The organism is Modicisalibacter sp. 'Wilcox', assembly GCF_010993675.1.
Lineage (GTDB): Bacteria > Pseudomonadota > Gammaproteobacteria > Pseudomonadales > Halomonadaceae > Modicisalibacter > Modicisalibacter tunisiensis.
The window spans coordinates 56710-114380 of sequence record NZ_WNXF01000013.1; the positions used below are offsets into that span (position 1 = coordinate 56710).

At 67.6% G+C, this 57671-nt stretch carries 50 protein-coding genes (2 of these 50 only partly in view); 21 read left to right on the plus strand and 29 right to left on the minus strand.

Going from position 1 to position 57671, the window contains the following annotated elements; translation table 11 throughout:
• Positions 1–1013, plus strand: the 3' portion of a protein-coding gene (gene tilS, locus G7A98_RS12530) for a tRNA lysidine(34) synthetase TilS (protein ID WP_240464746.1). 262 nt of this gene lie to the left of the window's left edge; the window shows 1013 of its 1275 coding nt (coding positions 263–1275); its start codon lies beyond the left edge, outside the window; its stop codon occupies positions 1011–1013.
• On the opposite strand, the gene ppx is transcribed toward tilS, so the two are convergent.
• Positions 1010–2533: an exopolyphosphatase gene (ppx, locus tag G7A98_RS12535; RefSeq protein ID WP_163650019.1), complete on the minus strand. Its 1524-nt coding sequence runs from the start codon at positions 2531–2533 to the stop codon at positions 1010–1012. The two genes, tilS and ppx, sit on opposite strands and share 4 nt — an antisense overlap.
• A 128-nt stretch (positions 2534–2661) precedes the next feature.
• Between ppx and G7A98_RS12540 the strand changes: the two genes are divergently transcribed.
• From G7A98_RS12540 to G7A98_RS12560, 5 genes are all read left to right on the plus strand, one after another.
• Positions 2662–2994 (plus strand): thioredoxin family protein, encoded by a 333-nt coding sequence (locus tag G7A98_RS12540; protein ID WP_163650020.1) that lies wholly within the window; start codon positions 2662–2664, stop codon positions 2992–2994.
• Between the two features lie 410 nt (positions 2995–3404).
• Positions 3405–4664, plus strand: coding sequence for a transcription termination factor Rho (rho, locus tag G7A98_RS12545; RefSeq protein ID WP_163650021.1), 1260 nt, complete (start codon positions 3405–3407; stop codon positions 4662–4664).
• Between the two features lie 259 nt (positions 4665–4923).
• Positions 4924–6408: a 4-hydroxy-3-polyprenylbenzoate decarboxylase gene (gene ubiD, locus G7A98_RS12550; RefSeq protein ID WP_163650022.1), complete on the plus strand. Its 1485-nt coding sequence runs from the start codon at positions 4924–4926 to the stop codon at positions 6406–6408.
• 35 nt (positions 6409–6443) lie between these two features.
• A complete protein-coding gene (locus G7A98_RS12555) occupies positions 6444–7274 on the plus strand; it encodes an NAD(P)H-flavin reductase (RefSeq protein WP_163650023.1) in 831 nt (276 codons plus the stop codon).
• A gap of 505 nt (positions 7275–7779) precedes the next feature.
• The gene (locus G7A98_RS12560) at positions 7780–8838 is read left to right on the plus strand and encodes a 3-deoxy-7-phosphoheptulonate synthase (protein ID WP_163650024.1); all 1059 of its coding nucleotides are present in this window, start codon (positions 7780–7782) and stop codon (positions 8836–8838) included.
• A 49-nt stretch (positions 8839–8887) separates the two neighbouring features.
• Here the strand turns inward: G7A98_RS12560 and cyoD are convergent, their stop codons facing one another.
• The 19 genes from cyoD to G7A98_RS12655 form a co-directional block, all read right to left on the minus strand.
• Entirely contained in the window at positions 8888–9241 is a 354-nt protein-coding gene (gene cyoD / locus G7A98_RS12565) for a cytochrome o ubiquinol oxidase subunit IV (RefSeq protein ID WP_163650025.1), read from the minus strand.
• On the minus strand, positions 9238–9861 hold the full coding sequence (locus tag G7A98_RS12570; protein WP_163650026.1) for a cytochrome c oxidase subunit 3: 624 nt from the start codon (positions 9859–9861) through the stop codon (positions 9238–9240). Before G7A98_RS12570 ends, cyoD begins: the two co-directional genes overlap by 4 nt.
• Positions 9858–11969 (minus strand): cbb3-type cytochrome c oxidase subunit I, encoded by a 2112-nt coding sequence (locus G7A98_RS12575; protein WP_240464747.1) that lies wholly within the window; start codon positions 11967–11969, stop codon positions 9858–9860. Before G7A98_RS12575 ends, G7A98_RS12570 begins: the two co-directional genes overlap by 4 nt.
• Positions 11966–12934 (minus strand): cytochrome ubiquinol oxidase subunit II, encoded by a 969-nt coding sequence (locus G7A98_RS12580; protein ID WP_163650027.1) that lies wholly within the window; start codon positions 12932–12934, stop codon positions 11966–11968. The genes G7A98_RS12575 and G7A98_RS12580 overlap by 4 nt, the downstream gene beginning before the upstream one ends.
• Before the next feature lie 201 nt (positions 12935–13135).
• Positions 13136–15340, minus strand: coding sequence for a polyphosphate kinase 1 (gene ppk1 / locus G7A98_RS12585; protein ID WP_163650028.1), 2205 nt, complete (start codon positions 15338–15340; stop codon positions 13136–13138).
• Positions 15341–15383: 43 nt separating this feature from the next.
• The gene (gene hemB / locus G7A98_RS12590; protein ID WP_163650029.1) at positions 15384–16391 is read right to left on the minus strand and encodes a porphobilinogen synthase; all 1008 of its coding nucleotides are present in this window, start codon (positions 16389–16391) and stop codon (positions 15384–15386) included.
• A gap of 162 nt (positions 16392–16553) precedes the next feature.
• A complete protein-coding gene (tatC, locus tag G7A98_RS12595) occupies positions 16554–17351 on the minus strand; it encodes a twin-arginine translocase subunit TatC (protein WP_163650030.1) in 798 nt (265 codons plus the stop codon).
• Entirely contained in the window at positions 17348–17746 is a 399-nt protein-coding gene (gene tatB / locus G7A98_RS12600; RefSeq protein WP_163650031.1) for a Sec-independent protein translocase protein TatB, read from the minus strand. The genes tatC and tatB overlap by 4 nt, the downstream gene beginning before the upstream one ends.
• Positions 17747–17752: 6 nt before the next feature.
• A complete protein-coding gene (gene tatA / locus G7A98_RS12605) occupies positions 17753–18028 on the minus strand; it encodes a Sec-independent protein translocase subunit TatA (RefSeq protein ID WP_163650032.1) in 276 nt (91 codons plus the stop codon).
• A gap of 30 nt (positions 18029–18058) precedes the next feature.
• Positions 18059–18397: a phosphoribosyl-ATP diphosphatase gene (locus G7A98_RS12610; protein ID WP_163650033.1), complete on the minus strand. Its 339-nt coding sequence runs from the start codon at positions 18395–18397 to the stop codon at positions 18059–18061.
• 49 nt (positions 18398–18446) lie between these two features.
• Complete coding sequence (ubiB, locus tag G7A98_RS12615) at positions 18447–20069, minus strand: ubiquinone biosynthesis regulatory protein kinase UbiB (RefSeq protein ID WP_163650034.1); 1623 nt, start codon at positions 20067–20069, stop codon at positions 18447–18449.
• Positions 20066–20713 carry an SCP2 sterol-binding domain-containing protein gene (locus G7A98_RS12620; protein WP_163650035.1) on the minus strand — a complete coding sequence of 216 codons (648 nt, stop codon included), beginning with the start codon at positions 20711–20713 and terminating at the stop codon, positions 20066–20068. Before G7A98_RS12620 ends, ubiB begins: the two co-directional genes overlap by 4 nt.
• A gap of 7 nt (positions 20714–20720) precedes the next feature.
• Positions 20721–21467, minus strand: a complete 747-nt coding sequence (gene ubiE, locus G7A98_RS12625; protein WP_163650036.1) for a bifunctional demethylmenaquinone methyltransferase/2-methoxy-6-polyprenyl-1,4-benzoquinol methylase UbiE — start codon at positions 21465–21467, stop codon at positions 20721–20723.
• Positions 21468–21621: 154 nt separating this feature from the next.
• Positions 21622–22005 (minus strand): DUF971 domain-containing protein, encoded by a 384-nt coding sequence (locus G7A98_RS12630; RefSeq protein WP_163650037.1) that lies wholly within the window; start codon positions 22003–22005, stop codon positions 21622–21624.
• A gap of 148 nt (positions 22006–22153) precedes the next feature.
• Positions 22154–23479: an ATP-dependent protease ATPase subunit HslU gene (gene hslU / locus G7A98_RS12635; RefSeq protein WP_163650038.1), complete on the minus strand. Its 1326-nt coding sequence runs from the start codon at positions 23477–23479 to the stop codon at positions 22154–22156.
• Between the two features lie 2 nt (positions 23480–23481).
• On the minus strand, positions 23482–24003 hold the full coding sequence (gene hslV, locus G7A98_RS12640) for an ATP-dependent protease subunit HslV (protein ID WP_163650039.1): 522 nt from the start codon (positions 24001–24003) through the stop codon (positions 23482–23484).
• 329 nt (positions 24004–24332) lie between these two features.
• The gene (locus tag G7A98_RS12645) at positions 24333–25013 is read right to left on the minus strand and encodes an SPOR domain-containing protein (RefSeq protein WP_163650040.1); all 681 of its coding nucleotides are present in this window, start codon (positions 25011–25013) and stop codon (positions 24333–24335) included.
• A gap of 3 nt (positions 25014–25016) precedes the next feature.
• A complete protein-coding gene (gene argS, locus G7A98_RS12650) occupies positions 25017–26702 on the minus strand; it encodes an arginine--tRNA ligase (protein ID WP_163650041.1) in 1686 nt (561 codons plus the stop codon).
• A 260-nt stretch (positions 26703–26962) separates the two neighbouring features.
• Positions 26963–29206 (minus strand): primosomal protein N', encoded by a 2244-nt coding sequence (locus tag G7A98_RS12655; RefSeq protein ID WP_205596267.1) that lies wholly within the window; start codon positions 29204–29206, stop codon positions 26963–26965.
• Between the two features lie 302 nt (positions 29207–29508).
• Here G7A98_RS12655 and rpmE point away from each other — a divergent pair, with 302 nt between their 5' ends.
• Entirely contained in the window at positions 29509–29724 is a 216-nt protein-coding gene (rpmE, locus tag G7A98_RS12660; RefSeq protein WP_163650042.1) for a 50S ribosomal protein L31, read from the plus strand.
• A gap of 86 nt (positions 29725–29810) precedes the next feature.
• Here the strand turns inward: rpmE and G7A98_RS12665 are convergent, their stop codons facing one another.
• Positions 29811–30440, minus strand: coding sequence for a LysE family translocator (locus G7A98_RS12665; RefSeq protein WP_163650043.1), 630 nt, complete (start codon positions 30438–30440; stop codon positions 29811–29813).
• 208 nt (positions 30441–30648) lie between these two features.
• Between G7A98_RS12665 and G7A98_RS12670 the strand changes: the two genes are divergently transcribed.
• Positions 30649–32955 (plus strand): CehA/McbA family metallohydrolase, encoded by a 2307-nt coding sequence (locus G7A98_RS12670; RefSeq protein ID WP_224415684.1) that lies wholly within the window; start codon positions 30649–30651, stop codon positions 32953–32955.
• A 66-nt stretch (positions 32956–33021) separates the two neighbouring features.
• On the opposite strand, the gene G7A98_RS12675 is transcribed toward G7A98_RS12670, so the two are convergent.
• The gene (locus G7A98_RS12675) at positions 33022–34458 is read right to left on the minus strand and encodes a GMC family oxidoreductase (RefSeq protein WP_163650044.1); all 1437 of its coding nucleotides are present in this window, start codon (positions 34456–34458) and stop codon (positions 33022–33024) included.
• Between the two features lie 243 nt (positions 34459–34701).
• Positions 34702–35580 carry an AEC family transporter gene (locus G7A98_RS12680; protein WP_163650045.1) on the minus strand — a complete coding sequence of 293 codons (879 nt, stop codon included), beginning with the start codon at positions 35578–35580 and terminating at the stop codon, positions 34702–34704.
• Between the two features lie 402 nt (positions 35581–35982).
• On the opposite strand from G7A98_RS12680, the gene G7A98_RS12685 reads away from it, so the two are divergent.
• From G7A98_RS12685 to G7A98_RS12700, 4 genes are all read left to right on the plus strand, one after another.
• Complete coding sequence (locus G7A98_RS12685) at positions 35983–36297, plus strand: hypothetical protein (RefSeq protein WP_163650046.1); 315 nt, start codon at positions 35983–35985, stop codon at positions 36295–36297.
• A gap of 19 nt (positions 36298–36316) precedes the next feature.
• A complete protein-coding gene (locus G7A98_RS12690; protein ID WP_163650047.1) occupies positions 36317–37525 on the plus strand; it encodes a M24 family metallopeptidase in 1209 nt (402 codons plus the stop codon).
• A 56-nt stretch (positions 37526–37581) separates the two neighbouring features.
• Entirely contained in the window at positions 37582–38979 is a 1398-nt protein-coding gene (locus tag G7A98_RS12695) for a cytosine permease (RefSeq protein ID WP_163650048.1), read from the plus strand.
• A gap of 110 nt (positions 38980–39089) precedes the next feature.
• Entirely contained in the window at positions 39090–39845 is a 756-nt protein-coding gene (locus G7A98_RS12700) for a creatininase (protein WP_163650049.1), read from the plus strand.
• Positions 39846–39895: 50 nt separating this feature from the next.
• Here G7A98_RS12700 and G7A98_RS12705 read toward each other — a convergent pair whose 3' ends face one another.
• Entirely contained in the window at positions 39896–40756 is an 861-nt protein-coding gene (locus tag G7A98_RS12705; protein WP_163650050.1) for a LysR family transcriptional regulator, read from the minus strand.
• Between the two features lie 176 nt (positions 40757–40932).
• Between G7A98_RS12705 and G7A98_RS12710 the strand changes: the two genes are divergently transcribed.
• The 7 genes from G7A98_RS12710 (at position 40933) to purU (ending at position 50121) form a co-directional block, all read left to right on the plus strand.
• Positions 40933–41970: a GlxA family transcriptional regulator gene (locus G7A98_RS12710; protein ID WP_163650051.1), complete on the plus strand. Its 1038-nt coding sequence runs from the start codon at positions 40933–40935 to the stop codon at positions 41968–41970.
• Between the two features lie 289 nt (positions 41971–42259).
• Positions 42260–43564, plus strand: coding sequence for a serine hydroxymethyltransferase (gene glyA, locus G7A98_RS12715; RefSeq protein ID WP_163650052.1), 1305 nt, complete (start codon positions 42260–42262; stop codon positions 43562–43564).
• A 27-nt stretch (positions 43565–43591) separates the two neighbouring features.
• Complete coding sequence (locus G7A98_RS12720; protein ID WP_163650053.1) at positions 43592–44842, plus strand: sarcosine oxidase subunit beta family protein; 1251 nt, start codon at positions 43592–43594, stop codon at positions 44840–44842.
• 180 nt (positions 44843–45022) lie between these two features.
• Positions 45023–45415 (plus strand): sarcosine oxidase subunit delta, encoded by a 393-nt coding sequence (locus G7A98_RS12725; RefSeq protein WP_163650054.1) that lies wholly within the window; start codon positions 45023–45025, stop codon positions 45413–45415.
• Positions 45412–48462: a sarcosine oxidase subunit alpha gene (locus G7A98_RS12730; protein ID WP_163650055.1), complete on the plus strand. Its 3051-nt coding sequence runs from the start codon at positions 45412–45414 to the stop codon at positions 48460–48462. Before G7A98_RS12725 ends, G7A98_RS12730 begins: the two co-directional genes overlap by 4 nt.
• Positions 48455–49099 (plus strand): sarcosine oxidase subunit gamma family protein, encoded by a 645-nt coding sequence (gene soxG, locus G7A98_RS12735; RefSeq protein ID WP_163650056.1) that lies wholly within the window; start codon positions 48455–48457, stop codon positions 49097–49099. Before G7A98_RS12730 ends, soxG begins: the two co-directional genes overlap by 8 nt.
• 155 nt (positions 49100–49254) lie before the next feature.
• Positions 49255–50121: a formyltetrahydrofolate deformylase gene (gene purU, locus G7A98_RS12740; protein WP_163650057.1), complete on the plus strand. Its 867-nt coding sequence runs from the start codon at positions 49255–49257 to the stop codon at positions 50119–50121.
• Positions 50122–50160: 39 nt separating this feature from the next.
• Here the strand turns inward: purU and G7A98_RS12745 are convergent, their stop codons facing one another.
• From G7A98_RS12745 to G7A98_RS12765, 5 genes are read right to left on the minus strand one after another with little or no spacing between them, the layout of a single operon-like run.
• A complete protein-coding gene (locus G7A98_RS12745; RefSeq protein ID WP_163650058.1) occupies positions 50161–51384 on the minus strand; it encodes an extracellular solute-binding protein in 1224 nt (407 codons plus the stop codon).
• The gene (locus G7A98_RS12750) at positions 51377–52420 is read right to left on the minus strand and encodes a GTP-binding protein (RefSeq protein ID WP_163650059.1); all 1044 of its coding nucleotides are present in this window, start codon (positions 52418–52420) and stop codon (positions 51377–51379) included. Before G7A98_RS12750 ends, G7A98_RS12745 begins: the two co-directional genes overlap by 8 nt.
• A 22-nt stretch (positions 52421–52442) precedes the next feature.
• Positions 52443–52745, minus strand: coding sequence for a hypothetical protein (locus G7A98_RS12755; protein WP_163650060.1), 303 nt, complete (start codon positions 52743–52745; stop codon positions 52443–52445).
• 32 nt (positions 52746–52777) lie between these two features.
• Positions 52778–54133 (minus strand): amidase family protein, encoded by a 1356-nt coding sequence (locus G7A98_RS12760; RefSeq protein ID WP_163650061.1) that lies wholly within the window; start codon positions 54131–54133, stop codon positions 52778–52780.
• Positions 54134–54182: 49 nt separating this feature from the next.
• Complete coding sequence (locus tag G7A98_RS12765; RefSeq protein ID WP_240464748.1) at positions 54183–55700, minus strand: NCS1 family transporter; 1518 nt, start codon at positions 55698–55700, stop codon at positions 54183–54185.
• Positions 55701–56031: 331 nt separating this feature from the next.
• Here G7A98_RS12765 and G7A98_RS12770 point away from each other — a divergent pair, with 331 nt between their 5' ends.
• Complete coding sequence (locus G7A98_RS12770; protein ID WP_205596268.1) at positions 56032–57090, plus strand: GntR family transcriptional regulator; 1059 nt, start codon at positions 56032–56034, stop codon at positions 57088–57090.
• A 415-nt stretch (positions 57091–57505) separates the two neighbouring features.
• On the plus strand, positions 57506–57671 hold the 5' portion of the coding sequence (locus G7A98_RS12775; protein WP_163650063.1) for a polysaccharide deacetylase. The gene runs 716 nt beyond the window's last position; only the first 166 of its 882 coding nucleotides appear in the window; its start codon is at positions 57506–57508; its stop codon lies beyond the right edge, outside the window.

Sequence of the window (57671 nt, forward strand, 5' to 3'; positions counted from 1 at the left end):
CCGTGGGCCGGGGGCTGGAGGCGGCGGCCCGCGAGGCGCGCTATGCGGCGTTCGCCAAGCGGGTGGCGCCGGGCGAGACGCTGTGGCTGGCCCAGCACGCCGACGACCAGGCCGAGACCTTCCTGCTCGCCGCGTTGCGCGGCAGCGGGGTACGCGGGCTGGGGGCGATGCCCGAGTGTCGCGACTGGCGAGGGCGACACTTGGTGCGGCCACTGCTGGGGCTTGGCCGGGCTCGGCTCGAGGCGGCCGCTGCCGAGTTGGGTCTGAGCTGGTGCGATGACCCCTCCAACACGGATACCTCGCTCGACCGCAACTATCTGCGGCATTGCGTGCTGCCCGTGCTGGCGGCGCGCTGGCCCGGTGCCGCGCGCTCGCTGGGCGAAGCGGCACGTCGCGCCGGGGAGGCCGATGCCCTGCTCGACGACCTGGCCGCGATCGACCTGGCCGCTGCCGGCGGTGACCCGGCGCGACTCGACGTCGCCGCGCTGGTCGCCCTGTCGCGTCCGCGCCAGCGGCTGCTGGTGCGCCACGCCTGCCGGCGCCTGGCGCTGCCCACGCCACCGGCGGTACGTCTCGAAACGCTGCTCGGGCAGCTCGCGGCGCGGGAAGATGCCGCCGTGCACGTGAGCTGGGCAGGTGGCGAGGGGCGGCGCTGGCGTGGGGCGCTCTATCTCCAGACTCCCATCGAGCCGCTGCCGGCGGGTTGGAGTGCGTCCTGGAACGGCCAGCCGGGCCGGGTGGGCGCGACGGAAGCGCAGCCCGGGGTGTACGTCGACTGGAGGCTGGCCTGCGAGACGGGGGAGCCGGTCGCGCTGACGCTTACCGTGCGCCGGGGCGGTGAGAGTCTGCGTGTTGCCGGACGTGGGCGGCGCGACGTCAAGCGGCTGCTCCAGGAGGCCGGAGTACCGCCCTGGCGGCGTGAGCGCCAATTGCTGGCCTGGCACGGCGACACCCTGGTCGCCGTGCTGGGGGTGGCCGTGGCGGAAGGCTGGCGCCAGGGTCCTGGAGTCTAGATCTCGAGGGTGAGCGGATCCACGGCCAGGCGAAAGCCGACGGCGCGCTGGTAGGCGATCTCCTGCTCGAGGTCGGTCAGCAGCAGCGACTGTTCGGCCAGTGCATCCGGCAGCATCATCAGCAGGGCGTCGCCTTCCGCCTGCAGCTGGAAGGTCGTCGGCGGGTGTTCCGGGCGCGAATGGTTGAGGACCACGGCGAGCCTCAGCAGCCGCGCCAGGCGCGCGGCACGGGGCCGATAGGCCGGCGGCAGGGCCTCGAGCTCCTTGAGCGCGAACTTGCGCCGATGGGCGCGGACCAGAAACGCCAGCAGCTGCTGTTCGGGGCGCGAGAAGCCGGGCAGGTCGGCGTTTTCCAGCAGGTAGGCACCGTGACGATGGAACTGACTGTGGGAGACCGCCAGACCGATCTCGTGAAGCTCGGCGGCCCACAGCAGGAAGGGGCGTAGCGTCTCGCCGAGCTGCCAGGCGTCGCTGACCTGGTCGAAGGCGCTGGCGGCACTGGCGGCGACATTGGCGGCCTGGCGATGATCCACGCCGTAGCGCCGGGTCAGGCCGTTCAGCGCCGGCAGACGCGGGTCCTCGGCGGTGTTGCGGCCGATCAGGTCGTAGAGCACGCCTTCGCGCAGGGCGCCGTCGGCGAAGCGCATGTGCTCGAGCTCGAAGGCTTCGAAGGTCGCGCAGAGAATGGCGATGCCCGCCGGGAAGACCCGGGCCCGGTCGGCCTTGAGGCCGGCCATCTCGACCCGGTCGAGATGCTTGCACTTGATCAGGCGCTTGCGCAGCCGCGCCAGGCCCTCGCGGGTGATGGTGCCCTCGGGGGCGTCGCCGGCGGCGGCGATCACCGATGCGGCGGCCTTGATGGTGCCGCTCGAGCCGATCGGGTCGGACCAGCCCAGGGCCAGGTAGTGGCGGCGGATGTTGGCCAGTTCCGAGAGCGCCGCCAGCTCGGCCTGGCGAAAGCGCTTCTCGGTGATCTGATCGTCGGGGAAGAAGCGCCGGGTGTAGGCCACGCAGCCCATGTGCAGGCTTTCCAGGGCCTCGGGCGCGAAGCGCTCGCCGATGATGAATTCCGTGGAGCCGCCACCGATGTCGACGATCAGCCGCCGGCCGTGGATGTCGGCCAGGGCGTGGGCGGCGCCGAGGTAGATCAGTCGGGCTTCCTCGCGGCCGGCGATGATCTCGATCTCGTGGCCGAGCACGGCCTCGGCGCGCTCGATGAAGTCGCGGCTGTTGTGGGCCGCGCGCAGGGCGTTGGTGCCCACCACGCGCATGGCGTCCGCGGGGATGCCCTCGACGAAGGGCGCGAAGCGCGCCAGACACTCCAGTGCGCGCTGGATGGCGGGTTCGTCGAGATGGTCGTCGTCGCCGAGACCGGCGGCCAGCTGGACCTTCTCGCCCTGCTTGGCGACCACCTGCAGATGGTCGCCGAGCCGGTTGGCCACCAGCAGGTGGAAGCTGTTGGATCCCAGATCGATGGCGGCCAGGCGCTGCGGGGCCTGGGCGGCGGGCGTCCTGCTCATGGGATTTCCCTGTCGATGCACGATTAGCGCAAGGTTGCGGGGGTGCTCATGGCTTGTCAATCGCCGCTCGGGGGCGTCCAATAGGGGAGGCGCCGTCACATGACGGCGCGAGTCGACAAGGATGGGCCATGGCCGAAACCACCTTCGAAACCCTCTCCGGCGACATGCTCGAGGCGCGTCTCGCCGATCATGACACCCTGCTGGTCACCTTTGTCGCCGACTGGTGTGAACCCTGCGCCATCCTGCTGCCGCGCCTGGCTCGTGCCCTCGAGCGCCAGCCGACGCCCCTCGCGGCCTATCAGGTGGAAGTCGACGCGGCACCGGAACTGGCGCGCAAGTACGGCGTGCGCGGCATGCCCACGTTGATTCTCTTCGTCGACGGTGACCTGGTGGCCACCCGGGTCGGAGCACTCGACGACGACCAGCTCCGGCAGCTGCTCGACAGCGCCCGGGAGCGATGAATCCGGTCCTGGCGGGGCTTGCGTTTACCGCCGGGCTTCACTAACATCGAATCGTTCGCCTGTTCCGAAAGCTTCCCGACCGTCGCCCGGTGCCACCGACGCGGTCATGCCAAGTCGTCAGAAAGCCCGCTGTTCATCCCCTGTCATCGGTTGTGTAGATCCCGGGACGATCCCGGTTGCCAGGCAACGTCAGGGACCAAGGAAAGTCAGGAACATCAACCAGGCGAAGGGAACAGCGCCTCCCTCGATATCGATAGTGTCCATGGTTCTCCGCCAGGAGCCGCCATGCGAGGGTCCTATCCGCGAGAGGCTCGACGGGCACTGAACGCACCGCGCGGCGCACTGTCTCCGCCTCCTGTCCCATCGGCCCGCAAGCGGCCACGCTGACACGAGCTACTTCTGAACAAACGATGAATCTAACCGAACTCAAGCAAAAGACCGTTCCGGAGCTGCTGGAGATCGCCCAGCAGATGGGCATCGACAATCTGGCCCGCTCCCGCAAGCAGGACATCATCTTCGCCATCCTCAAGAAGCACGCCAAGAGCGGCGAGGACATCTACGGCGATGGTGTCCTGGAAATCCTCCAGGACGGTTTCGGCTTCCTGCGCAGCGCCGACAGCTCCTATCTGGCCGGGCCCGACGACATCTACGTCTCGCCCTCGCAGATTCGCCGCTTCAACCTGCGCAAGGGCGACTCGATCTCGGGCAAGATTCGTCCGCCCAAGGAAGGCGAGCGTTACTTCGCGCTGTTGAAGGTCAACCAGATCAACTTCGACAAGCCGGAAAACGCCAAGCACAAGATCCTCTTCGAGAACCTCACGCCGCTGTTCCCCCAGGAACGCCTGGTGATGGAGATGGGCAACGGCTCCACCGAGGACCTCACCGCCCGCATCATCGACCTGACCGCGCCCATCGGCAAGGGCCAGCGCGGCCTGATCGTCTCGCCCCCCAAGGCGGGCAAGACGCTGATGCTGCAGAACATCGCCACCTCCATCACCCGCAACAATCCCGAATGCCACCTGATCGTGCTGCTGATCGACGAGCGCCCCGAGGAGGTGACCGAGATGTCGCGCACCGTGCGTGGCGAGGTGGTGGCCTCGACCTTCGACGAGCCGCCCGCACGTCACGTCCAGGTCGCCGAGATGGTGATCGAGAAGGCCAAGCGCCTGGTCGAGCACAAGAAGGACGTGGTGATCCTGCTCGACTCCATCACCCGCCTGGCGCGCGCCTACAACACCGTGGTGCCGTCCTCCGGCAAGGTGCTCACCGGCGGTGTCGATGCCCATGCCCTGGAGAAGCCCAAGCGCTTCTTCGGCGCGGCGCGCAACATCGAGGAGGGCGGCAGCCTGACCATCATCGCCACCGCGCTGGTCGACACCGGTTCGAAGATGGACGAGGTGATCTTCGAGGAGTTCAAGGGCACCGGCAACATGGAAGCCCACCTCGACCGCAAGCTGGCCGAGAAGCGTGTCTATCCGGCGCTCAACATTCGTCGCTCCGGTACCCGCCGCGAGGACCTGATCGCCTCCGAGGACGAGATGCAGCGCATGTGGATCCTGCGCAAGCTGCTCAACCCGATGGAGGACACCGCGGCCACCGAGTTCCTGATCGATCGCCTGAAGGATACCAAGACCAATATCGAGTTCTTCGAGGCCATGAAGCGACGCTGATCGGCGCTGTTGCGCTTGCGGATACGGCGTTGAATCCTCGCTGGTGCGCCAGCCCGGTCGCCTGCTCATGTACGGCTCGTACACTCCGCGGCCCTCGCTCGGTCGGATTCGCCTTGTCTCCGCTGCGCTCATGACGCGCCGATGGCCAGCTAACCGAACTCGACAGGTCAGAGGTCGGGCTCATGGCGGTCAGGCGCAGCATCTTGGAGGGGCAGCATGCTATGCTGCCCCTTTCGTCGTTCGGGAAACGAGAAACCCCATGAAGTATAGGGACTTGCGCGAATTCATCGCGGCACTCGAGGCGCAGGGCGAACTGCATCGCGTCACCGCCGAGGTCGATCCTTACCTGGAGATCACCGAGATCTGCGATCGCACGCTGCGGGCCGGCGGGCCGGCGTTATTGTTTGAGAACGTCAAGGGTCACGCGATGCCGGTGCTCGGCAACCTGTTCGGCACGCCCCGGCGGGTGGCGCTGGGCATGGGGCAGGACTCGGTCGCGGCGCTGCGCGAGGTCGGCGAGCTGCTGGCCTTCCTCAAGGAGCCCGAGCCGCCGAAGGGGTTCCGCGACGCCCTCGACAAGCTGCCGGTGTTCCGCCAGGTGATGAGCATGGGACCGAAGCCCGTCCGGCGCGCGCCCTGCCAGGAGGTGGTGCTCGAGGGCGACGACGTCGATCTCGATCGCATCCCCGTGCAGCACTGCTGGCCGGGGGACGCCGCGCCGCTGGTGACCTGGGCCCTGGTGGTCACCAGGGGGCCGCAGAAGACGCGCCAGAACCTGGGGATCTACCGCCAGCAGAAACTCGGCAGCAACCGCCTGATCATGCGCTGGCTTTCCCATCGCGGCGGCGCGCTGGACTTCCAGGAATTCCAGCAGGCGCATCCCGGCGAGCCCTTTCCGGTGGCCGTGGCGCTGGGCGCCGACCCGGCGACGATTCTCGGCGCGGTGACCCCGGTGCCGGACACGCTTTCCGAATACGCCTTCGCCGGGCTGCTGAGAGGCTCGCGCACCGAGCTGGCCAAGTGCGGCCACGCGGACCTGCAGGTGCCGGCTTCCAGCGAGATCGTCCTCGAGGGGTTCATCTATCCCGACGATGTTGCCGAGGAGGGCCCCTACGGCGACCACACCGGCTACTACAACGAGATCGAAACCTTCCCGGTGTTCACCGTCGAGCGCATCACCCACCGCCGCGAGCCGATCTATCACTCGACCTACACCGGGCGCCCGCCCGATGAGCCGGCGGTGCTGGGGCTGGCCCTCAACGAAGTGTTCGTGCCGATCCTGCGCAAGCAGTTCCCCGAGATCGTCGACTTCTACCTGCCGCCGGAGGGCTGCTCCTACCGCATGGCGGTGGTGACCATGAAGAAGCAGTATCCCGGCCATGCCAAGCGCGTGATGATGGGCGTGTGGAGCTTCCTGCGCCAGTTCATGTACACCAAGTTCGTGGTGGTGCTCGACGACGATGTCGATGCGCGCCGCTGGGAGGACGTGATCTGGGCCATCACCACGCGCATGGATCCGGCCCGTGATACGGTGATGGTCGAGAACACCCCCATCGATTACCTGGATTTCGCCTCGCCGGTAGCCGGGCTGGGCTCGAAGATGGGGCTCGACGCGACCAACAAGTGGCCGGGCGAGACCACACGGGAATGGGGGCAGCCGATCGTCATGGACGAGGGCGTCAAGGCCCGGGTCGACGCGCGCTGGGACGAGCTGGGCATTCCGCTGCCCGATGAATCACGCTGAGGCCGGCGGGCGCCGGCCATTGAGATGAGGACAGCATGACGGCAAGGACCCTGACCTTCCAGGTCACCTCGGTGGAGGACCTGACACCCGACGTCTTCCGCGTGCGGCTCGAGGGCCGTGCCGAGGCCGTGGCCCACGCGCCGGGGCAGTACCTCGAGCTCAAGCTCGACGACGACACCTGGGTGCCGTTCTCGATCGCCAACGCCCACCGCGGCGACGGCAGCATCGAGCTGCACATCCAGCACTGGCCGGAGCGCAGCAATTCGCGTCGCCTGCGCGAGCTGATGCAGCACCTCGCCACGCTCACCGTGCGCCTGCCGGGCGGGGAGTGCGTGCTCGACGCCGACAGCCGCCGGCCGCTGCTGTTGATCGCCGCCGGCACCGGCTTCGCCCAGATGAAGGCGCTGCTCGAGGCGGTCTTTGCCGCCGACGACGCCCTGCCGGTGCAGTTCTGGTGGGCGGTGCGCGAGCGCCGCGATTTCTACCTCGAGAGCCTGGCCCGCGAGTGGGCCGAACGCTATCCCAACTTCACCTTCCATGCCGTGACCGAGGAGCCGCTCGAGCCCGGATTCGAGAGCGAACGCGTCTTCGCCCACCGCGGGCGCATCGACGAGGCGCTGGCCGCCTCGCTCGACGATGTCTCCGGCCACGATGTCTACCTCTCGGGCTCGCCGGGCATGGTCTATGCCTGCATCGACACCCTGGCCCCGCTCGGTCTCGACCCGGCGCACGTCTACTCCGACGTCTTCGCCTATGCACCGCGTGATCCGTTGTTTCCGTCGGGCGCCGGTGCGTCGGGCGCCGGTGCGTCGGGCGCCGCTGCGTCGGCTGCCCCTGAGAGAGCCGTGAAGCAGCGACAGGGGTGAGCGGTGTGCCGGGGTTGCCAACGCCGGCTGAACGTGTAGGATGAATTCACCAGATTTCGGAGACGACCATGACCCCCAGCCACCTGACCCGCATTACTGCGACTGCCCGGCCTTCGGCCGCCGGCGAGTTCGCGCGCGTGGGTGGTGGCTACGGTTATTGGTACTGGTTTACCGGCGGTGCGCCCGCCGGCGCGGCCCTGTAGGCCGAGCCGCGAGCGCACCCTGAACTGCCAGGGTTGCCTCCCTAGAACCCCCGTCGGCAACCCGGCGGGGGTTTTTTCTTGGCACCACGGTGCCGCGACATCACGAGGAGACTGACTCATGACCCGCATGCCCTTTGCTGACTACGCGTTCCAGGCCGGTTATTGCAGCGGGGGCTATTGGCGATTTAGCGACGCCCGGTCAGTGCAGTCGGCCACCTCTGACCGGGCAAGCATGGGTGGCCAACGACCGTCCCGATGTCCCCATGCCCGCCCGTGAGGCGGCGCCAACGCAAGAGAGCGCCATGAACGCCCCCATGACCCTGAACACCGCCAAGCGCACCGAAACCTCGTCTCACCGGGCCCTGCCCACGCCTGCCGACCTGCGACGCGAACTGCCCGTCGAGCCCCCGCTGGCCGAGCGCATCGCCGCGCAGCGCCAGGCGATCCGCGACATCCTCGAAGGCCGTGACGATCGCCTGCTGGTGGTGGTCGGCCCCTGCTCGATCCACGACCCTGCCGCCGCCCTGGCCTATGCCGAGCATCTGGTGGCCCTCAACCGCCGGGTCGAGGACCGCCTGCTGCTGGTGATGCGCGTCTATGTCGAAAAGCCGCGCACCACCGTGGGCTGGAAGGGGCTCGCCTACGACCCGCACCTGGACGGCAGCGACGACATGGCCGGCGGGCTCGCGATCTCGCGGCGGCTGATGCGTGACATCGCCGCCCTGGGCCTGCCGGTGGCCACCGAACTGCTGCAGCCGATGGCCGCCGCCTACTTCGACGACCTGATCGCCTGGGCGGCGATCGGCGCCCGCACCACCGAATCGCAGATTCACCGCGAACTGGCCAGCGGTCTCGAGGCGGCGGTGGGCTTCAAGAATGCCACCGACGGCGGCATCGGGGTGGCGATCGACGCCATGCGCTCCGCCGCCCACGCCCATCGCCACTTCGCCATGGACGCCCACGGCGGCCCGGTGATGCGCGAGACCGCCGGCAACCCCTACACCCATCTGGTGCTGCGCGGCGGCCACGATGGGCCCAACTACGCGGCCGACAGCGTCGCCGCCAGCCGCCGCGCGCTGGAGGACGCCGGGCTGCCGGCGAGAATGCTGGTGGACTGCAGCCACGCCAACTCCGCCAAGGACCACCGCCGTCAGCCCGAGGTGCTGCGCGACGTGCTGGCCCAGCGCCTGGCCGGCGAGACCGGGCTGGTCGGCGTGATGCTCGAGGGCCATCTCGCCGAGGGCAAGCAGCCGCTGGTACCCGGCGCGCTGCGTTACGGGGTGTCGATCACCGATGCCTGCCTGGGTTGGGAGGATACTGCCGCGCTGCTCGAGGAGGCCGCCCGACAGCTGCGCGGCTGAGACGGCGCCTGACAGCGCCGTATCGGCGCTGTCCGCCCGTCGCGGCGGCTCAGGGCAGCAGTTCCGGGACCATCCGCCCGTACAGGTTGAAGATGATCCACAGCGTGCCGCCGACCATCAGCACCAGGATCAGCGTCGAGAACAGGATCAGGTGCAGGTCCTCGCGCTTCTGGCGGGCCAGCGAGATATGCAGGAAGAAGCGGAAGTGGACGACGACCTGGACCAGCGCGAAGCCGCCGATCGCCCAGAGCAGCGTCACCCGCGGCCAGCCGCTCCAGGCGACCAGGGCGAAGGGCACCAGGGTCAGCGCCAGCGCCAGGCCGTAGCCCCACAGGTAGCTGCCCAGTTCGCGCCTGCGCTCGTTCTCGTCGATCGTGTCGGATTGGCGTTGCGAGTCGCTCATGCCAGGCCTCCCAGATAGACCAGCGAGAAGATGCCCACCCAGACGATGTCCAGGAAGTGCCACAGCAGCCCCAGGCGCACCAGCCCGGTCTTGACCCCGGTATCCAGGCCGTGGACGCACATCTGCACCATCAGTACCACCATCCACAGGCAGGCACTGGCGACGTGCAGGCCGTGCAGCGGCACCAGGGCGAAGAAGGCCGAGAGGAAGCCGCTGCGGCTGGGCACGCCGCCTTCGCCGGCCATCTTGTGAAAGTCATGCAGTTCGAAGCCGATGAAGGCCAGCCCCAGCAGCAGGGTCACGCCCAGCCAGGCCGTCAGCCAGCCGCGGCCATGGCGATACTTGAGGCAGTAGGACGCCAGGCCGTAGGTGAAGCTGCTGGTCAGCAGCAACAAGGTCTCGAGGAAGGCGCTCTTCATCTCGAAGAGCTCGCCGGGCCCGGGGCCGCCGGCCAGGGCGTCGAGCTGGGTGACGTAGTTGGCGAAGAGCAGCCCGAAGATGATCAGGTCGCTCATCATGAACACCCAGAAGCCGAACACCAGCACCTCGCAGGCGTCGTGGGCTTCCTGGTGGGCACGGCCCAGGTTGAGGCCCGGGTGTCTGGATGGCGTCGCGGTCATTGCACGGCTCCCGACACGGGGGCGGCGGGCCGCCCGCGGTTGCTGGTGTCCTGTTCCTTGTCACGCTTGACGGCCTGGGTCTCGTCGACCTGGCGCAGCCACGCCTCGTGGGTCTCGCGCACCTCCTCGGCGCTGATGACCTTGGTGGTCCGGCGCACGAAGCTGCGCGCGATCAGCGCGCCCAGCGAGGCCACGCCGGCGAGGAGTACCAGCCACCACAGGTACCACACCAGGCCGAAGGCCATCAGGAAGCCGGTCACGGTGAGGATCGGCCCCAGGGCGCTGTTGGCCGGCATCGTGATGTCACGGTACTCGGCAGGACGCTGATAGGCCTGGCCGAGATCCTTCTCGCGCATGAAGGCATCGCGGCTGGAGACCTCGGGGATCACCGGGAAGTTGTACTCCGGTACCGGCGCCGGGGTGGCCCACTCCAGGCTGCGGCCGTCCCAGGGGTCGCCGACGGGAACGCGGTTCTCGTGGCGATGGCGAAGGCTCAGCCAGAACTGCATGACCAGGCTGAACAGGGCGAAGAGCACCACCAGGGCACCGATGCCGGCGATGATCGTCCAGGGCAGATAGGCCGGCTCGATGAAGCCCACGGCCCGGCGCGGCATGCCCAGCAGCCCCAGGGCATAGAGCGGGAAGAAGGCCAGGATGAAGCCGGCGATCCAGGCATAGGCGGCGCGATAGCCCCAGCGCGTCTCGAGCCGGAAGCCGAAGGCCTTGGGGAACCACATCTGATAGCCGGCGAGCATGCCGAACAGCAGGCCCGGCACCAGCATGTTGTGGAAGTGGGCGACCAGGAACAGGGTATTGTGCACCTGGTAGTCGATGGACGGATTGGCCAGCAGGATGCCCGTCATCCCGCCGATCACGAACAGGATGAGAAAGCCCAGCGCATAGACCATGGGGATCGTCAGACGCACCCGGCCCCGGTACATGGTCAGCATCCAGTCGTAGATCTTCACCCCGGTGGGCACGCCGATCAGCATGGTGGCGATGCCGAAGGCGGCGTTGATGCTGGGCGACTGGCCCATGGTGAAGAAGTGGTGCAGCCACACCGTGAACGACAGCACGGCGATGCACATCGTGGCGATGACCAGCCCCTTGTAGCCGTACAGGCGCTTGCCCGAGAAGGTCGAGAACACCTCCGAGAACACCCCGAAGGCGGGCAGGATCAGGATATAGACCTCGGGGTGGCCGAACAGCCAGAACAGGTTGACGTAGTTCATCATGTCGCCGCCGAGATCCTGGGTGAAGAAGTGGAAGTCCAGGTAGCGGTCGAGCGCCAGCATGGCCGTGGCCACGGTCAGCGGCGGCATGGCGAAGATCATCAGGATCGAGGTGCACAGCGCCGTCCAGCAGAGCAGCGGCATGCGGAACAGGTGCATGCCCGGCGCCCGCTCCTTGTAGATCGTCACCGCGAAGTTGATGCCGGTCATCGTCGAGCCCAGCGACGACAGCGTCACCGCCCAGATCCAGTAGTCGACCCCGGCACCGGGGTTGAAGGACGCCTCGGTGAAGGGTGGATAGCCGCTCCAGCCACCGGTGGAGAACGGCGTGAGCACCAGCGAGACCATGATCAGCGCCGCGCCGGCCGCGGTCAGGCCCAGGCTGACCGAGTTCATCACCGGAAAGGACAGGTCCCGGGCACCGATCTGCAGCGGCATCACGTAGTTGATCACCCCGGTGAGGAACGGCATGGCCATGAAGAAGACCATGATGGTGCCGTGGGTGGTGAAGAACTCGCCGAAGTGCTCGGCCGAGAGGAAGCCGCCGTCCAGGCCGACCGCCTGCTGGGCGCGCATGAACACGGCCTCGATGATCGCCCGCGCCAGCATGACCAGGGCCACGACGATGAACATGATGCCGATGCGCTTGTGGTCGACGCTGGTCAGCCAGTCCGACCACAGCCCCCGCCACTTGCCGAAGCGGGTGATCAGCACCACCGTGGCCAGGGCCCCCAGCACCACCAGCGAGGCGGCGGCGGTGACGATCGAGCCATTGACGATGTGCGAGAGGGTGGGCTGCTCGATCATCTCCCAGAAGGGCAGGGCATGCCAGTCGAGCCGGCCGAGGGCGAGGTCGAGGAAGTGATTCAGCGTCACGGCGTGCCTCCCTGCGGCTGATGAAGCGGTGTCTGGCGAGCGCTCGTGACCACGGGGCCGGGCAGCAGGGACGGTATCGGGACCCCTGCGACGATCGCCGAGAACAGGCCGTCCGGGATGGCCGAGAACCGCAGGGCGTCGTCACCCGTGCCGTCCAGCGCCCGGGCCAGCTCGGGCACGGTATTGCGCCCGTCCAGGATCTGGTAGGTCGGGCGGTCAAGTGCACGGCCTTGCCGGCGGACGCGCGCGACGAAGTCGGAGAACGCCGCGTCCGACACCGCCCGGGCGGTGAAGCGCTGTGTGTGGAAGCCCTTGCCGTTGTATTGCGAGTTCTCGCCACGAAAGCGGCCGGGGCCGTCGGCGGCGAGATGCAGGCGTGTGACCATGCCGTTCATGGCATAGACCTGGCTGCCCAGCGAGGGAATGAAGAACGACTGCATCACGGTATCGGAGGTCAGCTCGAGCGCCAGCGGCCGGTCGTCGGGAAAGACCAGCTCGTCGACGGTGGCGATGTGCTGGTCGGGATAGATGAACAGCCATTTCCAGTCGTAGCCCACGACCTGCACGTGCAGTGGCTCGTTGTCCGCCGGCAAGGGGTTGTAGGGGTCCAGCGCATAGGTCTGCCGCCAGAGAAAGACGGCGAGGATCCCCACGATCAGGAAGGGAATCCCCCAGATGACGTATTCCAGCCGCCGCGAGAAGCTCCAGCGCGGCCGGTAGGTGGCGCGGCCGCCGTAGCGATAGCGCCACACGATGACCGGCGTGAGCACGAAGACCGGCAGTACCACCACCAGGGTGATGGCGATGACGAGCCAGAAGTGGTCGCGCTGGGCCGCGGCGATCGGCCCCTGGGGGGCGAGAAAGCTCAGGTGGGCATGGCTGCATCCGGCCAGGAGCGGCATGATGGCCAGCCCGGCGGCGAAGCGGCCGAACCGCCGAGGGCACGGCGGGGTGGTGTCGGTCACGGGGGCCTCCCTACATCCCTGTCGGTCTGGACACGTGACGGTATCGATGGTCCGGCCGACCATGAGGTGGCGGCGCGGTCTGGGCCGACCTTTCCATGCCGGCGCGTCATGCCCGAATGACCGGCGGCCATCGGACTTGTCTCGGAGTGTCTTTAAACGTAGAGGATGAACGGGGCGGACTCAAACGCCCCGTGCATGGCGTCAGGCGCGAGCCGCGTAGGCGTAGAGCAGGGTTTCCTGGGCGCTGATCGGCGCGGCCTCGCCCGGCTGCTGCTGACGGTAGCCGCCGTCCTCCTGCAGCACCCAGCTCTGGCAGTTGTCCACCAGGTAGGTTTCCAGGTCCTTGCGGACCCGCTGGGCCAGCTTCTTGTCGAGGATGGGAAAGCCGGTCTCCACCCGATGGAACATGTTGCGCTCCATGAAGTCGGCGCTCGATGCCCAGGTCTCGGGCTTGCCGTCGTTGTGGAAGTGGAACACCCGGGTGTGCTCGAGGAAGCGGCCGATGATCGAGCGTACGCGGATGTTCTCCGAGATGCCGGGCACCCCGGGGCGCAGGCAGCACATGCCGCGGATGATCAGGTCGCACTGTACCCCCGCGCGGGAGGCGCGATACAGGGCGCGAATCAGCTTCGGCTCGGTCAGCGCGTTGCACTTGATGATCAGGTGGGCCTTCCGGCCCTTCTCGGCGACCTTCGCCTCGCGGTCGATCATCGCCACCAGCCGCTCATGGAGCACGAAGGGGGCGTGCAGCAGGCGCTCGATGCGGCGCGGCTTGCCCATCCCGGTGAGCTGCTGGAAGACCATGTGAACATCCTCGCAGAGGGTCTCGTTGGCGGTCAGCAGGCTGTAGTCGGTGTAGAGCCGGGCGGTCTTGGCGTGGTAGTTGCCGGTGCCCAGGTGGGCGTAGTAGCGCAGCTCGCCCTTCTCGCGGCGCACGATGTGCAGCATCTTGGCGTGGGTCTTGTAGGCCATCACGCCGTAGATGACGATCGCCCCGGCCTCCTGCAGCCGCGAGGCCAGTGCCAGGTTGTCGGCCTCGTCGAAGCGGGCGCGCAGCTCGATCACCACCGTGACTTCCTTGCCGTTGCGCGCCGCCTCGACCAGCGCGCCGACGATCGGCGAGTCGGCGCCGGTGCGGTAGAGCGTCTGCTTGATCGCCAGCACGTCGGCATCCCGGGCCGCCTCGCGCAGCAGGTCCTCGATCGGCGTGAAGGACTGGAAGGGATGGTGCAGCAGCACGTCGCCCTGGCGAATGACCTCGAACAGGCTGGTGTCGGCCTTGAGGTTCTTGGGCAGCCCCGGCGTGAAGGGGCGGTAGAGCAGGTCGGGCCGGTCGATGTCCCCCAGCACCGACATCATGCGCGTCAGGTTGACCGGGCCGTTGACCCGGTAGAGATCCTGCGGCTCGAGCTCGAACTGGGTGAGCAGGAAGTTCGCCAGCTCGTCCGGGCAGTTGTCGGCGACCTCCAGGCGCACGCCGTCGCCGTAGCGCCGGGCCAGCAGCTCGCCGCGCAGCGCCGAGGCCAGGTCCGAGACCTCCTCGGGGTCGACCGAGAGGTCGGCGTTGCGGGTCAGGCGGAACTGGTAGCAGCCGCGCACCTCCATGCCCGGGAACACCTCCTGGGCGTGGGCATGGATCATCGACGAGAGGAACACGTACTCGGTGTAGCCGGCCTCGGTCAGGGACTCGGGCAGGCGGATCACCCGCGGCAGCGAGCGCGGCGCCGGCAGGATGGCCAGCCCGCCCTCGCGGCCGAAGGCGTCCTTGCCCTCGAGCTCGACGATGAAGTTGAGGCTCTTGTTGACCAGCCGCGGGAAGGGGTGCGACGGGTCCAGCCCGATGGGGCTGATGACCGGCATGATCTCCTCGTCGAAGTACTCGCGGACCCAGCCACGCTGGGCCTCGGTCCACTGCGCGCGGCGCCGGTAGCGGATGCGCTGCTCCTCGAGCGCGGGGATCAGCACGTCGTTGAGGATGTGATACTGGCGATCGACCTGCTCGTGGGCGATGCGCGAGATCTCCGCCAGCACGCGGCGCGGCGCCATGCCGTCGGCGCCGGTGTCCTCGCTGCCCAGCATCACCTGATGCTTGAGGCCGGCGACGCGAATCTCGAAGAACTCGTCGAGGTTCGACGAGAAGATCAGCAGGAACGTCAGCCGGTTGAGCAACGGATGCGACGGGTCCAGCGCCTGCTCGAGCACGCGGATGTTGAACTGCAGGTTGGAGAGCTCGCGATTGAAGTACAGTGACGGATCGTCGAGTTCGGTCTCCGGCGAGGGCGTGGGCTTGGCGTGGATGCCGGTGCGGGTGCGGTTGACCCGCAGCGGCGGGGCCTCGCCGCTGTCGGTCGGGGTGTCGTCGGTGAGCGCTTCGCGGGGCGAGGGGGGGCGGCGCGATGCATTCATCGCAATACTCCTGCACGGCGGGAGGGCCGGCAGCCCTCCCCGGTTACTGATTGAGCAGCTGGGCGGCGCGCTTGGCGAAGTAGGTGAGGATGCCGTCGGCCCCGGCGCGCTTGAAGCACATCAGCGACTCCAGGATGACAGTATCGGCGTCCAGCCAGCCGTTCTCGAACGCCGCCATGTGCATGGCGTACTCGCCGCTGACCTGATAGGCGAAGGTCGGCACCCGCAGTTCCTGCTTGACGCGCTGCACCACGTCCAGATAGGGCATGCCCGGCTTGACCATCACCATGTCCGCCCCTTCGGCGATGTCCAGGGCGGCCTCGTGCAGGGCCTCGTCGCTGTTGGCCGGGTCCATCTGGTAGGTGGTCTTGTCGGCCTTGCCGAGGTTGCCCGCCGAGCCCACGGCGTCGCGGAAAGGGCCGTAGTAGCGCGAGGCGTACTTGGCGGCATAGGCCATGATGCGGGTGTTGTGCAGTGCCTCGCGCTCGAGCACGTCACGGATCGCGCCGATCCGCCCGTCCATCATGTCCGAGGGCGCGACCACGTCGGCGCCGGCCTCGGCGTGGGAGAGCGCCTGCTTGAGCAGGGTCTCGACGGTGCGGTCGTTGAGCACGTAGCCGTGCGCGTCGAGGATGCCGTCCTGGCCGTGGCTGGTGTAGGGGTCGAGCGCCACGTCGGTGATCAGGCCCAGCTCGGGGCAGGCGTCCTTGAGGGCGCGCACGCTGCGCTGGACCAGGCCGCCGGCGTTGAAGGCCTCCTCGGCGAACTCGCTCTTCAGCGCCGGGTCGACCACGGGGAACAGCGCCAGGGCCGGAACGCCCAGCGCCGCGACCTCGCGGGCCTCCTCGATCAGCAGGTCCAGCGACAGGCGCTCGACGCCGGGCATCGAGGGCACGGCCTCGCGCCGGCCCTCGCCCTCGAGCACGAACACCGGCAGGATCAGGTCGTCCGGGGTCAGGGTCGACTCGCGCATCAGGCGCCGCGAGAAGGCGTCCTTGCGCATGCGACGCATGCGGGTGGTCGGGTACTGGCGTGACGTTAGCTGACTCAACGGAATTCTCCAGTGGTGATGGGATCGCGTCCGCCAAGGGAAGCAGCCTGCCCGAAAGCGATGACAGGAACGTGACGATGGCGGGCATCCCCCGAGTATAACAAGGCCGTGAACGCCGGGGATGCCACCGCCTGTCGCACCCGGCCGAGGGCCGGGCGCGACTCAGGCCGCGTCGTCGGGGGTGTCGTCGCCATCGGTCGCGCGGCGGCGACGCACCAGGCGGCCGAACAGGATGCCGATCTCGTAGAGCAGCCACATGGGCACGGCCAGCAGGCTCTGCGAGATCACGTCCGGCGGGGTCATCAGCATGCCGATCACGAAGCAGCCCAGCACCACGTAGGGGCGCTTCTTCGACAGGCTCTCGACGCTGGTGGCGCCGGTCCAGATCAGCAGGAAGGTGGCGATGGGAATCTCGAACGCCACGCCGAAGGCGAAGAACAGCTTCAGCACGAAGTTGAGATACTGGTTGATGTCGGTCATCACCGCCACGTTCTGCGGCCCGGTGTGGACGAAGAAGTCGAACAGCAGCGGGAAGACCACGTAGTAGGCGAAGGCCGCGCCGCCGTAGAACAGCGCCACGCTGGAGACCAGCAGCGGCACCGCCAGCACCTTCTCGTTCTCGTAGAGGCCGGGCGCCACGAAGGCCCAGATCTGGTGCAGGACGAAGGGGATGGCGACGAACACCGCCACCACCAGGGTCAGCTTGAAGGGCGCCAGGAAGGGCGAGGCCACCTCGGTGGCGATCATCTGCGACCCTTCGGGCAGCAGCGCCATCAGCGGGTCGGCGACGAAGGTGTAGATGTCGTTGGAAAAGGCGTACAGCGCCAGGAAGATCACGCCGATGGCGATCACCGACCGCATCAGCCGCGAGCGCAGCTCGATCAGGTGCTCGATCAGCGGGGCCTGGGGCGTGTCGTCCTGGCGCTTGTCGTCGTCACGCGGGGAAGAGGTTTCGCTCATCGCGGCGTGGAATCCTTGTCGGCGGAAGCGGGCGGCGCCGACTCGGGGGCGGTCGACGCCTCGACCGGCTCGTGGGCGGCCGGGTCGGCGGTGTCAGCGGGTGACGGCGAGGCGGCCTCACGACGCGACGGCTCGCCCTCGACGCTGCGCTCGACATCGCGCCGCGCCTTGTCGAGCCCCGCGTTGAGCTTGCGGTCCTGCTCGGCGAGCTTCTGGCGCAGCTCCTCGGCCTCGAGCTGGGCGCTGATCTCGCGCTGCATGCCGGACACGCTGCGCTTGATGCGACCCACCCACAGGCCCACCGTGCGGGCCGCCCGGGGCAAGCGCTCCGGGCCCAGCACCAGCAGGCCGACCACGCCGATCAGCAGCAGTTCGAGAAAGCCGATGTCGAACATGGGCGCTTACTTCTGCTCTTCCTTGTGGCTGTCGCGCCGGGCGTCGCCGTGCTGCTCGGCCTTGACGTCATAGGTGTTGCCGTCGTCGTCATGACGCACCTGACGCTGGCTGTCGTCGGGCTTGTCCTTGTCGGCGCCGTCCTCCTCGTGCATGGCCTTCTTGAAGCCCTTGACGGCCCCGCCGAGGTCGCCGCCGATGTTGCGCAGCTTCTTGGTGCCGAAGATCAGGATGATGATGCCGAGAACGATCAGCAGTTGCCAGATACTGATTCCACCTAACATGAACTTTCTCCCCTCGGGTCTCGCCCGGATTTATTCGTTGCTGCGGGCGGCCTTCTCGTCCAGCCCGGAGATGCCGAAGCGGCGTGCCAGTTCATCGAGCACCGCCTGCGACTCGATGCCCAGGTGCGACAGCATCACCAGACTATGAAACCACAGGTCGGCGGTTTCGGCGACTACTGCCTGACGCTGCGTGTCAACGCCATCCGCGGCGTCCTTGGCGGCGATGATGGTCTCGGTGGCCTCCTCGCCGACCTTCTCGAGAATCTTGTTGAGCCCCTTGTGATGCAGGGATGCCACATAGGAGGAGTCGGGGGCGGCCTGCCGGCGTTGCGCGAGTACCGCATCGAGCTGTTGGAGAATATCGCTCATCGATGACAATCCTGAGTCAGTGGTCGAAAGGGTCTGATGAATCAGTCGCCTAGCGCCAGGCCAAGAGTATGGCGCCGAGCGCCGCGGCGGTCAGCACCGGCCAGGGCTGCTCCAGGGCCCAGGCCTGCAGGGGCTGCCAGGCCAGCGCCAGGGCCAGCACCAGCGCCCCGACGCGCAGCCGCCGCGAGCGGCGTGTCTCCTGGGCCATGTCGTCGTGGATGCGGGTCAGCGAGTCGACCTGCTGGCGCCGCTGGCGCTGCTCGCTTTCCACCCGGGCCAGCGCCTGGTGGGCCAGTACCGGCAGCTCCGGCAGCTGGCGGCTCAGCTCGGGGGCCTGCTTCTGCAGCGAGGCCCACAGCCCGCGCGGGCCGGCGCGTTCCTTCATCCAGCGCTCGAGATAGGGCTTGGCGGTCTGCCACAGGTCGAGATCGGGGTAGAGCTGGCGGCCCAGCCCCTCGATGTTGAGCAGGGTCTTCTGCAGCAGCACCAGCTGCGGCTGGACCTCCATGTTGAAGCGCCGGGCGGTCTGGAACAGCCCCAGCAGCACCTGGCCGAAAGAGATGTCCTTGAGCGGCCGCTCGAGGATCGGCTCGCACACCGCGCGGATCGCCGCGGCGAACTCGTTGGCGCGGGTGCCCTCGCCGACCCAGCCGGACTCGATGTGCAGCACGGCGACTTCATAGTAGTCCTGATGGAAGAAGGCCAGCAGGTTGCGCGCCAGATAGTCCTGGTCCTCGCGGGTCAGGCTGCCGACGATGCCGCAGTCGATGGCGATGTACTGCGGGTCGCGGGGCTTGCCGCGGGCGACGAAGATGTTGCCCGGGTGCATGTCGGCATGGAAGAAGTTGTCGCGGAACACCTGGGTGAAGAAGATCTCCACGCCACGTTCGGCGAGCCGCTTCAGGTCGGTGCCCTGGGCCTGAAGCGCCTCCAGGTCGGCCACCGGGATGCCGTGGATGCGTTCCTGAACCAGCATCCGCCGACGGGTCAGCGGCCAGTGGATCGACGGCACGTAGAGCAGCGGCGAGTTCTTGAAGTTGCGCTTGAGCTGCGAGGTGTTGGCGGCTTCCTTGTGCAGGTCGAGCTCGTCGAACAGCGTCGCCTCGTAGTCGGAGACCACCTCCACCGGACGCAGCCGGCGCGCCTCGGGCACGCGCCGCAGCAGCCGCGCCAGGGTGTACATCAGGGCGATGTCCTGGCGCATCACGCGGTCGATGCCCGGGCGGATCACCTTGACCACCACGTCCTCGCCGCTGTGCAGCCGAGCGGCATGGACCTGGGCCACCGAGGCGGAGGCCATGGGGTCGGTATCGAAGTGCGCAAAGGCGGTTTGCACGCTGCACTCGAGTTCTTCCTCGATCACCGCGCGGGCCTGTTCGCCCGGAAAGGGCGGCACCTGGTCCTGCAGGCGCCTGAGCTCGTCGGCGATATCCGGCGGCAGCAGGTCGCGCCGGGTCGAGAGCATCTGGCCGAACTTGACGAAGATCGGGCCCAGCGATTCCAGCGCCAGCCGCAGCCGTCGCGCCCGCGAGTGGGAGCCGGTGGGCAGCAGGCGCAGCGGCGACAGCCGGACCGCCAGCCGCAACAGCGGCGGCAGGCGGTCGAGCGGAATCAGGGTGTCCAGGCGGTAGCGGGCGACGACCCAGAGAATCCGCAGCGCTCGCAGGTTCACGTCATCGGCTCCCGGCGTCGGGCATCCAGCTTGCGCTGCAGGCGCGCCAGGCGGGCCTCGAGCCGGTCGGTGGCGACTTCCAGCTCGGTGAGATGATCGCGCAGCACCTCGCGCTGGGCCTGGCCGGGCAGCAGCCGGGCCTCCTCGAAGACATACTCGCTGAGGTCGGCGCGCAGCTCGTGCTGGCTGCGCAGGCCGAAGCGGGCGAAGCGTCGCAGGCCCTCGGCGAGGCTGTGGGCGGGCACGTCGCCGAACCACTCGGCCAGCGCCGCCTCCCAGTCGAGGTCGAGATCCATCAGCAGCTCGCGGGTCGCCTCGAGCAGGTGGGTCTGGCCGCGCAGCGACAGCCGGCCGCTGAACATCAGCTGTTCCAGGGACTCGCCGGCGAGCAGCGAGCCCAGCGCCTCGCAGTCGGCCTCGACGACCGCGTCGGCATCGGTCTCCTCGGCCTGGGGGGCGTGAAGCAGGCCGAGGCCCTGGGTGTGGAAGGTCACCAGCAGGGCCAGGCTCGGGCGCTCCAGGCGCAGCAGCAGGCGCTTGCCGGCAAGCCGGCGCAGGCGGCCGGGCGCGGCGGGGTCGCGGGCCAGCAGGGAATTGAAGGTCTTTTCCGCGCAGGCCAGCAGCAGGACGGGGGTCAGTGCCATCGGAACCTCAGAGCTTGATGCCGCGATGCAGGGCGACGATGCCGCCGGTCAGGTTGGTGTACTCGACACGCTCGAGCCCGGCGCGTTCCATCATCCCCTTGAGGGTTTCCTGATCGGGATGCATGCGGATGGATTCGGCCAGGTAGCGGTAGCTGTCGGCGTCGTTGGCGACGAGCTCGCCCATCTTCGGCAGCAGGCGGAAGGAATACTCGTCGTAGACCTTCGACAGCAGCTGATGGGGGGGCTTGGAGAATTCCAGCACCAGCAGCCGGCCGCCGGGCTTGAGTACCCGGGCCATGGAGGCCAGGGCGGCGTCCTTGTCGGTGACGTTGCGCAGCCCGAAGGCGATGGTGATGCAGTCGAAGGTATTGTCGGCGAACGGCAGGCACTCGGCGTTGGCCTGCACGTATTCGACGTTGCCGCCGACGCCGTGATCGAGCAGCTTGTCGCGGCCCACGTTGAGCATCGAGGCGTTGATGTCGGCGAGCACCACGCGACCGCTCGGCCCCACCAGCCGGGAAAACTTGAGGGTCAGGTCGCCGGTGCCGCCGGCGATGTCGAGGACCGACTGGCCGCGGCGCACCCCGGCACGCTCCAGGGTCAGGCGCTTCCACAGCCGGTGGATGCCCAGCGACATCAGGTCGTTCATCAGGTCGTAGCGGCTGGCCACGGAGTGGAAGACATCGGCCACCCGGGCGGCTTTTTCCTCCACGGGCACTTCCTGATAGCCGAAGTGGGTCGTGCGCTTGGTCATGGGCTTCCCTTGTCTGTGGCGGCGAACCGCCCGCCGGGCGCGGCAGGAGTCACCGGGCCCGGCGGGGGACGGCCGTGCGGGCCGCTGTCGTTGCGAAGTGGGCGCCATTGTAGCGTCGCCGGGCGTGGCTTGTCTGCGTCGCCTTGTCGCCGCCTCACAGCTGCCGGACGGGGATGCCCAGCGGCTCGCGGGAGGCGCCGGCGGCCTCGAGCCGCTTCAGGTAGTCGGCCCAGTTGGCCTCCTGACGGACGGCCAGGTCGTGGAGATAGTCCCAGCTGTAGAGGCCGGTGTCGTGGCCGTCGTCGAAGTGCAGCTTGAGGGCGTAGCGCCCGGCCTGGGTGATGTTCGTCAGGCCCACGTGCTTCATGCCGGTCTGCAGCGTGGCGGTGTCGGGGCCGTGGCCGCGCACCTCGGCCGAGGGCGAGTAGACGCGCAGGTACTCGGCGGACAGGCGGTAGGTGGTGCCGTCGGCGTAGCCGAGCTCGAGTTCGCGCGTCTGACGGTGGTAGTGCACACGGGTGGGGATCGGGGCGGTCATAAGCACCTCCGGTGAGTCATAAGCGGTAAGCTTGCCAGGGCCATTGTCCCAGATCCTGGCAAGCTTGACGCTGTCTTCGAGCTTCGAGCTTCGAGCTTCGAGCTTCGAGCTTCGAGCTTCTCGAGGCCCGAAGCCCGTGGCCCGTGGCTTAGAGAATGTAACGGGACAGATCCTCGTCCTTGGCCAGCTCGCCGAGCTGCGAGTCGACGTAGGTGGCGTCGATGACCAGCGGCCCCTGCAGGTCGCCGCCCTGGTAGGAGGCTTCCTCGAGCAGACGCTCCATCACCGTGTGCAGGCGGCGCGCGCCGATGTTCTCGGTGCCCTCGTTGACCTGCCAGGCGATCTCGGCGATGCGCGCGATGCCGTCCTCGGCGAACCGGATCTCCAGCCCCTCGGTGGCCATCAGCGCCTGGTACTGCTTGGTCAGCGAGGCGGAGGGCTCGGTGAGGATGCGCTTGAAGTCCTCGGGGGAGAGCGCCGAGAGTTCGACCCGGATCGGCAGGCGACCCTGCAGCTCGGGAATCAGGTCCGAGGGCTTGGACAGGTGGAAGGCGCCCGAGGCGACGAACAGGATGTGGTCGGTACGCACCATGCCGTGCTTGGTGGAGACCGTCGAGCCCTCGATCAGCGGCAGCAGGTCGCGCTGCACGCCCTCGCGGGAGACCTCGCCACCGCTGGACTGGCCACTGCCCTTGGCGACCTTGTCGATCTCGTCGAGGAAGACGATGCCGTTCTGCTCCACCGCCTCGACGGCGCGACGCTTGATGTCCTCCTCGTTGACCAGCTTGGCGGCCTCCTCGTCGCGCAGCAGCTGCCAGGCATCCTTGACCTTGACCCGCTTGGTCTCGGTCTTCTGCTTGTTCATGCTCGAGAAGAGGTTCTGCAGCTGGCTGGTCATCTCCTCCATGCCCGGCGGGGTCATGATGTCGACGCCGGCGCCCTGGGGCGTGACCTCGATGTCGATCTCCTTGTCGTCGAGCTGGCCCTCGCGCAGCTTCTTGCGGAAGGCCTGGCGGGCGGCGGAGTCGTCGCGACCGTGGTCGTACTCGCTGCCCCGCGGGCGCGGCAGCAGGGCGTCGAGGATGCGGTCCTCGGCGGCGTCCTCGGCGCGGTGGCCGACCTCTTCCTTGGCCTGTTCGCGGACCATCTTGATCGCCATCTCGACCAGGTCGCGGATGATCGACTCGACATCGCGGCCGACGTAGCCGACCTCGGTGAACTTGGTCGCCTCGACCTTGATGAACGGCGCCCGGGCCAGCTTGGCCAGACGGCGGGCGATCTCGGTCTTGCCCACCCCGGTGGGGCCGATCATCAGGATGTTCTTGGGCGTGACCTCGGGACGCAGCTCGTCGTCGAGCTGCATGCGCCGCCAGCGGTTGCGTAGGGCGATCGCCACCGCCCGCTTGGCGTCGTGCTGGCCGATGATGAACTGGTCGAGCGCGTGAACGATCTCGCGGGGGGTCATCTGGGACATGGTCAGGCGAGCTCCTCGAGGACGACGTTGTGGTTGGTGAAGACGCAGATGTCGGCGGCGATATCCAGTGACTTGGCGGTGATCTCCTTCGCCGAGAGCTCGGTGTTGTCGAGCATCGCGCGGGCGGCGGCCAGGGCGTAGTTGCCGCCGGAGCCGATGGCGATCACGCCGTACTCCGGTTCCACCACGTCGCCGTTGCCGGTGATGATCAGCGAGGCGGTCCTGTCGGCCACCACCAGCATCGCCTCGAGACGGCGCAGCGCCCGGTCGGTGCGCCACTCCTTGGCCAGCTCGACGGCGGCCTTGGTGAGATGGCCCTGGTACTTCTCGAGCTGGGCCTCGAAGCGCTCGAACAGCGTGAAGGCGTCGGCGGTGCCGCCGGCGAAGCCCGCCAGCACCTGGCCGCGGTAGAGGCGGCGCACCTTGCTGGCATTGCCCTTGAGAACCGTGTTGCCCAGGGACACCTGGCCGTCGCCGGCCAGGGCGACCTGGTCATTGCGGCGCACGGAAACGATGGTGGTCATAGCGCGGAAAACTCCGTTGCTGGGCGACGCCGACGCCGGCGGGTCGCCCGATGACGAATGGCGCATCGGGTCGGGGCCGATGCTCGATCAAAGGGGTGACAGGGGAGATGTGGGCGGCAGGGACTGAAATCAAGCACGGCTGGTCAAGCACGGCTGGTTAGGTGCGGCCGGCCAGGCACGGCTGGCCAGCCGCGATCTCTTCGGCAGGCTGGTCATCCCGAGCCTGGCCGTGGGAGCGACTTCAGTCGCGAGGAATCGGCCACCGGGCCGCGCCGTCGGGGAGCATCCGGCGGCCGCCCGCCGAGACGGGCGGACGGCGCCTGGCCGGGTCACTGCTGCAGGCGGATCATCAGCGGCTCGATGCCCTGGGTGACCATCAGGTCCTTGGCGCGGCTGAGCTCGCGGGTGTCGTCATAGGGGCCGACCTGCACGCGATGCCAGGTCTGGTTGCCGTTGGCCTTGACGTCGGAGATCTTGGCCTTGAGGCCCAGGTCGCTGAGGCGCCCGGCGAGCCGCTTGGCGTCGGGCATGTCGCGGAAGGAGGCGGCCTGGAGCATGTAGCTGGCCGCCTTGGCGGCCTTGTCGCCCTTCTTCGTCGTCGTCGAGGTTCCGGGGCGAGGCGTGGACTGGTAGGCCTCGACCTTGGGCGCCACGACCTCGGATTCCGGCAGCAGGGTGTAGAACTCGAAGGTCGGCATGGCCGGTTCGTTGCTGCCGGCCTCGGCCGCGCTCTTGTCGGCGGCCTTGCTCCCGGCCGGTGCGGCTGTCGTGCCACTGGCCTGCTGGGTCGCCGGCTTGGGCATCAGCGCCGCCACCGGTGGAGCGCTCTGCTGAAAGTACTGCGCGAGCGCGAAACCGGCGACCAGGCCGATCAGGCCGCACAGCCAGCCGGGCACACGCAGCCCTCGTGACGGTGCCGAGGACGCCGGCTTCTTGCTGCGTGTCGTCGCGCCCTTGCGGGGCGTGGCGTTGCGGCGGCGATTGCTGCCGGCGGCGGCGCTGCGAGCCATGGCTTACATCTCCTCGGGTGCACTCACGCCCAGCAGGTCGAGGCCGTTGCGCAGTACCTGGCGCGTCGCCAGCCCCAGCGCCAGGCGCGCGTTGCGCAGCGGTGCATCGTTGACCATGACCTTGACGGCGTTGTAGCAGGTGTGGAAATCGGCGGCGAGATCCTGCAGGTACTGGGCGATCTGCTGCGGTTCGCGGTTGGCGGCGGCATGCTCGACTACTTCCGGGTAGCGTGCCAGCCGGTTCATCAGCGCCTTTTCCTGATCGCTCTCGAGCCGCGCCAGGCTGTCCATGGCCTCGGCGTGGTCGAAGGGGCGACCGTCGGCCTCTGCCTTGCGCATCACGCTGCACAGGCGCGCGTGGGCGTACTGCACGTAGTAGACCGGGTTATCGTTGGACTGCGAGCGGGCCAGGTCGATGTCGAAGGTCAGCTGCGAATCGGCACGCCGCGCGGCGAGAAAGTAGCGAGTGGCGTCGCGGCCGACCTCGTCGATCAAGTCGCGCAGGGTGACGTAGCTGCCGGCCCGCTTGGAGAGCTTGACCTCTTCCCCGGAGCGGGTGACCAGCACCATCTGGTGCAGCACGTAGTCGGGCCAGCCCTGGGGGATGCCGGCTTCCAGCGCCTGCAGCCCGGCCCGCACGCGGGTCACCGTGGAGTGGTGGTCGGCGCCCTGCTCGTTGATCACGGTGGTAAAGCCGCGCTGCCACTTGTCCAGGTGATAGGCCACGTCGGGCAGGAAGTAGGTGTAGTCGCCGTCGGTCTTGCGCATCACCCGGTCCTTGTCGTCACCGAACTCGGTGGTGCGCAGCCAGGTGGCGCCGTCCCGCTCGTAGGTGTGGCCCTTGTCGGTAAGGCGCTCGGCGGTGGCCGCGACCTTGCCGTCGCGGTACAGCGAGGACTCGAGGAAGTAGACGTCGAACTCGACGCCGAAGGCCTTGAGGTCCAGGTCCTGTTCGCGACGCAGATAGGCCACCGCGAAGCGGCGGATGGCGTCGAGGTCATCCGGGTCGGCGGCGGCGGTGACGTGCTGGTCGTCGGCGTCGACAGTCTCGCCGGCCAGGTAGCTTTCGGCCACGTCGACGATGTAGCCGCCGCGATAACCGTCCTCGGGCCAGCTCGGGTCATCGGGGGTGAGCCCCCGGGCGCGGGCCTGGACCGAGAGCGCCAGGTTCTGGATCTGGGCGCCGGCGTCGTTGTAGTAGAACTCGCGGGTCACGTCGTAGCCGGTGGCCTCGAGCAGGCGGCACAGGCAGTCGCCGATCGCCGCGCCGCGACCGTGGCCCACGTGCAGGGGACCGGTGGGGTTGGCGGAGACGAACTCGACCTGCACCTTCTCGCCGGCGCCGGTCAGGCTGCGACCGAAGGTGTCGCCGGTCTCGAGTACCGCCTTCACCACCTGAGCCACGGCGTCGGTGGCGGCGAAGAAGTTGAGGAAGCCGGGGCCAGCGATTTCCACGTGGCGCACCGCCGGGCTGTCCGGCAGGGCGTCGACGAGCGCCTGGGCGATCTCGCGGGGCGGCTTGCCCGCCGGCTTGGCGAGGGTCATCGCCAGATTGCTGGCGTAGTCGCCGTGGGCCTTGTCCTTGGTGGGATCGACCTTGTAGCGGGGAGCGGTGTCGGCGGGCACGAGGCCCTGCTGCTTGAGCGCGGCCAGCGCCTCGTCGAGCAGCGCGATGATGGTCTCTTTCATGTGGCTTGCGTGCAGTGTCCTGTGGCCCGGGTCAGCGGCGCGGTCGACAGCATGGACGTGACGCGCGGCACCGGCGTGGAAAGCGTCGCTCGGTCAGGGAGTCCCTGGAGCATGGGCGCTCATTATCGGCAATTGCGGCCCGGCTTTAAACCCACAACATTGGCTTCGGGCTTCGGGCTTCGGGCTTCGGGCTTCGGGCTTCGGGCTTCGGGCTTCGGGCTTCGGGCTTCGGCTAGTCTGATGCTCGTGGCTCGTGGCACTCAGCTCAGTGTCTGCGGGTCCACGTCCAGCGACCAGCGCACCCGGCGGGCCCCGGGCTGCGCCTCGAGCCAGCGGACCAGCCAGGCGCAGGCATCGTGCAGGGGGCCGCGACGTTCGCTGCGCAGCATCGTCTGCACATGGTAGCGGTTCTGGCGGCGCTCCATGGGGGCCGGGACCGGGCCCAGGCAGTCCACCGCCAGGGCATGCGAGGCCAGCCAGTCGCGCAGCGCCTCGGCGGCCTCGCCGGCGAGCTGCGTGGCGTCGGCCTCGCGGGGGCTCTCCAGGCGCAGCAGGGCCAGGTGGCGGTAGGGCGGCAGGCCGGCCGCGCGGCGTTCCTCCAGCAGCTGCTCGGCCAGGGCCTCGTAGCCGCGCTCGGCGAGCAGGCGCAGGTGCGGGTCTTCCGGGTGCAGGGTCTGGACCAGCACCCGGCCGGGGTGCTCGGCGCGTCCGGCACGCCCGGCGACCTGCACCAGCAGCTGGGCGCTGTGTTCCAGGGCGCGGAAGTCGCTGGCATAGAGCCCGGCGTCGGCATTGACCACCACGACCAGAGTGACGTGGGGCAGGTGATGGCCCTTGGCGATCATCTGGGTGCCCACCAGCAGGGCCGGCTCGCCGCGACGGATCTCCGCCAGGGTCTGCTCGAGGGCGTCCTTGCGCCGGGTGCTGTCGCGGTCGATGCGATGCACGGCGACGTCGGGGAACAGTGCCGCCAGGGTTTCCTCGCTGCGTTCGGTGCCGGTGCCCAGCGGGCGCAGGTCGGCGCTGCCGCAGTCGGGGCAGGCGTCCGGCAGCGGGCGCTGGCGCTCGCAGTGGTGGCAGGTCAGCTGCGACGGCTGGCGGTGCAGGGTCAGGCGGGCGTCGCAGTGGTCGCATTCGGCCAGCCAGCCGCAGGCGTGGCAGGCCAGGGTGGGCGCGAAGCCGCGACGGTTGATGAACACCAGCACCTGGTTGCCGGCGGCGAGCGCCTGGCGAATGGCGTCGATCACCGGCGGGACCAGCCCGCCCTGGCGGCGACGGCCGCGCAGGTCGACGAGTTCCAGCCGGGCCGGGGCGTGGTGGCTGGCGCGGCGGGTCAGCTGCAGGTGGCGATAATGGCCGGCACGGGCCTGGACCAGGCTCTCGAGCGACGGCGTGGCGCTGCCCAGCACTACCGGAATGCCCTCGCGGTGGGCGCGGATGATCGCCAGGTCGCGGGCGTGATAGCGCAGGCCGTCCTGCTGCTTGAACGAGCCGTCGTGCTCCTCGTCGACGATGATCGCCCCGGGGCGGGCCAGCGGGGTGAAGATCGCCGAGCGGGTGCCGATGACGATCGGCGCGCGCCCGGCGCGGGCGGCCTCCCAGGCGTCCAGGCGCTCGGCATCGGTGAGCTGCGAGTGCAGCGCCACCACCGGCACGCGAAAGCGCCGCCGGAAGCGGGCCAGGGTCTGCGGGGTCAGGCCGATCTCGGGCACCAGCACCAGTGCCTGGCGGTCGTGGGCCACCACCGCCTCGATCAGCTGAAGATACACTTCGGTCTTGCCGCTGCCGGTGACACCCTGCAGCAGGCAGGGGTGATAGCGCTCGAGCCCCTCGTGGAGCGCCGCCAGCGCCGCGGCCTGTTCGCGGTTCAGCGTCAGCGCCGGTTCGGCGAGCAGGCCGCCCTGGCGCGGGGCCGGCACGGCGGTCAACGGCTCCTCGGTGGCGCTGGCCAGTCCCTTGTCGGCCAGCCCCTGCAGCTGGGCTCGGGCGAACCCCTGGGCGCTGATCACCGAATGCACCACGCCGCGCGGATGCTGGCGCAGCAGCTCGAGCAGCTCGGCCTGGCGACGGGCCCGGCCGAGCTGCGCGGCGCTCGTGTCGCGGCCGGCGGCGGTCAGCTGCCAGCGCTCGCGGGTACGCGCCTCCAGCGGCCGCCCCTGGCGCAGCAGCACCGGCATGGCCTGATGCAGGGTGTCGCCCAGCGCGTGCTGGTAGTAGCGGGCGGTGAAGCGGCACAGCCACAGCCAGTCCGCCGGCAGCGGCTGGGTGTCCAGGCAGGCGGAGACCGGCTTGAGGGTGTCGAGCGGCAGTTCGCTGTGGGCGCGGCATTCCACGACTACACCCACCACCTCGCGGCGTCCCAGCGGCACCCGCACGCGCAGCCCCGGCTGCCAGCCGCCCTCGGGGGCCGCCGCACCGGGGCGATAGTCGAACAGGCGGCGCAGCGGCGTGGGCACGGCCACGCCGAGCACGGCGACGCCGCTGCCGGGAGAAGGGCTGGACAATTGGCCTCCACTGATGTCTCTGCTATGATGCGTCGCCTTCTTGCGCCCCGTCGCCGACGCGGCCCGGGGTGGCGAGAACGATAACCGGTTATCTCAACCCGTGTGCGGTGCCCGACGGGCTGGAAACCGAGCCACGATCGTTGCTGACGATGGCGCGGCTAGGCGGAATACCTCGAAGACGCGCAGTTTACATGAAGTAAATGAGCATTCTGAGAGGGATTCCAACGACGCTTCGCCGAGTAAAGCAGATCGGGGCCGGTTTCCCGGATCGGGTGGCGGCACACCGTTTAACGAGGCTCACGATGAAACAAGGTATCCACCCGGAATACAAGACGGTTACCGCGACCTGCTCCTGCGGTGCCACCCACACCTTCGGCTCCACCGCCGGCGAGGACTTCTCCCTGGACGTCTGCTCCAACTGCCACCCGTTCTACACCGGCAAGCAGAAGCAGGCGACCACCGGTGGCCGCGTCGAGCGCTTCAACAAGCGCTTCGGTGCCGCGCTCAGCCGCAAGTAAGCGGACGCCGGCCCGGCTTCCGGGCAGCCAGAAACCCCCGTGCCATCCGGCCGGGGGTTTTTTCATGGGCGCAGGCTACGCAGTACTCAGTTGGCGCCGGCCAGCGAACCGCCGGCCACCACGAACAGCCCGCCGGTGAGGCGGTTGAAGCGGCGTACCCGGCGGCGGGTGCCCAGCCAGCGGCCCAGGCGCTCGCCGAGGGAGGAGTAGAGCGTCATCAGGCCGCCGTCGATGACCAGCCAGGTCAGCGCGAGGAGCGCGAACTGCGGCGCCTGGGGGGCACCGAGGTCGATGAAGCCCGGGAACAGCGCGGCAAAGAACAGCAGGTCCTTGGGGTTGCTGATGCCCACCGTGAAGCCGCGCCGGAACAGCCGCCAGACGCTGACCGGCATGGCGTCCCGTGTCTCCTGCGTCGCCACGACCGGAGGCTCCGGCGGCGCGCGCCAGGCCTGCACGCCCAGGTAGACCAGGTAGGCCGCGCCCAGGTACTTGAGCAGCGTGAAGGCGGTTTCCGAGGTGGCCAGCACCGCTCCCAGTCCCATCGCCGAGAGCGACATCATCACCAGCGCCGCGACGATGCCGCCGGCAATGGTGAACAGGGCCCGGCGTCGGCCGTGACGCAGCCCCTGACTGGTGCAGAGCAGGGCCACCGGCCCGGGAAAGGCGATCAGCGCGGTGATCACGCCCACATAGGTCAACCAGAGCATCGGGTCCATCGCGGCGCTTCCTTGTCCTTGTCGTGACGGCTTGGCGTACCGCCCCGGGGTGTTCCGGGGCCGTTACTCGAGGCTACCCGTTTGGCGCGGGAAGCGCACGTGGGGCGGGAGACTCGTCGTCGCGGGGTAATTTGAACGTTCGATCAAAATACAGCATGATAAATGGCGACGATTTCCATAAAAAACCAATATGCAAGGGAGTCCTGCCATGAACGGACGCTTTTCGATGCTTTCCCGCCCGGTGTGGGTCGGGCTGGCCCTGGGCCTGCTTGCCGCGAGTGCCCAGGCGCAGGTCAGCGTGACCCGCGGCGCCACGCCGATTCCCGACGGCGAGGCGACTGCCGCCGAGGACATCACCGTGGCCAACGATCATCTGGCCTTCTCGATCGCCGTGGCCTCCCAGCCGCCCTGGGGCGTGCCGCGCGGCACCCTGGTCGACCTGGCGGCGGTCAAGGGCGGCAAGATCGACCTCGATCGCATCGCCTTCGCCGACTTCATCCCCAACAACTGGTCGGCGTGGCCCAACGACGGCAAGACGATCAGGGTCGTCGAGCGCTCTCCCGAGCGGGCGGTGATCGAGATCGCCCGCAACTTCGGCGAGGCGATGGTCACCACCACCTACACCCTGGAAGCGGGCAGCGACCGGGTGCATCTCGAGACGACCCTCGACAACCGCGGTGACACGCCCCTGAAAAAGCTGCGTTCGGGCTTCACCCTGTGGCCGGATACCGGCTACCGCTTCGGCGTGCCGGGCCTCGGCGGTGCCAAGGAGACCCCGGCCGACGACGCCCTGACCGACCGCTTCGTGGGCTATGACCGCGACTGGGCGATCGCCCTGCACGCGCCCTATTTCGACCGCATCAACTACGGCGGGCGCGATCTCTACCTCGAGCACAGCCTGGCGCCGGGCGAGTCGCGGACCTTCGAGGGCTGGCTGCAGGTGGTGCCCGAGGGCGACCTGGCACCGGTGGTGGCCAACGAGATCGCCCGCAAGGGGCTCGCCAGCGGCCATGTCGCGGGCACCCTCGAGGGGCGCGACGGCGGGGTGCCGGCCAGCGGCCTGGTGATGGTCGAGAAGGCCGGCAGCCCCTATGCCTGGACGCTTGCCGACGACAAGGGGCATTTCGCCATCGACCTGCCGGTCGGCGACTACGCGCTCTACGCGACGGGCGAAGGCTATGCCAACAGCGACAGGGTCGAGGTCTCGCTGGCCAAGGGGGCGCAGCGCTCGCTGACCTTCGATGACCTGGCCGGGCCGGGCACGCTGTCGCTCGACGTGGCGGAAACGGGCAGCGGCACGCCGCGCGATGCGCGCATCACGATCGAGCAAGGCCATCAACCGCCGGTGGAGTTCCTCGGCAAGCAGACCTTCTTCACCCGGCTCGACCCGGTCGGCCATGCCGAGCTGTCGCTGGCCCCCGGCGACTATCGGCTGGCAGTCAACGCCGGTGCGGGCTTCACCGCTCGCTCGCAGACTCTGGCCGTGAGCCTCGACGCCGGCCAGACGCTCGAGCGGAACGTCGGGATCGAGCGCCTGGCCGAGCCCAACCAGCGCCACTGGTACGGCGCCGACCTGCACCATCACGCCAACATGCTCGAGGGCGTGACGCCGCCCGAGATGGTGGTGCGCGCGCAGCTGGCCACCGACCTCGACCTGACCTTCGTCAGCGACCACGACTCGACCGCCAACCTCGACACCATGGCGACGCTGTCGAAGCAGCGTGGAGTGCCGTTCATTCCGTCGATCGAGATCTCGCCGTCGTGGGGGCACATGAATCCCTTCCCGATCGCTCTCGACAGCCAGTTGCAGGTCGATCCCGGCACCGCCGATGTCCAGACGATCATCGCCGATGCACGGCGCATGGGCGCCGAGGTGGTACCCACCAACCATCCCTACAACGGCTACGGCTACCTGGGCAACCTGGCCGAGGACAAGGTGCCCGGCGGCTTCACGCCGGCCTTCGACCTGGTCGAGCTCAACGCCGAGGTCGACAACGCCAGGACGCTCGAGAGCGTCCACCGCTTCTGGGACCAGGGGCTGCAAATGTACCTGACCGCCGGCACCGACACCCATGACGTCTGGAACCAGCTGACCGGGCGCATGCGGATGATGGCGCACGTGCCGGGCGAACTGAGCGTCGACGGCTTCGCGCGGGCGCTGAAGGACGGCCATGCCTACGCCACCCAGGGGCCGCTGCTGTTCCCCGTCGAGCGGCTGTTCGGCGACACCCTGCGCCTGGCCGGCGATGCCGAGGGCCACTGGTCGGTCAAGGTACAGGCGGTCGACGGCCTGGCCGAGGCGCGGCTGATCGGCCGGGGCGGCAAGGTGCTCGAGACCCGCCAGCTCGACGGTCACGAGACAACCCTGGACTTCACCATCCCCGGCGATGCCGACGGCTGGGTGGCGCTGGAGGTCGACGACGCCGACGGCGACACCGCCTGGAGCGATCCGCTGTGGATCCGCCGTCCGGTGAAGGCCGACTACGTGCTGGACGAGACCGAAAGCGAGAGCTGAGATAAGCGTCCGTTTCCCGAGCCACGGGCCACGCCATCGCGTGGCCCGTTTTCGTTGACGGCGGGGTCAGCCCAGCCGGGCGTCGAGGTGATCGGCCAGGCGTACCGCCAGCTGCACCAGGGTCAGGGTCGGGTTGGCGTGACCGCTCGACGGGAAGACGCTGGAGCCGCCGATGTAGAGGTTGTCCTGGCCGAACACCCGGCAGTCGCGGTCGACGATGCCGTGCTCGGGAGTGTCGGCCATGCGCGTGCCGCCCATGTGGTGACGCCCGGCCAGTTCGCCGTCCTCGGGGAACTGCAGGGTGTCGTCGGCCAGCCACGGCTCGAGCTGGACACGGCCGATGTCGCGGCGACGCAGGTAGTCGTTCAGGGTCAGCACGCACTCGCGCACCGTGTGATGGTCCAGGGCGGTCTTGCGCCAGACCAGACGCGAGCGCGGCATGCCCAGGGCGTCGCGGTCATCGTCGTCGAGCTCGACCCGGCTCTCGGGATGCGGTTGCTGTTCCCAGGCGGCGCGCAGCACCACGCCGCAGCGCGAGCCGGGTGGCTGCCGGCGCAGCCGTTCGCCGAGGCGGGGCGCGATGAGGGCCAGATGGGTGGCCAGCGCCTCGCCGTCCTCGGGGCTCATGCGGTGCAGGCGCAGGCCGCAGTTGAGAACGCCCCGGGTGGCGAGCATCGCCGGGGTGGGGGCCAGGAACACGCTCTGGCTGGCGTCGAGCCCCAGGGCCGCCGGGGCGAAGACGAGGGCCCGGCCCAGGGTGGCGTGCGGGTGATCCATCCAGTAGCGACCCAGCGTCGCGGCTTGCCGGATCACCCGGCCGCCGCTTTGCCGATTGCACCACAGCAGCAGCCGCGAGTTCTCGATGCCGCCGCAGGCGAGCACGACGTATCGCGCCCGGAGGCGATACGTGCCGCCCGTGTAGTTCCTGACCACAGCACCGGTGATGCGGCCGTCGCGGGTCTCCAGGCCGAACAGGTTGGTGTTCCGGCTGTAGTGCAGGTGCGGTGAGCGGGCGACCTCGTCGGCGTACTTGTCCTTGAGCCGGGTGGCGGGGCCGATCGAGAAGTGCACGCGCTTGAGCGCCAGTCCCGGGATGCGCGTGTCCGGCGGAATCGGCGAGACCTCGAGGATCTCGGCGGCCGCCGGGTAGGCCGGGGCCAGGTCGTCACGGCCGATCGGCCAGGCGGTGCGCGGGTCCGCCGGCTTGGCGGTGAAGTCGTAGGCGTCCAGCGGCCGGCACATGCCGCCCCAGTGATTGGTCGAGCCGCCGAAGAAACGCAGCCGCGCGGCATCCAGCGGAATGTACGGATCGCCGACGCTCTCGCCGCGATAGAGCGCCTGGGAGCGCTCGGTGAACACCTGATCGCCGCCTTCGCACAGCAGCACCCGACGCCCGCGCCGGGCCAGCCGGGTGGCCAGGGTCAGCCCCGCCGCGCCGCTGCCGATGATGCAGACATCCGCCAGCGGACCCCGGGCGGCGTAGCTCGCCAGGTCGATGTGCATCAGCGATCCCCGGGGGCGAGCAGCCAGCCGTCATCCGGCACGGTCGTGGTAGCGGCCATCGCGGCCCACCCTGGCGGTCCGAGCACGGGAAGCAGGCCGAGGGCGAGCAGGGCGGCCAGCAGACGACGGCGAGTCAACCTCGGGGCGGACGTCTCGTCGAACGGGGCAGGGGAAAGCGACATGGCGGCGTACTCCACGACATCGCGCCGGTGGTGCCTGGATGCCACGCCGCCGAGCCGGCCGTCACATCATCACCGCCAGCAGCACCGGCAGATAGACAAACGACAACAGTGTTGAGCATAGCACCAGGCCGGCGACGAACTCGGGTTCACGGCGCGCACGCTGGGCGAACAGGTAGTTGAACACCGCCACCGGCATGCTCATCTGCAGCACCAGCACGCTCTGGGCCAGGGGCGGCAGGCCCAGCAGGTGGCCGACGGCATAGGCCAGCAGCGCCGCCGCCGGGATGCGCAGCAGGCTGAAGTGGACGCCGGCGGCCAGGTTGCGAACACGGATCCGCCCCAGCGAGACGCCGAGGGTGATCAGCATCAGCGGCACGCTGAAGCCGGAGATCAGCTCCACGGTGTTGGCCAGCCAGGCCGGCAGGGTGGTGCCGGTGAGCAGCATTGCCGTGGCGATCAGGATGGCGTAGACCACCGGCGTGCGGGCCAGCGAGCGCAGCGGGCGGCCGCTGCGGCTCGACAGCAGGGTGCCGAAGGTGAACTGGACCAGCGAGACCGACACCATCACCGTGATGGCGTAGGCGAAGCCGGCATTGCCGAAGGCATAAAGGGTGACCGGCAGGCCCATGTTGCCGGTGTTGGGAAACATCGTCGGCAGGATCACGGTGCGCCACGGCTTGCCCAGCACCCGGGCGATCGCCAGGCTGGCCAGCCCCATCACGGTGATGACCAGCAGCGTGCCGAGCAGGGTGCGGCCGAAGCTGCCGGGGTCGATGTCGGCGCCGTTGAGCGAGGCCAGGATCAGCGTCGGCGTGCCGATGTTGAAGACCAGCCGGGTGATGAACTCGACCGGGTAGTCGTGGCCCAGCCGCACCCAGCCGAAGCCCAGGCTGGCGCCGAAGAAGACGGGGGCCATCACCGCGAAGAGTTCGCCGAGCATGCGTGATCCTTTTCTTCCTGTGTCGTGACGAGGCGGGCGCGGGCGGCTGGCGCAGCCCGCGAGGGAGCCATTGTCGGCAACCGGGTGCCCCGGCCGCAACTCGCATTCCCCTGGCGCGGGCGTCGAGCTCCTCCCCGAGCGCCTACCCCACGCACCCTGGCCGGCAGCACCTCGTCGAGCCCCGGCGGGTCGAATCGTGGCCGATCGAGCCGTGGTCGGCGCCCCCTTCCCATGCCCCCATGGACAGGCCGCTTTCACCGTCATTACAGCCGCTTGCGGATCGCCCCGAACGGGCCGCCCGCGGCCCATTTGCGAACGCAAATGGGCGCATTTGGACTAGTCATTTGCCGGCTTCGCCCGGGCTGTCGATAGTCGTAATACACGCATGGCGAGGCGGCCGAGATGAAAGTCTGGAAACTCATGTTCAGGGCGAAATCCCTCCCGCAAGCGGACCTGATGCCGGCAGGTCTTCGCAAGGACATGGCCCTGATCGGCAGACTCACTCGCTGTTATGTCGTCGATGTCTTCGGCACCCGGTTCCTGGGGTTCGAGTTCGAGACGGACAGCGAGGATTTCAATCATGTCTGTCGCCTGATCAAGATTCTCGAGGTGCGTTACACGATGCGCGTCTTCGAGTTTTCGGAAAAGTCCTCTTCACCGGAAGCCGCTGACCTGCTGGTGAAGATCGACAGCCGACCCACCCTGAAAGTCGCTTGAAAGACACAAGGAGAACAAGATGCAACTCCCTTCGCTGATTTCCATCCCCAATGGTGACAAGGTCGTTCCCACCTTTTCCGACGAGGAGATGCAGGGCCGCCTGAGCCGTCTGCGGGACTACATGGCCCAGCAGTCCGTCGATGCGGTGGTACTGACCTCCTATCACAACATCAACTACTTCAGTGACTTCGTCTATTGCAAGTTCGGTCGTGATTACGGCCTGGTGGTGACCCAGGACACCTTCACCACCGTCACCGCCAACATCGACGGGGGGCAGCCCTATCGCCGCAATCGCCTGGGCGACAACATCGTCTACACCGACTGGCAGAAGGACAACTTCTTCAAGGCCGTCAAGCAGCTGTGCGAAGGTCGTCGGCGCGTCGGTGTCGAATTCGACCACCTGACCCTGCAGAACAAGCAGAAACTGGTGGATGCGCTGGGCGATGTCGAGCTGGTCGATATCGGCGTGCCGACGATGAAGATGCGCATGATCAAGTCCGCCGAGGAGATCGCGCTGATTCGCCAGGGCGCGCGTATCGCCGATGTGGGGGGCGTGGCCGTGCGCGACGCCATCGCCGCCGGGGTGCCGGAGTATGAGGTGTCGCTGGCCGGGCAGGCCGCCATGGTGCGCGAGATCGCCAGGACCTACCCGAACAGCGAGCTGATGGACACCTGGGTGTGGTTCCAGTCCGGCATCAACACCGACGGCGCGCACAACCCGGTCACCAGCCGCCGCGTCCAGCCCGGCGACATCCTGAGCCTCAACACCTTCCCGATGATCTCCGGCTACTACACGGCGCTGGAACGCACCCTGTTCTGCGAGCATGCCTCCGACGAGCACCTGCGGCTCTGGCAGGCCAACTGCGAGGTCCATCGCCGCGGTCAGGAGCTGATCAAGCCCGGCGTGCGCTGCTGCGACATCGCCCACGAGCTCAACGAGATCTTCGCCCGACATGGCCTGCTCAAGTATCGCACCTTCGGCTACGGCCACTCCTTCGGTACGCTGAGCCACTACTACGGCCGCGAGGCGGGCCTCGAGCTGCGCGAGGATATCGAGACCGTGCTCGAGCCCAACATGGTAGTGTCCATGGAGCCGATGATCATGATCCCGGAAGGCCAGCCCGGCGCCGGTGGCTACCGCGAGCACGACATCCTGGTGGTCAACGAGCACGGGGCCGAGAATATCACCGGATTCCCGTACGGTCCGGAGCACAATATCATCAAGTGAACGATTAAAAGGGGAGCCGGGCTCCCCTTTTTTCCAATGGTGTTGGAGTGAAAGCCATGAGTGATAACAAGAAATATAGTGAATATGGGTTGGAAAAAATAAGTACCGATAAAAGAACCTATGGATTCGTGGATACCGTCTGGACATGGTTCGGTTCAGGGATCAATACCGGTTCCTGGTTTTTTGGCGGGATGGCCGCCGCGCTGGGCATGAGCTTCGTGCTTCAGTACAGCCTGCTCTGGCTGCCGCTGATGATGATCCCCTGGGCGGCAATCGGTTATATCGGGTATCGCTACGGGGCCACTACCGTGGCGGTCTCAAGGCCGTGTCTGGGGGCAAAAGGCGGCAGGATGACCGGCCTGGCCCAGTTCATGGTGCTGATCGGCTGGCCCAGCGTTAACAGCTATATTGCTGCCATTTCGCTGACATTCGTGTTTTCGCACGCCTGGGGGTGGCCTGCCTATGGCGAGCCGGGTGATACCTGGCCACTGGTGATCGGCATCCTGCTGACCGCGGTCGTACAGGGCGTCATCACCCTGGTGGGGCATGAGGCCATCCGCTATCTCGAGCGGATCTCGGGCATCCTGCTTCTCATCCTGGGGAGCTGGGAAACCTATATCGTGTTCACGCAATGGGACCTCGGCGAGGTCATGTCATTCTCCATCGACGACCCCGGCCATACGTGGGCCTTCTATATCGACCTGGCCTTCGGCTTCAGCTGGACCTGGGCGCAGATTGCCGACTTCTCGCGCTTCTCCAAGACATCGAAGGGGGCGACCGTGGGTACCTGGCTGGGGATCAATATCGGCCAGGGCTGGTTCATGGTGATCGGTGCCCTGGGGGTGATCGGGGTGGCCCTGCAGACAGGCAATTTCGACGCCAACAATTCGGACCCCAGCTCGACCATGGCCGCCCTGGGCCTGGGCCTGGTCTCCTTCCTGGTGCTCATCTTCGCCACCATCAGCACGAATGTGACCGTTCTCTACGGTGCCGGCATGGGGGTCGTGGGCAGCCTTAACGTCAGGAACCCCAAGAAGGCCCTGCTGTTCGTGGCTCTGGTTCAGCTGGCGCTCTGCTTTGCGCCCATCTTCTACTCGTCCTTCCTGGGGTACTTCGAGGCCTTCCTGAATGTTATCGGTGGCCTGTTCATTCCCCTGTGGACGGTGATCCTGGTCGACTACCTTCTGATCCGCAGAGGACGACTCAACGAACAGGATCTGTTCAGGGAGCAGGGTGGCGTCTACAGCTACGGCAATGGATGGAACATGGTCGGCGTGACCAGCCTGGCACTGGGGCTGTGCGTGTACTTTGGCCTGTCCTACGGCTTCCCCGGGATTGCGGCGGTCACGACGGCCAGTCTGCCGACCATCCTGGTCTCCGGTGTGGCATATTACCTGCTGGGAAGTTCACGGGTGAATCCGGTGGAAAGTCGGGCTGCGCTGTCGAAGGTCTGAGGAATCCGTGGCCGTGGTGCTTGTCTCCATGGGGCCAGTGAACACGCGGCCCCATGGAGGGAAGCATGACCTGATCGTTCAATGCATGGGGTATGCCGGAGGCGAAAACAATGAAGTGCAAGGTCGAGAACCTGGATTGGGTTTCCTACGAAAGACTGGTGTCGAACGGTGACAGGAAAATCATCATCCCCGTGGGGGCCATCGAGCAGCATGGCCCCCACATGTCGCTCAACCCGGACGTGCTGATACCCGACTACATTGCCTGCCGGGTCGCCGAGAGCGCGCAGAACATGCTGGTGTCGCCGCCGATCGCCTATGGGTACAAGTCCCAGGTGAAATCGGGTGGCGGCAACTTCTTCCCGGGAACCACCTGTGTCAGCAGCCAGTCGCTCGAGAATTACGTTCATGACGTCATCCTGGCCTTCGTGGAGCACGGGAATCGGGAGTTCCTGTTGATCAACGGGCATTTCGAGAACTCCATGTGCCTGGTCGAGGCCGCCGATAGAGCCGTCAGGCAGGCCAGGCTCGCGGGAATCGACATCAAGGTGATCCTGCTTTCCTACTGGGACTTCATCAGCGAGGAAACGATCGGCAAGGTCTTTCCCGACGGGTTTTCGGGATGGGCCGTGGAGCATGGCGGGGTGCTGGAAACCTCGATCATGCTCAAGATTCATCCGGAGCTCGTGGACATGTCCCGGGCCGTGGATATCCCGCCGGCGGAATTTCCGCCCTACGATGTCTTCCCGCCCGATCCCAGCTGGGTGCCGGAGTCGGGGACCCTGTCGTCACCGCTCAAGGCCACCGCCGAGAAGGGGGAGTGGATCCTGGAGGAATGCATCAGCCGGATAGCCGCCACCTTCCGCTGACACGGCGGGCCTTTCCGGACGCCCGACGGCGTGGAAAGGCCCTGCCAGGGCTACATGTTGCCAAGGCCGGAGCGCAGGAAGTCGAGGACATGGCGGCTCGCCACACTCATTTCCCGTTCCTTGTAGTAGAGCCCGATGCATACCTGGCCCAGGTCGGGGAGGCAGTTGCTTCTGGCCTGTTTCAGGTGGTCGGGGATGACCGAGCTGGCCATGGCCGAAATCCCCAGCCCCTCCTCGATGGCCGAGAAGATGCCGAGAAGGCTGGTGCTGGTGTAGGTGAACCGATACGGGGCCTGCTGGCGCTGTAGCCCTTCTTCCATGATGGCGCGATAGATGCACCCCTGGGGATAGGCGATCAGGGGTAGCGGCCCTTCATGCGGGTCGAGAAGCTGGCGCTCCTTGTAGACCCATTCGAGCTTGTCCACCCGGTAGTCTCGAGAATCCCGGTCCTCGTCCTCCCGTACCCGCTCCATGGCCAGGGCAATGTCATAGCAGCCCTTCTGGTATCGCTGCAGGATGACCTTGCTGATCTCGCAGTCCACTTCAATGACGATATTGGGATAGACCCTCGAGAGGTTCCTCAGCGCCCTGGGCAGAAAGGCCAGTTCGAAGTCGTTGGGTATACCCAGACGGACCTTCCCCGAGATGCTTTCCCCTCTGACCTTGGCGATGACCTGGTCATTGATTTCCAGGATTTGTCGGGCCGCCCGATACAGATATTCTCCGTCCTCGGTCAGCTCGAGGCTGGAGCCACGCAGGAATATCCGGGTGTCGAGGAGTTCCTCCAGCTTCTTGATCTGAAGGCTGATGGCGGGCTGGGAGCGGCCCAGCAACTCGCCGGCGCTGGTGAACCCGCCCAGGTCCTTTATCGTGACGAAGGTCCTGAGAAGGTCGGTGGGTATGTTTGTCATCTTTTTTCGACCACGCGAATACTGAGTGTCATTGTTGGAAGTCGCCTTCCGCACGGCATGTCGTTCGGTGCTGTCCTGTCGTGTGCTTCCGTGCCACGTGGCCGGATGGCAGGATAGGACGATCGGTCGGCCCGCCTCGGGCCGCGGGACACCGCACCATGCTGCCAGGAGCGACGATGAGCCTCTCTTCCCGGGATGAACCCCTGTCGGTCGGCTTCGTCCTGCTGCATCGCTTCACGCTGATGCCCTTCGCCGCCTTCGTCGACTGCCTGCGCCTGGCCGCCGACGAGGGCGACCGCTCGCGCCAGCTGCGCTGCCACTGGACCTTCATGACCAGCACCGGCGGGCCGGCCGTGTCCAGCTGCGGCGCGGCCGTCTCGCCCTGCGAGACGTTCCGCGACCCGGCCGAGTTCGACTATATCGTGGTCATCGGCGGCGTGCAGGACGAGAAGGCCCGCACGGATACCACGGCGCTGGCCTATCTGCGCCGGGCGGCGGCGCTCCGGGTTCCGCTGGTGGGGGTGTGCACCGGGGTCTTCGCCCTGATCCAGGCCGGCCTGATGACCGGGCGGCGCTGCTGCGTGAGCTGGTATCACCACCGTGACATGATCCAGCGCTTTCCCGCCATCGAGCCGGTGGCCGACCGGCTGTTCGTCGACGACGGCGACCGCATCACCTGTGCCGGCGGTGCGGCCTCGGCGGATCTGGCGGCCTACCTGATCGAGCGCCACCTGGGAAAGGCGTGGGCCATGAAGAGCCTGCACATCATGCTGCTCGAGGAGGCGCGGGCCGGTTCCCAGCCGCAGCCCCAGCCGGTGGTCTTCGGCAAGGTCGAGGACCGCCTGGTGCGTCGCGCCCTGGCGGTGCTCGAGCAGCACCTGGGGGAGGCCATGTCGATGGACGTGCTGGCCGAGCGGGTGGGAACCTCTCGACGCAACCTGGAGCGCCGCTTCCGCGAGACGCTGGGCGTCGGCCCGCAGAAGTTCGCCCGCGACCTGCGCCTGCGCTACGGGCTCTGGCTGCTGCACTACACCGGCAAGAGCATCACCGAGATCGGCGAGCGCTGCGGCTTCGCCGATACCGCGCATTTTTCCCGCCACTTTCGTAGTACATTCGGCGCGACCCCGTCGGAAATGCGCAAGCGCGCCAGCGAAACCGGCCGCGAGCGGGTCGACCCCTTCTTCCTGCACGTCGAGGGCCGTCCGGCACTCTGAGGCGTATCGTCCCTTCGCCACGGCTCATGCGGGCCAGGGCGTATCGGCGCCGGTCCGGCGTCGACGGCCGGCCGCGCCCGTGGGCGGATGCCGGCGCGGCTGGGATATTCAGCAAGCCTGTCGCATTTATTCAATCCTTGACGGGGCGGCTCCCCTTTAATCGAGACATGGATCGGCGACGCCGGACGGCGGTTATCCGGGCATAAGGATTTCAAATTTTTACCGCCCGCCGGTTGCCGATAGATTCAAGAAGACGTCTGACCACCACCACAACAATGAGGAGTCCGTCATGAACCAGGTCGGTCTTGCCGCTTTCGATTCCCAGGTCGCCGCCGCCATCGCCGATGAAGTGGCGCGTCAGGAAGCCCACATCGAGCTGATCGCGTCCGAGAACTACGCCAGCCGGGCCGTAATGGAGGCCCAGGGCACGCAGCTGACCAACAAGTATGCCGAGGGCTATCCGGGCCGTCGCTACTACGGCGGCTGCGAGCATGTCGATGTGGTCGAGCAGCTGGCCATCGACCGTGCCTGCGACCTGTTCGGCGCCGACTACGCCAACGTGCAGCCGCACTCCGGCGCCCAGGCCAACGCGGCGGCGTTCATGGCACTGGTCAAGCCGGGCGACACCGTGCTGGGCATGAGCCTGGCCCATGGCGGGCACTTGACCCACGGCGCCGCGCCCAACTTCTCCGGCAAGCACTATCACGCCGTGCAGTACGGCCTGAACCCGGAAACCGGCGAGATCGACTACGACGAGGTCGAGCGCCTGGCGCGCAGCCACAAGCCCAAGATGATCATCGCCGGCTTCTCGGCCTACGCGCGGGTGGTGGACTGGCGGCGCTTCCGCTCCATCGCCGACGAGGTGGGGGCCTGGCTGATGGTCGACATGGCCCACGTCGCCGGCCTGGTCGCCGCCGGTCTCTACCCGAGCCCGCTGCCCCATGCCCACGTGGTGACCACCACCACCCACAAGACGCTGCGCGGCCCGCGTGGCGGCCTGATCCTGTCCGCCAACGCCGACGAGACACTGGTCAAGAAGCTCAACGCGGCGGTCTTCCCCGGGCAGCAGGGCGGCCCGCTGATGCACGTGATCGCCGCCAAGGCGGTGGCCTTCAAGGAGGCGATGAGCCAGGCGTTCGTCCAGTACCAGCAGCGGGTGCTCGACAACGCCCGCGCCATGGCCGCGGTGTTCCTCGAGCGCGGCTACGACGTGGTCTCGGGCGGTACCGACGACCATCTGTTCCTGGTGTCGCTGATCAAGCAGGGCGTCACCGGCAAGGACGCCGATGCGGCGCTGGGTCGGGCCCACATCACCGTCAACAAGAATGCCGTGCCCAACGACCCGGAAAGCCCGTTCGTGACATCCGGCCTGCGCATCGGCACCCCGGCGGTGACCAGCCGCGGCTTCGACGAGTCGGAGTGCGCCGAGCTGGCCGACTGGATCTGCGACATCCTCGACGTGCTGGCCGAGCGCGGCAACACCCAGGCCGTGGAAGCCGAGGTGCGCGACAAGGTCGCCGCCGTGTGCGCGCGCCACCCGGTCTACGAGGCGCCGGTCGCCGCGGCGTCGCGCGAGACCGAGTCGGCTCTCTAACCGCCTTCACCAGCAGGAGTAGAATCCATGCAACGCTATTCGGGTTTCGGGCTGGTCAAGCACGCGCTCAGCCATCACGAGAACTGGCAGCGCCAGTGGCGCAATCCCACGCCCAAGAAGGAATACGACGTGATCATCGTCGGTGGCGGCGGGCACGGCCTGGCGACCGCCTACTACCTGGCCAAGGAGCACGGCATCACCAATGTCGCGGTGATCGAGAAGGGCTGGCTGGGCGGCGGCAACACCGCGCGCAACACCACCATCGTGCGCTCCAACTACCTGTGGGACGAGTCCGCGGCGCTCTACGAGCATGCCATGAAGCTGTGGGAAGGGCTCTCCCAGGACATCAACTACAACGTGATGTTCTCGCAGCGCGGGGTGCTCAACCTCGGCCACACCCTGCAGGACATGCGCGACATCCAGCGCCGGGTCAACGCCAACCGCCTCAACGGCATCGACAGCGAGGTGCTGGATGCCAGGGGCGTGCAGGAACTGGTGCCGATCATGGACTGCTCGAAGAACGCCCGCTATCCGGTGATGGGGGCCTCCTGGCAGCCGCGCGCCGGGGTGGCGCGTCACGATGCGGTGGCCTGGGGCTATGCCCGCGGTGCCGACAGCCTCGGAGTCGACCTGCTGCAGAACACCGAGGTCACCGGCTTCAAGATCCTCGACGGCCGCGTGGTCGGCGTGCACACCAACCGCGGTGATATCGGCGCCAAGACCGTGGGCTGCGTCACCGCCGGCAACTCCGGGGTGATGGCGAAGATGGCCGGCTTCCAGCTGCCGCTGGAATCGCACCCGCTGCAGGCGCTGGTCTCCGAGCCGCTCAAGCCGATTCTCGACACCGTGGTGATGTCCAATCACGTCCACGGCTACATCAGCCAGTCCGACAAGGGTGACCTGGTGATCGGCGCCGGCATCGACGGCTACAACGGCTACGGCCAGCGCGGCAGCTACCCGACCGTCGAGCACACCCTGCAGGCGATCGTCGAGATGTTCCCGATGTTCTCGCGGGTGCGCATGAACCGCCAGTGGGGCGGCATCGTCGACACCTGCCCGGACGCCTGCCCGATCCTCTCGCGCACGCCGGTCAAGGGGCTCTACTTCAACTGCGGCTGGGGCACCGGCGGCTTCAAGGCCACGCCCGGCTCCGGGCACGTGTTCGCCTGGTCGCTGGCCAAGGGCCAGATGCACAAGCTGGCCGCGCCGTTTTCCATCGATCGGTTCCGGACCGGCGCACTGATCGACGAGCATGGTGCCGCCGGCGTCGCCCACTAAGTTCTGCGAGCTGCGCCGCGCGATGGCGTCGTTGTCCGCCTCTTCGGAGTCCTCATGTACGGCCTCGAACACTCCGGCTCCTCAATCGGCGGACGCCTGGCCCTCACCCGGCTCGCTGGCGCAGAACACCCTGGTACGTTCATTCGGCTGCATTGAAGTCGAGTGAGGGAGGAAAACAAGATGTTTCATATCTACTGCCCCTACTGCGAGGAGCACCGCGAGGAAGAGGAGTTCCATCCCAAGGGCCAGGCGCACATCGCCCGCCCGGCGGACCCGGACGCCTGCTCGGACGCCGAGTGGGGCGACTACCTGTTCTTCCGTGACAACCCGCGCGGCATCCACCACGAGCTGTGGGTGCATGCGGTGGGCTGCCGCAAGTTCTTCAACATCACCCGCCATACGGTGACCTACGCCATCCTCGAGACCTACAGGATGGGCGAGCAGCCGACGATCACCGCCGAAAGCCTGGCGAGTGGAGAGAAAGCCGGCAACGTGCAGGCCGCCAGCGGCGGCCAGCAGACCGTGGGCGCCAGCGACGCCGCCGTGGCCTCAGTCAAGGGAGCGCAGGCATGAGCCAGTCATCATCACAGCCCAACCGTCTGGCGCAGGGCGGTCGGGTCGACCGCACGCGCAAGCTGACCTTCACCTTCAACGGCAAGCGCTATACCGGCCATCCCGGCGACACCCTGGCCTCGGCGCTGCTCGCCAACGGGGTCGACGTGGTCAACCGCAGCTTCAAGTACTCGCGGCCGCGCGGCATCGTCGCCGCCGGCGCCGAGGAACCCAACGCCGTGGTCCAGCTGGGCGCCTCCGAGGCTGCCCAGGTGCCCAACGTGCGCGCCACCCAGCAGGCGCTCTACGACGGCCTGGAGGCGCGCAGCACCAACGGCTGGCCCAACGTCCAGCGCGACCTGATGGGCTCGGTCGGCAAGCTGGGCGGCTCCTTCATGCCGCCGGGCTTCTACTACAAGACCTTCATGGCCCCGGCCTCGATGTGGATGACCTACGAGAAATACATCCGCAAGTCGGCCGGGCTGGGGCGCAGCCCCGTCGAGTCCGACCCGGACATCTACGATCACCTGAACCAGCACTGCGATGTGCTGGTGATCGGCGCCGGCCCCGCCGGGCTGTCGGCGGCGCTGGCCGCGGCCTACAGCGGCGCGCGGGTGATCCTGTGCGACGAGCAGGAGACGATGGGCGGCTCGCTGCTCGACAGCCGCGAGACCCTCGACGACGCTGAGGCCACCCGCTGGGCGGATGCCGTGATCGACGAGCTGGCCTCGCTGGACAACGTCACATTGCTGGCTCGCACCACCGCCAACGGCTATCACGACCACAACTTCGTGACGCTGCACGAGCGGCGCACCGAGCACCTCGCCGATGTCGCGCCGCGCGTCGACGGCCGCCGCCAGTCGCGCTCGCGCCTGCATCGGGTGCGTGCCGCCCAGGTGGTGCTGGCCACCGGCGCCCACGAGCGGCCGCTGGTCTACGCCAACAACGATGTGCCGGGCAACCTGCTGGCCGGCGCGGTGTCGACCTACATTCGCCGCTACGGCGTGGCGCCGGGGCAGAAGCTGGTGCTCTCCACCAGCAACGATCACGGCTACCGTGCCGCGCTCGACTGGCACGAGGCCGGCCGCGAGGTGGTGGCGATCGCCGATGCCCGTGACAACCCCGACGGCGAGTGGGTCGAGCAGGCCCGCGCCGCCGGCATCCGTATCATCACCGGCAGCGCGGTGATCGAGGCCAAGGGCGACAAGCGCGTCAGCGGCGCCCGCGTGGCGCGCATCGACATCGACGGCTTCCGCGTCGCCGGCAAGGCCGAGGAGCTGGCCTGCGACACCATTGCCAGCTCCGGCGGCTACAGCCCGGTGGTCCACCTCTCCTCGCACACCGGCACGCGGCCCGTGTGGCGCGACGACATCCTCGGCTTCGTGCCCGGCGACGTAACGGGCCTGACCCCGGCGGGCGGGGCCCACGGCGTCTACGCGCTGGACGCGGTGCTCGAGGACGGCGTCGCCGCCGGCAACCGCGCCGCCGAGGCGGGCGGCTTCCCCGCGGCCTCGGTCAACCTGCCGCGGGCGAGTGCCCATCGCGAGTCGCCGGCCGTGGCGCTCTACCAGGTGCCCCACGAGAAGCCCACGCTGCGTGCGCCCAAGCAGTTCGTCGACCTGCAGAACGACGTCACCGCCGCCGGCATCGACGTCGCCACCCGCGAGGGCTTCGAGTCGATCGAGCACGTCAAGCGCTACACCGCCATGGGCTTCGGCACCGACCAGGGCAAGCTGGGCAACATCAACGGCATGGCGATCGCCGCGCGCTGCCTCGGCCAGACCATCCCCGAGACCGGCACCACGGTGTTCCGTCCCAACTACACGCCGGTGACCTTCGGCGCCATCGTCGGTCGCCACTGCCGCGAGCTGTTCGATCCCGAGCGCTACACCGCGCTGCATCAGTGGCACGTCGAGCACGGCGCCGAGTTCGAGGACGTCGGCCAGTGGAAGCGCCCGTGGTACTTCCCGCGTACGGTCAACGGCAAGAAGGAGAGCATGCACGAGGCGGTGGCCCGCGAGTGCCTGGCGGTTCGCCAGGGCGTGGGCATCCTCGACGCCTCGACACTGGGCAAGATCGACATCCAGGGGCCGGATGCCCGCGAGTTCCTGGGCCGCATCTACACCAACAAGTGGGCCAAGCTGGCCCCGGGTCGCGTCCGCTACGGCCTGATGTGCAAGGACGACGGCATGCTGATGGACGACGGCACCACCAGCTGCCTGGGCGACAACCACTTCCTGATGACCACCACCACCGGCGGCGCCGCGGGCGTGCTGGAGTGGCTGGAGATCTGGCACCAGACCGAGTGGCCGGAACTCGAGGTCTACTTCAACTCGGTGACCGACCATTGGGCGACCATGACCGTCACCGGTCCCGAGGCGCGCCAGCTGCTGGCCGAGATCACCGACATCGATCTCGACAAGGAAGCCTTCAAGTTCATGGACTGGAAGGAAGGCAACGTGGCCGGTGTGCCGGCGCGGGTCTTCCGCATCTCGTTCACCGGCGAGCTGGCCTTCGAGATCAACGTCCAGGCCAACTACGCCATGCACGTCTGGAAGACGCTGTTCGAGCACGGCGAGAAGTACGACCTGACGCCCTACGGCACCGAGACCATGCACGTGCTGCGCGCCGAGAAGGGGCTGATCATCGTCGGCCAGGACACCGACGGCTCGGTGACGCCGGAGGACCTGGGCATGTACTGGGCGATCGGCTACGACAAGCCGTTCCCGTGGATCGGCAAGCGCGCCCTGAGCCGCCCCGACACCCGGCGCGTCGACCGCAAGCAGCTGGTCGGCCTGCGTCCGCATGATCCCGGGGTGGTGCTGGAAGAGGGCGCGCAGATCGTCTTCGACCCCGAGCAGTCGATCCCCATGACCATGGTCGGCCACGTCACCTCCAGCTACTACAGCCCGGTACTCGACAGCGGTTTTGCCCTGGCGGTGGTCAAGGGAGGCCACCATCGCATGGGCGAGACCGTCTACCTGCCGATGGTCGACGGCAAGGTGCATGCCGCCGAGATCGTCAGCACCGTCTTCTATGATCCCAAGGGAGAGCGCCAGCATGTCTGATGTGCGTATGTTCGACAGCCGCCCGGCCACCGCCGTCGACGCCGAGTCGCCGCTGGCCGTCAGCAACCTGGCCGAGCGCGCCCGGCGCTCGGCCGCCGACCCCGGCGTGACACTGCGCGAGCGCGCCTTCCTGGGCCACCTGATCCTGCGCGGCGGGGCCATCGTCCTCGACGAGGCGGTGCGCGAGGTGCTGGGTGTCAGCCTGCCGGCACGCCCCGGCGCGCTGGTCCACGATGCCGACGGCGAGCGCTCGATCCAGTGGCTGTCGCCGGACGAGTGGCTCCTCATCGTCCCCGAAGGCGAGGCGTACACGCTGGAGAAGCGCCTTCGCGATGCCCTGGGCGATGCCCACTTCGCCATCGTCGACGTCAGCGGCGGGCAGACGCTCGTCGAGCTCTCCGGGCCCAGGGCCCGCGAGGTGCTGATGAAGTCCACGCCCTATGACGTCCACCCGCGGCACTTCCCGGCCGGCAAGGGGGTGACCACGACCTTCGCCAAGGCCACCGCCATCCTGCGGCGGCCGGACGAGGAGCGCTGGGAGCTGGTCCTGCGCCGCAGCTTCGCCGACTACTGCTACCGCTGGCTGGTGGATGCCGGCGAGGAGTACGGCCTGGCGGTCGAGGAATCCGGTCGCTGACGCACCAGCCCGCCAGGCAGCACCTCGAGAGGGCGCCGCGGCGCCCTCTCGTGCTTTCGACGAATCGACGGGTCGACGGATCGTCGATGACGCGACGGCCGCCGTCGGCGTATCGTCGCAAGATGGGCCACCAACAACCACAAGCAGGAGGCGCCATGAGCCGCACCCCCGATACCTGGATCCTTGCCGCCCAGTGCCCCAGCCGGCTGGGCACCGTGGATGTGGTCACGCGCTTTCTCAAGGAACAGCGCTGCTACATCACCGAGCTGCAATCCTTCGACGAGCGCCTGGGCGAGCGTTTCTTCATCCGTGCCGAATTCCGTCCCGAGCATGCCGGCTTCGACGCCGGGGCCTTCGAGGCGGCCTTTGCGCCGCGGGCCGCCGAATTCGACATGACCTTCGAACTCACCGCGCCGGGTACCCGGCCGCGCACGGTGATTCTGGTCTCCAGGGCCGATCACTGCCTCAACGACCTGCTGTATCGCTACCGCATCGGCCAGCTGCCGATCGACATCCGCGCGGTGGTCTCCAACCATCCCGATCTCGAGCCGCTGGCCGCCTGGCACGACCTGCCGTACCACCACTTCCCGGTCAGCCCCGAGACCAAGCCGCAGCAGGAGGCGCAGATCCGCGCGGTGATCGAGGAGACCGGCGCCGAACTGGTGATCCTCGCCCGCTACATGCAGGTGCTCTCGCCCGAGATGTGCGAGCTGCTCAGCGGCCGGGCGATCAACATTCACCACTCGCTGCTGCCCGGCTTCAAGGGGGCGAGGCCCTACCACCAGGCCTACGAGAAGGGCGTCAAGCTGGTCGGCGCCACCGCCCACTACATCAACAACGACCTCGACGAGGGGCCGATCATCACCCAGGACGTCGCGTCGGTCGATCACACCCACTATCCGGAAGACCTGGTCGCCAAGGGTCGCGACATCGAGTGCCTGACGCTGGCGCGGGCGATCGACTATCACATCGAGCGACGGGTATTCCTGCACCAGGGGCGCACGGTGGTGTTTGCGCGCTGATCACTCTATGAGGTCGGAGAAAATCCCCATGTGGCTCATTTAGGCTGACATGAAGTCGTTCCAGCGCCGGACTAGGTAGTTATGCTCGTCCATTACTGTATTCCACACGGCGATTCGGCTCATGCGTGTCAGATAGTCTCCGCCATCGCGGACCTCGCCCCGGTGAATCAGTCGACTGGCGCCCGAAGGGTCGGCAAGGTCCTCGGCGGCGGGTTGACCGGCGTACCAGTAGTCCCATTCGGCGGGCGACAGGTGGGGGCGGGTCAGCTCCGGGGTGGAAATGTAGTAGCCCTGGCGGGCCATGACGGCGCCGGGCCACCCGGAAATCCACCAGTTGAGATAGTCATAGGCGGCATCCAGCGTGCGGCCCTTGGCGTGGCGCGAGATCGACATGCCGCCGTACCAGGCGCGATAGCCTTCCATGGGCGAGGCCATGCGCACCTTGATATGGCGCTTCTTGAGGTCGGTCATGGCCGGCGACCATAGGCTCTCGATGCCGACCCGACCGCGCACCATGTCGGAGGAAGCCTGGTCCTGATTGCTCCAGAACGCCCGGAAGTGCTGTTGGCGTTTGAGCATGATCAGGCAGTCGATGAGGTTGTCGATCTCTGCCACGCTGAGGTTGCCCAGATCCCTGAAGTCGACCAGGCCCGCCGCCTTGGCGGCCAGCGCCGCGTCGATCGCGCCGATGGCGCTGTCGTTCTGCAGGCTGACCATCCCGCGCCAGCGCTTGTCGAGCAGCCAGGCCCAGCTTTCCTGATCGCGACTCAGTCCGTCCGGCAGCATGTCCAGGCGGTAGCCGAAGCTGTCGACGTTATGACTGACCGGCAGCATGGTGATGTGGCCGCTGGGGCGAGCACCGCAGCTGCCATCGGGCTGGATATAGAGACGATCGACCGGGTTGCTGCCGGCGCCCAGCGGCGCGTGTGGCGTCAGGCGCCCGGTCTTCGGCAGGGCGTTGATCTGGTCCCAGTTGTCGATGCGCGCGATGTCGATGGGCTGGATGGCGTTGGCCGGCCACACGAAATCCACGTTGTGAAACCACTGGTCGTAGATATCGAAGCTGTCCGGGGCCAGCACGCCGGCCCGTTGCGCGGCGACGCCGTCGAGCACGTCGAACGTCAGCCGAATGCCCAGGTCGGCCCGCGCTTGCCGGCGAATGCTTTCCAGCAGCGTGACCGAGGTGCCCAGCACGCGCAGGGTGACCGGGCCGCGTTGAACGTAAGGTCCGCCCGAATCGGGTGAGGGGACGGTGTTAGACATGGGAGATCCTGGGGCAAGGGTGGTCGCTCACGGCGCTCATGAAGGCATCCAACGAGTCTGCCACGCGGCTGGCCGCGATACCACGCGTGATGAAGATGAGCTCCGACCGGCGGTCGTCGTCGGGCCAGGCCTCGACGTGCTCGGGGGGATGAATGGTGTGCTGTACACCGTGGAGGATGACCGGCCGGGGGTCGTCCCTGACGTGCAGGACTCCCTTGACCCGCATGATGTCGTTGCCGTGACGATTGAGGAGCATCGATAGCCACAAGCCGAAGCAGGTCCAGTCCAGCTCGCTGTCGAAGGCCAGGCGGAAGGCGCTGACATCGCCCAGATGGCTTTGCGTCTCGGGGCTGGCCGATTCGCGCCAGGGGCCGAGCCAAGTCCTGACCCGGGCGCGAGTGAAACGCTCGAGATGGGGGCCACTAGCGAACAGCGCATCGCTAGGCTGGTCCAGGGCCTCGCGGCCCAAGCGTTGTGCGGCGGGGTTGATGGTATCCAGCAGGTCATGGATGTGGTCGATGCGGGGCGTGTCGACCAGGTCGCTCTTGCTGATGACCAACTTGTCGGCCACCGCGACCTGCGCTTCCCATACGGGGTGGTGCCGGCGGCTGTCGATGGCGTTGACGGCATCGACCAGCGTGAGGTTGGTCCCCGGGCGAAGATGGTGGCGCAACACGGGGTCGGCGGTAATGGTGGAGGCGATCGGGCCGGGATCCGCCAGGCCGGTGGTTTCCAGCACGATGCGCCGAAAGGCGGGAATCTCACCGTTCTGCCGCCGTGACAACAGGCGTCGCAGGGCGTCCGACAGTTCGCCGCGAATCGTGCAGCAGACGCAACCGCTGGAGAGCAGCACGGCATCCTCGGCGATCTCGCCGAGCAGCCGGTCGTCGAGGCCCACGTCGCCGAACTCGTTGATCAGTACGGCGCTGTCGCCGAAGGCCTCGCTGGCCAGTACCGACTTCAGCAGGGTGGTCTTGCCGCTGCCCAGAAAGCCCGAAATCACATGCACCGGTAGCAACGCAGTCGTGTCCGTCATCGAGAGTCTCCTCGCCGGGGCGTCAGCCTAGGGATGCCAGGAATGCCGCATCCAGGGGGTCGAGTTCGCGGCCACTCAGTTGCTCAGCCTGGCGCCAGACGCCGCCGAGGTCCTCGACCATCTCCCGCTTGCCGGTGGCGGTGGCTAGCACGAAGCTCGATGCCTGGAAGTCCTCGATCGCCAGGCGCTGCGGGCCGAGTACGCGATTGATCAACCTGGCCCGGTAGGCGCGAGCCCGGCGACGTTCGTGGTGGGCCTGCTCCGGGGCTTCGACATGCGTGCTCCAGTGATTGTCGCCGCCGAGGGCGCCACAAAGTCCGCACATGGGATCTCCTTGAACGTGGAAACGTGACCGGGTTACGGGCTGGCGCTCAGACATGCGTCGGCCGCCAGGGCCGCCCGCAAGAGCGCCTCGTCCTCGCCGCGGGGTGCGCTGAGCTGGATGCTGGTGTATTGGCCCTGCGCGTCGAGTCCGCTCGGCAGCGCGATCGCAGGGGAGTCCAGCAGGCTGGCCACCATGCTGAGTCGCAGCGTGGCCAGGTTGACCTCGGCAAACCGCTCGGGGTCCGCCTCCAGTGGCGCCAGCGCGGGGGCGACGTGCGCCACGGTCGGGGTGAGCAGAATCGCTCCCGCCAGTTCCCGGTGAAGGCGGGCCTGGAGCGCCCGGCGCTGACGATACAGCGTCACGACGCTATCCGGTGTCATGCTTCGCGCGGCCAGCAGTCGCTGTCGCACGCGGGGGTCCATGCGCTCGGCTTCCTCGCGCGCGAGTAGATCCCGGTACTCGGTATAGGCTTCCGCGGCGCCCAGCCAGCCGTGACGCTGGATGAGATCCAGGGTGTCGCCGACGCTGGCGATGGGCCGCCTGATCACGTGGTAGCCGGCCCGGGCGAGTCGCTCGGCGCTGTCTTCCAGGTTTTGCCGCACGCCTGGCTCGAGGCGTTCGTCGTTGAGGCAGGTCGTGTCTAGCACGATCACCGTCTGCGCGGGGTCCGCCGGTTCTCGCGTCTCGACGGCTTGGCCGCGCAGGAGGTCGTCGATGGCCAGGCAGTCCGGCAGCGACGTCGCGATTGCCCCGATGGTGTCGAGACTCGCGGCGAGGGGCGTGACACCGCGCCGGTCGTGACGGGCACGGGAGGGACGGTAGGACACCAGGCCGTTGAAGGCGGCGGGAACGCGCAGTGAGCCCGCGGTATCGGTACCGATGGCGGCCGGGACGATACCCTGGGCCACGGCGACCGCCGAACCCGAGCTCGAACCGCCGGGCACCCGGGGCTCCGACCCAACCGGCGTATGGTGAGGAGTGCCGTAATGCGGGTTCAGGCCCAGGCCGGAGTACGCCAGTTCGGTCAGGTTGGTCTTGCCGAGACACACCAGACCGCCTCCCGTGGCATGGCGGACCGCCGTGGCGTCGTGAGCGGCGGGCGTCCTGGCGAGCACCCGGCTACCGGCGGTGGTCAGGGTGCCGGTGATATCGAACAGGTCCTTCCAGGCCAGCGGGACCCCGTCGAGAGGGCTCAGCGGGATGCCGAGCCGCCGGCGGTGGGCGGCCGCCTCGGCTTCCGCCAGGGCGCGATCCAGTGTCAACGAGATGAACACCGCGTCGCTGGCCCTGGCCCTCTTCAGACAGTGCTGCGTCAACGTCACCGGGTCGATGTCGCCGGCCTGGAGGGCCTGGCCGATGGCCAGCGCAGTGCGGGGAAGAGAATCCATGAGTTGTCTCCCGGTTGAGCGGGCGTCACCCGGTAACGCCCGCCGATGCTCAGCGATCCTCGCGCTTCAGCGCCGAGGCAGGAATGTCGTCGGTACTCAGGCGCTCGAAACGCCCCAGCTCGGTATAGACCCAGTTGCGCCCCACGGACGTCGCCAGAAAGCGGTCATCGAAATCGGAGACCAGTTCCTGCTGGGGGTAGCGGCGCAGGATCCAGCCCTTCATCAGTACCAGATACACCACGAGCGCGGTGACGAAGCCGACGGCGTAGGCGTATTCCAGAAATACCAGCGCCATGACGCCGCCCGCCACCCAGGCGATGATGCCGGCGGGGTTGAAGCCGTTGGCAAAGCGGAACTGACCCTCGGTGTCGAAGAGCGCGGGCACGTTGAGGCGCCGGCGCCGCAGGAGGTAATAGTCCGCCACCATGATGCCGCCGACGGCCGAGAGGATGGCACCGTAGTAACTCAGAAAGGTGAACAGATGATCGAGGATCAGCCAGGGCATGGCGGCGGTACCGATCACCCCGGCGATGACCAGGGCGACCGGGTAGCTGATCCGCGGCGCCCCGGCGTTGACGAAGGTGAGCGCGGCGGGGATCAGGTTGGCGGCGTTGTTGGTGGACCACTGGGCGAGGATCACCATCAGCAGCAGCGCGATCAGGGTCAGGCCGCCGCCCTGGCCCTGGATCACCGTGACCGGGTTCCAGTCGCCCGCGGCGATGAAGGAGACTCCGCCGATCAGGGCGATCCAGGCTTGCGTGGCGGGCAGCGCCAGGAACTGAGCGACGAACACGTTGCGGTTGCGGGTGAAGAAATTGCGCTCACCGCCGGGGGTGCGCAGAAAGCGCGTCAGATTGGGGATGTCCACCGCCAGCGCCGACCAGAAAGCCATGTTGGCGAAGAACAGCCCTAGCGCGGCGATATTCTGGTCGCCGACGAAAGTCCAGATATTGATGCCCTGGGTCTTGGCCAGCACGTCGAGGGTGAAATACATCCACACCGAGATGGCCACGATGCAGGGCGCCGCGATGGAAGCCAGCAGCTCCACGGCGCGAATGCCGAGCGCGGTGTTGGCGATCTGCACGACGGCAAACAGCGTGTACCACAGTGCCCAGTTATCGAATCCCCAGAGGTATTCGACGATCCCGTTGAGGGCCAGCGCGCCGAGGTAGGTCTGCACGCCGAACCAGATGGCGGCGACGATGCCTCGTGATACCGCGGGCAGGTGAGTGCCCTTGATCCCGAAGGGGGCGCGCAGGTAGACGGCGAAGGAGAGGCCATGCTCTGTGCCGATATCCGCCGTGAGGCTCATGACGACGCCGAGCACCAGGTTGGCGAAGAAGATGATGGCGACAACGTGAAGTAGCGGCAGGCCGGCGACGCCGCCGGCGCCGAGCTGGAAGGTGGCGATGATCACGGCCATGCCGATCCACAGCCAGATGAAGCCGAAGAAACCGATGGTGCGCTGGTTGAGCCAGACCGGCAGGATGGCGGCTTCGAGCAGATGTTGCCGGGCGCCGCCTTCGGCGGTGCTGCGGCTGTCGGGATTGCGTTGTGAATGGGCCACTGCAGCGTTCCTCGATGTGTTGTGTGTTTGTTGTAGGCCGGCACCCGTCGACGACAAGCCGCCGCGTGTGTCGCGCAGTAATTGCAGTATGAATACAAAGATCATTTTATGCCAAGGGGTGGGAAGGATGTTTTGCTCGAAGATCTTTTCGTGTGCCGCCAATAGGCTTGATTTCGGTGAATTTTTTGTAGGGTCGTGGATTCATGATGCGATAAAAATGACTATAAGTCTCATGGGTCATTATTCTTGGCCTCGAAAGGCCTGGGGGGAAGTGTCAAAATAGGCCGGCGCCCGTGATGGGGCGTTTCGCGCCGAACGTGCCGAGCCGGCCGTGCGCGAGGAACGAGTCGATGACGTCAGGGAGGAGTGGGTGCTGGCCACTGCAGACAGTTCGAACAAGCGGCAGGAGGGGCGTGCGCCGCGGTATGTCATGATCCAGGAGACGTTGCGCGAGGCCATCCAGGCGCGGCGCCTGCCGTCCAATCAAATTCTGCTCGAGGGGCCCATCGCCCGGCTTTTTGGCACCAGTCGCGGTCCCGTGCGCAAGGCGCTTGAGCTGTTACACCAGCAGGGACTGATCAGTCGTTTCGAGGGGCGGGGCTTTCTGGCGACGTCGGCCCCGGCTTCGGTGGAGCCGGTACGTACCCCGCTGACGCCCGGCATGCTGGGGCTGGGGGGTGGCGAGCAGCCCGCCGTGGATACCCGCTCGGCCGCCGATCGCATTTACCCCCAGATCGAGGAGGCCGTGGCGACCTGCCTGGCCTTCGGCCATTTTCGCATCATCGAGACCGTGTTGAGTGAACATCACGGGGTCAGTCGTACCGTGGCCAGGGAGGTGCTGGGTCGGTTGCGCAATCAGCGGCTGATCGAAAAGGATCGCCATTCGCACTGGCTGGCCGGCCCGCTGACGGCCCAGGCCGTGGCCGAGGACTATGAGATTCGCGTGTTGCTGGAACCGGCGGCGCTCAAGGTCTCCGGGCCCCTGCTGGATCGCGCCGAGCTGGAGGCGATGCGGGAGGCGGTTCAGCGCCTGATCGACCATCCGGAGCGCCAGAGCGCGGCTGCCATCACTCGGCTGGAGCAGGATTTGCATCAGCGCTGTCTGCGGCTGTATCCCAATCGCAAGGCTCGCGAGATGATCGGCCAGAGCCAGTTGCCCGTCATCGTCAATCGCATCTTCTTCCAGACGCTGGGCGTGCCGCCGGACGAGCCGCTGCTGATGGAACACAAGCTGGTCCTCGATCATCTGCTGTTCGGCGCCTTCGACGCGGCGGCTTCCAGTCTGCAGTCGCATCTTCAGGCGGCGGCCGAGCGTTCCCGTCGTCGGCTGAAAGTGCTATCGGTCTTCCCCGAGCCCAACCTGCCCCCCTACCTGCTCAAGATCACCTGAGCCTTTCCCTGCTTTTCCGTTTCTCTCCTATGCGTCCCTGAGCGGCGGGGCGTCACATCGGTGTCGCCTGTCGCAAGTATTAAAATGACCTTTGTATTCATTTTCTAGGAAATGACTTTCCGTCGAGCGAATTGATACTGCCTGTTCCTGGTCGAGATGGAGCGAAAGATCTCTTTTCTGTCGTTTTTTTGATATTTAGCCCGTTTTTCGGCTAATAATCCTGCCTTATCTAGTTTTTTCAGCATTTTTATCTAACAGGAAAGGTCTTCCGGGCAAGAAAAGCGAAGAGATGTGCGATAGGGCTGTCTTGACAAGAATGACCTATGTATCCAATCTTCAATAAGTCGGCGGCCCGATGGCTGTCGTCGCCTATACCAGCACACCCCCTCCAAGACTCAACAACGAGGTGTTCAAGATGGCCAAGAAAGAGGTCCTCTGCGCGTTTGGCGTCGACGTCGATGCCGTTGCCGGTTGGCTCGGTTCTTATGGTGGCGAGGATTCGCCCGACGATATCTCCCGCGGCCTGTTCGCCGGTGAAGTCGGTGCGCCGCGTCTGCTCAAGCTGTTCGAGCGCTATGGCC

Excerpts from the sequence above, each read along its gene's own strand:
- ppx (WP_163650019.1), bottom strand. The coding sequence starts at position 2,533 with ATGAGCAGGACGCCCGCCGCCCAGGCCCCGCAGCGCCTGGCCGCCATC.
- G7A98_RS12540 (WP_163650020.1), top strand. The coding sequence starts at position 2,662 with ATGGCCGAAACCACCTTCGAAACCCTCTCCGGCGACATGCTCGAGGCG.
- rho (WP_163650021.1), top strand. The coding sequence starts at position 3,405 with ATGAATCTAACCGAACTCAAGCAAAAGACCGTTCCGGAGCTGCTGGAG.
- ubiD (WP_163650022.1), top strand. The coding sequence starts at position 4,924 with ATGAAGTATAGGGACTTGCGCGAATTCATCGCGGCACTCGAGGCGCAG.
- G7A98_RS12555 (WP_163650023.1), top strand. The coding sequence starts at position 6,444 with ATGACGGCAAGGACCCTGACCTTCCAGGTCACCTCGGTGGAGGACCTG.
- G7A98_RS12560 (WP_163650024.1), top strand. The coding sequence starts at position 7,780 with ATGAACGCCCCCATGACCCTGAACACCGCCAAGCGCACCGAAACCTCG.
- cyoD (WP_163650025.1), bottom strand. The coding sequence starts at position 9,241 with ATGAGCGACTCGCAACGCCAATCCGACACGATCGACGAGAACGAGCGC.
- G7A98_RS12570 (WP_163650026.1), bottom strand. The coding sequence starts at position 9,861 with ATGACCGCGACGCCATCCAGACACCCGGGCCTCAACCTGGGCCGTGCC.
- ppk1 (WP_163650028.1), bottom strand. The coding sequence starts at position 15,340 with ATGAATGCATCGCGCCGCCCCCCCTCGCCCCGCGAAGCGCTCACCGAC.
- tatC (WP_163650030.1), bottom strand. The coding sequence starts at position 17,351 with ATGAGCGAAACCTCTTCCCCGCGTGACGACGACAAGCGCCAGGACGAC.
- tatB (WP_163650031.1), bottom strand. The coding sequence starts at position 17,746 with ATGTTCGACATCGGCTTTCTCGAACTGCTGCTGATCGGCGTGGTCGGC.
- tatA (WP_163650032.1), bottom strand. The coding sequence starts at position 18,028 with ATGTTAGGTGGAATCAGTATCTGGCAACTGCTGATCGTTCTCGGCATC.
- G7A98_RS12610 (WP_163650033.1), bottom strand. The coding sequence starts at position 18,397 with ATGAGCGATATTCTCCAACAGCTCGATGCGGTACTCGCGCAACGCCGG.
- G7A98_RS12620 (WP_163650035.1), bottom strand. The coding sequence starts at position 20,713 with ATGGCACTGACCCCCGTCCTGCTGCTGGCCTGCGCGGAAAAGACCTTC.
- ubiE (WP_163650036.1), bottom strand. The coding sequence starts at position 21,467 with ATGACCAAGCGCACGACCCACTTCGGCTATCAGGAAGTGCCCGTGGAG.
- G7A98_RS12630 (WP_163650037.1), bottom strand. The coding sequence starts at position 22,005 with ATGACCGCCCCGATCCCCACCCGTGTGCACTACCACCGTCAGACGCGC.
- hslU (WP_163650038.1), bottom strand. The coding sequence starts at position 23,479 with ATGTCCCAGATGACCCCCCGCGAGATCGTTCACGCGCTCGACCAGTTC.
- hslV (WP_163650039.1), bottom strand. The coding sequence starts at position 24,003 with ATGACCACCATCGTTTCCGTGCGCCGCAATGACCAGGTCGCCCTGGCC.
- G7A98_RS12645 (WP_163650040.1), bottom strand. The coding sequence starts at position 25,013 with ATGGCTCGCAGCGCCGCCGCCGGCAGCAATCGCCGCCGCAACGCCACG.
- argS (WP_163650041.1), bottom strand. The coding sequence starts at position 26,702 with ATGAAAGAGACCATCATCGCGCTGCTCGACGAGGCGCTGGCCGCGCTC.
- rpmE (WP_163650042.1), top strand. The coding sequence starts at position 29,509 with ATGAAACAAGGTATCCACCCGGAATACAAGACGGTTACCGCGACCTGC.
- G7A98_RS12665 (WP_163650043.1), bottom strand. The coding sequence starts at position 30,440 with ATGGACCCGATGCTCTGGTTGACCTATGTGGGCGTGATCACCGCGCTG.
- G7A98_RS12670 (WP_224415684.1), top strand. The coding sequence starts at position 30,649 with ATGAACGGACGCTTTTCGATGCTTTCCCGCCCGGTGTGGGTCGGGCTG.
- G7A98_RS12675 (WP_163650044.1), bottom strand. The coding sequence starts at position 34,458 with ATGCACATCGACCTGGCGAGCTACGCCGCCCGGGGTCCGCTGGCGGAT.
- G7A98_RS12680 (WP_163650045.1), bottom strand. The coding sequence starts at position 35,580 with ATGCTCGGCGAACTCTTCGCGGTGATGGCCCCCGTCTTCTTCGGCGCC.
- G7A98_RS12685 (WP_163650046.1), top strand. The coding sequence starts at position 35,983 with ATGAAAGTCTGGAAACTCATGTTCAGGGCGAAATCCCTCCCGCAAGCG.
- G7A98_RS12690 (WP_163650047.1), top strand. The coding sequence starts at position 36,317 with ATGCAACTCCCTTCGCTGATTTCCATCCCCAATGGTGACAAGGTCGTT.
- G7A98_RS12695 (WP_163650048.1), top strand. The coding sequence starts at position 37,582 with ATGAGTGATAACAAGAAATATAGTGAATATGGGTTGGAAAAAATAAGT.
- G7A98_RS12700 (WP_163650049.1), top strand. The coding sequence starts at position 39,090 with ATGAAGTGCAAGGTCGAGAACCTGGATTGGGTTTCCTACGAAAGACTG.
- G7A98_RS12705 (WP_163650050.1), bottom strand. The coding sequence starts at position 40,756 with ATGACAAACATACCCACCGACCTTCTCAGGACCTTCGTCACGATAAAG.
- G7A98_RS12710 (WP_163650051.1), top strand. The coding sequence starts at position 40,933 with ATGAGCCTCTCTTCCCGGGATGAACCCCTGTCGGTCGGCTTCGTCCTG.
- glyA (WP_163650052.1), top strand. The coding sequence starts at position 42,260 with ATGAACCAGGTCGGTCTTGCCGCTTTCGATTCCCAGGTCGCCGCCGCC.
- G7A98_RS12720 (WP_163650053.1), top strand. The coding sequence starts at position 43,592 with ATGCAACGCTATTCGGGTTTCGGGCTGGTCAAGCACGCGCTCAGCCAT.
- G7A98_RS12725 (WP_163650054.1), top strand. The coding sequence starts at position 45,023 with ATGTTTCATATCTACTGCCCCTACTGCGAGGAGCACCGCGAGGAAGAG.
- G7A98_RS12730 (WP_163650055.1), top strand. The coding sequence starts at position 45,412 with ATGAGCCAGTCATCATCACAGCCCAACCGTCTGGCGCAGGGCGGTCGG.
- soxG (WP_163650056.1), top strand. The coding sequence starts at position 48,455 with ATGTCTGATGTGCGTATGTTCGACAGCCGCCCGGCCACCGCCGTCGAC.
- purU (WP_163650057.1), top strand. The coding sequence starts at position 49,255 with ATGAGCCGCACCCCCGATACCTGGATCCTTGCCGCCCAGTGCCCCAGC.
- G7A98_RS12745 (WP_163650058.1), bottom strand. The coding sequence starts at position 51,384 with ATGTCTAACACCGTCCCCTCACCCGATTCGGGCGGACCTTACGTTCAA.
- G7A98_RS12750 (WP_163650059.1), bottom strand. The coding sequence starts at position 52,420 with ATGACGGACACGACTGCGTTGCTACCGGTGCATGTGATTTCGGGCTTT.
- G7A98_RS12755 (WP_163650060.1), bottom strand. The coding sequence starts at position 52,745 with ATGTGCGGACTTTGTGGCGCCCTCGGCGGCGACAATCACTGGAGCACG.
- G7A98_RS12760 (WP_163650061.1), bottom strand. The coding sequence starts at position 54,133 with ATGGATTCTCTTCCCCGCACTGCGCTGGCCATCGGCCAGGCCCTCCAG.